Below are 57,671 nucleotides of genomic sequence, written 5' to 3'. Positions count from 1 at the left end.
CTACTGATAAGTACTTAATCGGTTTATCTATAAAGTGAATTGCTTCATACCCCTGCACTTTTGCCTTCTCCCTTAAGTGGTCTTGTAAATGAAAGGCAATCGAACCGATAAAATACAAGGGGTGTCGCTTGATTTCATACTGATAAGGCCTCAAAACATAATCAAAAACCTTTTCCATCCCTTTCTCTATCATCGCCAGATGGAAGGGGTGTTCATGGTTCTCGATCATAAACCTGGCAAAGTTTGCCAGATAGGAACTTGGGTTCTCTCCCCGATAAAGTTCTTGTAGTATGACTTTACTTTCGAGGTCATACCTATTCCCAAATTTTTCCATCAGATCATGGGGCATATAACCATAGGCATAACTGCGCAGCAACTCTCTTCCAAAATAATTTCCGCTGCCCAGGTCCATAACCTGATATCCCAGATCGGGCAATCGTTTATGAATCTTGGTTCCATCAAAGAAACAACTGTTCGAGCCCGTACCCAAAATACATACTACACCAGGTACGCCTTTAGTACATTTTACCGCCATTCCCAGATCGTCTTCAATTCGCACCTGAGCTCGTTTGAACAATTGATGAAAGACTCGTGTCAATCTTTGTTGTGACTCTTCATTTTTACCACCGGCACAGTAAAATTCTATTTGTGAAATTTCAATTAAAATATCATTTTTCAGCTCTTGTAGAACCAACAATATATCATCATCAGAGTGAATCATGGGATTGATGCCGTTTGTGCTCTTTTGAAACACCATGTCCCCCATCTTATTGTAAACCTGCCAATCACATTTGGTAGAACCACTGTCCGCTATCAATACCATATATAAAGTTTATCCTTTAAGGAAATCATATCTCACAAAGGCGTCCATTGCTGCATAGCTTGCCAAACCAAGGAACTGATACCTCTGTGCGGTTTCCTTGTTCCTGCCTTCGGCACGCACCCTGAACACATTTTTGTCCCTTGTTCGATTTTTCGCGGATCAAGTCTGATATTTCCTTGGCAACCTGCAATGATCCCTGATCGGAGTCTTGGAAGCTGACATTATGCACCTTTTCATATCTGGTGGCCTCAAACTGTCCTGCCAGCTCATATTGTATTGACCGTAACACTGCACTCATTCTGTATGATTTAAAATTGTTCTTCAAGTTTATTTTATGATCTTTTCTATTTTCTTCCATGTAAGCATAAGGCATACGGCCGAAACGGCCGCTATAGCAGTCAAAGTGCCCGCCAGAATCCACTCCCCATATATCCAATGGCCTACAGCGAAAAGGCAGGCATAGATTAGTACCGTGCCCAAAAGCATCGCCAATATCCCGCTGGGAACGCTCCAATCTTCGTCATTCCCCAATTCACCCCCTTCTGTTTTGCCTTTATCGACTATTCTACGCCATCCCGGTCCGCCCGGGCAGATTTTTTCACAGAATCCATAGAGCACCTCATCATGTTCAGGCCGGGTAAGGTAGGTCGCTGCCAACCACAACAACGTAGTGGTAAATACCACCATGGGATACTCCGACCAACTTGGTAAAAGGCCACCATTAACGGAAAATAAATAATCTCCCAAAGGGGTCAGCTTTAAAGCTAGGGAAAGTATTCCTGAAGCAAACATGGCAGTAATCTCGCTCCAAGCATTGATTCGCCACCAAAACCACCTAAGGATAAATATCAAACCTGTCCCCGCACCAAAAACGAGCAATATCTCGAAAAGCTGTAGGGCATTCTGGAGCAAAAGTGCCAATGCGGCACTCAGTACCATCAAAACTACCGTGGATATTCTCCCTACAGCCACCAATCTTTTTTCCGATGCCTTTGGATGGATTCTTTCCTTATAAAAATCATATACAATATATGAAGAACCCCAGTTTAGCTGAGTCGAAATGGTAGACATGTAAGCTGCCACCAATGAGGTGAGCACCAATCCCAAAAGACCCGTGGGCAACTTGGTCAGCATAGCTGAATAGGCCAGGTCGTGCCCTAGTTTATCATCGGATATGATTGGAAAGGCCTGTTGCAAACTCTGAAGGTCCGGAAATACAACAATAGAGGCCAGCGCCACCAATATCCAAGGCCAAGGTCTGACGGCATAATGCATAATATTGAAAAAGAAAGTGGCTGCTATGGCATGCTTGCCATTTTTGGCGGAGAGCATTCGTTGTGCAATATATCCTCCACCCCCGGGTTCGGACCCCGGGTACCATGAACTCCACCATTGTACGGCCAGTGGAATGATAATCAATGTGATCAATGCATCGGTATTGTCCAACTCCGGTACCATGTTCAATTTTTCCTTGACATCCGGATTTGACAAAAGATTTTCCAAACCTCCCACTTCGGGGATGTTCACCAAGTAATAGGCGGCCCCTATGGTTCCCCCCATTGCCACAAAAAAGAGAATGAAATCCGTATACACAACCCCCTTAAAACCTCCTATTGCACTGAAAACAACCGTTACCAACCCTGCTATAAGAACTGTCTGCCATGGCTCGAGACCAAGCATGATACCTCCGATCTTGATGGCCGCCAAGGTCACCGCCGACATGGTTATCACATTGAAGATCACCCCTAGGTAAATAGCCCTAAATCCCCTTAAAAACCTTGCGGGTGCGCCTCCATACCTCAGCTCATAAAACTCAAGGTCTGTATTGACATTGGATTTCCGCCACAACCTTGCATATATAAAGACCGTCAGAAGACCGGTCAATAAAAAGGCCCACCAGACCCAATTACCCGATACTCCGTTGGTCCGTACTATATCGGTGACCAGATTGGGCGTGTCCGTGGAAAAGGTAGTGGCGACCATTGATATGCCCAAAAGCCACCATGGCATCGACCTACCCGACAGAAAGAATTCCGAACTACTTTTTCCAGAGCTCTTGGATACATAGAACCCAATACCCAGGGTAATAGCGAAAAATGACAGGATTATGGCATAATCCAATGGTCGTAATGTTATCATATTCATATTTTGGCAAGGCTGAATTGGTATCTATTTTTGCTTTCGTTATTTGATGTATAGAAAGGCAGGGGGCAAACCCTGCCCATCTTCGTCAACTAACTCCAATAGGTCGCCCATTTGGTTTATTATGTCTTTTACCTTTTTAAAATTTATTGGAGAAATATTCAAATCTTCAAGAACTTGGGGATTCCTTACTTTAATTCCTTGATTCTGATATTTCGGAACCAGAGTACCGAACCGTGCCCCAAAAAACCAATATGACCACTATCTCGCTGAAGTCCTGGATGATTCTGACCATCCGCTGTACCATTTTCAGAGGCTTTTTTAATATCTGCATCAAGAATGACGTGATCATTAAGTATGATTTTGATGTGGTCGTCTTTTACCATGACTTCTTGGGAATTCCACTCGCCAACCGGATTTAAAAACCCTCTTTTTGCGGCCGCAATCCCATAAACTGAACCATGATACTGATAGGGCTTTAAATTGGCATAGATCGGTGCCGTATTGTCCAGAATTTGCAGCTCTTTTCCAACGTAGGCTGCATCACCTTTCAATGGAGCATGAATTCCAAGACCATTGTTGGCTCCCGGAGTCAGTTTAAATTCAAATCGAAAAATAAAATCAGAATACTCGTTGGCAGTATATAGGTTTCCGTGTCCCCCATGCTCCGGTTGAACCACCAACTCATTGTTTTCAACCGAATAATCTGTCTTGTTTCCAATCCAATGATCTAGGTCCTTTCCATTAAAAAGGGATTGAAAGCCTTCTTTTTGCTCTTCAGAACTTAAAAGTTCATTGCCGGACTGAATTTCACGGACATAAACATTCCTAAAGCCTAAATCTTCGCCATGAGCTTGAAGCTCGATGGCCTCTTTTGCAAAAATGGCCCGGTCCCTATCCCAATAATTCTCCAAAACAACATTATCGGTAACTAATTTTCCATTTAAATGGACAGTGACTCGCTCTCCGACCATCTTGATTCTAAAGGTATTCCACTCGTTTATGGGATTATCGGCAACCACCAAAGGTTTACTTGTGTTTTCCTGGTTGTTGTACAATCCTCCACTGCCGACTTCTGCTCCCACATCGGTACGAGCAGTGTCCCAAATCTGGACTTGTGGGGTTCCCCTGAGGTAAATACCACTATCTCCACCATGGGTTATTTTCCAATCCACCAGCATCTCAAAATCCCCATAATCCTTTATCGTACAGATGTTATTGTAGCCTTCCCCTTGAAAGCCAATGACCCCATCCTTTACAAACCAATCCTTTAACATTTGTGCATTTGCTTTTTCTTGGGCTTTTTTCAGGGCGCTTTTGGACATCTTATTTCTTTTGATGGGATTTTCGACCAAACCTTCCCAACCAGTCAGGTCCTTTCCATTGAATATGGATACAAACCCCCTTTCCTTGGGCATTTTATCCAAAAACTCCTTAACATCAATCCTGAGATATTGACTATCGGGACCTGTTAAATTTGCCATGCTTTTTGATACGGCCTCCCGGACCACCTCCCCACTTAAGCCATTGTTGGCGCCTGGTGTTGGCAAGGCAATCTTGATCACAGCATTGGATGCCACAGCACTTAAGTCTGCATCATCCAAATAATCAGAAACAAAGACCAAGGACAGGAATGTCTTCGCTGTTTGAGCTGCTTGTATCACTTGCTTCTTCTCTGCCAAGTTGCTACTGTACGGCATCAACTTTCGTATGAGCAACAGTTTTTGGTCATCGGGTTGGTCGGAAGTAGCAACTTTTTGCAAATATTGACGAAAAGCCAAATCCCTAATATCTCCTTTTGAATCGATTATGGTATTGAACAAATATTCCAAGCTCTCGTTTCCTTCCCATATCGCGAGTGCCTGTATTGCTGCCTTTTTTTCTTTACTGTTACCTGATTCGAATTGTTCCGATATCAGCGTCAATGCTTTTTGCCCCCCTATTGCAGGAAGTATTGGGATCAATTTTGATTTATCTTCAAAATCCGCAAACGCATCATAAATGGTCAAAGAACTTTCCCTTTTAGTGGTGCTAAGAACTTTTACAATTGCCTGCTGCGCATAATTGATATTGGCTTCATCTTCTGCCATTGAGAGCATTTCCATCAACTTGGATAAATTCTTTTTCGCCGAGACGGATGGCATTGCCTTGTAAATGGCTTTTTGCAGATCGGGATTTGCTTTATCCAATAACCCTGCAATTGCTTCAAATTGGTTTGTGGCATTTCGGTCGGCTAACACATTTACCAATACTGCTTTTGCTTTCTGATTTTCAATATGGGATAATTCTTCTGCAATCAACGTTGCATCGTCAATATCTACAATTTTGAGCAACGTATTTTCTATGGTTGCAAAAGTTGTGTCGGTGTTGTCCCCTTGTAATGTTTTAAAAAGTAGTGGCAATGCTTTTTCCTTTTTTTGAAAATCCAAAGCCCGTATCCCTGCCGACTTTAAGCTTTCATTGTCAGATTCGATGGCCTTGACAATGCACTTATCCAGTACTTCAGGTTCTTGATGCTCTCGCAGCATTTCCAGAAGCTGTATCTTCCCGTCATCGTCAATTTTCCTATATAATCTGACCCATTTCAATACTTCCGTAGATGTTAGATTCTGACCTGCAGCCTTTAGTACGCTTCCCCTATAGGCCGTATCATGATGCTTTGCCTCTTTCAAAAGAGTCTTTGTTGCATTTTTCCCAATGGAAGAGGTTAGCATATTGATGCCAGCCGCTCTATAATTCAACTGGTTATCCTCAGTACAGTTCTTCAACAATGACTTGGCTATTCGCTCTCCCAAGTACAAATTCCCCTCGTCGACAAGTCTATTGCCATAATGGATATATGCAATAACGGCCTTAGTATCACCCAATTGATACTTTTCGTTTTCAACCGCTTTGGCAAGAGTGTCGTACGAATCTGGGCTACCGATTTCCGCCAATGCCATCGTTGCTTTTTGTTTTAGAAAAGCTTCGGACATTGAATCGGACAGTACTTCCACCAAGGTTTTTGATGCAGAATCAAAGTGCAAACGTCCCAATGATTCAATAAATGCCGCCTTCCTTATACCTTCGGCTGATTTGGTTGCAGAATGAATCGCTTCTGCCGATCTCTGAGTTCCTATAAAGGTTAAAGTGGCCAATGCGGGTTCATATAGTTCTTTATCGGTTAGGTATTTACCCAGTGTTTCAACACTTGCATCAGTTCCACAAAACGCCAAACGGTCTATAAAAAATGTTTTTACTTCTTTATGCTGTGCCTTCTCCAAAGCGCTCAATAGTGTTTTCTCGACAACAGCTGCCCGATGTTTGCCTGCATAAACCGCTAAACTATGGACAGCATACCTTGCTTGGGTATCGTTACCTGTTCCCAAGGGAACAACACGTTCATGGAACTTTTGAATCCCTTCGGTGCCCAGTTCCAATATTTCTTGCATTAGCTTGTCCGAATGCTCCAAATCCTTGGTTGGGAACTGCGCCAATATATCCACTACTTTGGTTTCCAAAGTCCGGTTGATCTGGCCTATGGAAATTTGTAGGGCAAAGAGTAAAAAGAGCGTCGTTATATGGTATTGTATTCTTTTCATTTTTTTGTGGTTTTTGACCAATGTGTACTTCCTACTTCGATTTGATTTCGAAACGCAACATACACTCCATTGATCTGTACTTTTTTTGTTCTATTTGGAAATTAAAGTGAATGATCAATCGGCCCAAGAGGTTCGCATGGGTTGATCCAATAACCTGTTGGCTTCCGGGTCGTTTACAAATTCTTGTTTGACCGGATCAAAATCGAGGTTTCTACCCAATCGCAAAGCCACAACCCCCATATTGACAATTGTTGCGGAACGGTGTCCGTTCTCTTCGTTCAATGCGAATTTTTGACGGGTTTTCACGGACTCCGAAAACGATGTGATTTGCTCTTCGGGATCGGGAAGGGTATTAATAAGCCCTTCAATATTAGGAATGGTGGATTTGAATCCATTGAATATCTTGCCATCGGGCCCTTCGATATAGGCTGCATTCTTATCGCGGTTTTCACCATCCAATATGATTTGACAACCATCGGCATAGGTATACGTTATCCTTCTCCAAGTTCCGATGGCATCGTAATGCTGTTGCGGGGCATCCACCTCAACCTTGACAGGACTGGTATGGTCCTTTCCCAAAAAGTATTGAACGGGATCAATATAGTGCTGGCCCATATCGCCCAATCCACCGCCATCGTAATCCCAATAGCCCCTAAAGGTGGAATGAACTCGATGCGAATTGTACGGTTTTTCGGGAGCTGGTCCCAACCACATATTATAGTCCAACTGGGCTGGAACGGATTGCGGTGCCAAATTCTCCTTCCCAACCCAATAAAATTTCCAATTAAAGCCGGTCACCCCGCTTATGGTCACTTTTAATGGCCATCCGAGTGCACCGCTATCGACCACTTTTTTAAGCTTTTTAACGGGTGTACCCATTCCATAAAAGTTATCCTTGAATCGAAACCAAGTGTTGAGCCTAAACATTTTCCCATGGACCTTCATTGCCTCAACCACACGTTTCCCCTCGCCAATGGTCCTGGTCATTGGTTTTTCACACCACACATCCTTACCTGCCTCGGCGGCCATAATGGACATAAGCCCATGCCAATGTGGAGGAGTGGCAATGTGAACAATATCAATGTCCGGTCTGTCCAATACTTCCCTAAAATCCCGATATCCCTTTACATCGGCACCAACTTTCTTAAGTGTATCCGCCAAGTGTTTTCCATCAGCATCACAAATGGCCAACAATTTGGTTCCTTCATAAGTTAGGTGGCCCTGGCCCATCCCACCAACACCTATTACCGCTTTGGTAAGTTGGTCACTAGGAGGTATAAAGTTTGGCCCTCCCAATACATGTCTTGGTATAATGCTTATCCCGGTTGCCGCTATCAAGGACTTTTTGACAAACCCCCTTCTGCTTTTCATTTCTTTTTTCATCTGGTATGCTTTGATTTGATTATTTACAACAAGCTCATTGAATAATGATGTCGCAAATAAAAAAGCACAGGCTTAAAAAAAGGGGTACCAAATGGGGTAATGGATTAAAAAAATGTGGTTTTTTTAGGATTTTCCATCAAAAGGCATGAATAAGCTATCATTGGGAGGCTATCATTTCTTCGAAAGAAACTTCGTAGGCTTCTCCGTAGAGTTTTTCATATTGCCTTTTAAAATTATGACAAGCTTGATGAGCCAAACTAAGCTTTCCTTGTTCAATGAGTACATTGAGTTTCATCTTCAAAGCATGTTCATTAAGGTCATCATATAGGCAAATTACTTCGGCTAAATCAAGCATTATGTTCGTATGAGTCTTAATAATCGGATTTTTGCTGATTTGGATAAATTGCTCCACAATCCGGTTGCTGAACTTTTCAATAAATGGATCCAGCCAGGGAGCACTGGTATTGGCAAATAGTCTTCCTTTCTTAACAATGGGAATCAATTTTCGAAGTTCAGTTTCCAGTTGCTTGTCCGAATAATTATCGCTCTCCAAAAATTCCAAATATTGCATTGCCGTGGTATAGTCCGAGTAACACTTTTCATCCATTTGCAAAACCCAGTGTTTATCCTTGAAAAGCAGCTCAAGATCAGGACATGTGTCCAACAACTGTCTCAAATTTTGAATTGTTGTGCCACGCGTGTTCTTTGCATTTGCAACACTTTTACCAGGCCATAACAATTCGGTAAGACGTTTGGTATCTATACCCTTTTCACTTCCCTGACCATGTAAAAAGGTGATCATGAACAGCTTTTTTTGAAGTGGGGACAGCTTTTTTGCAACATCCAAACCGTGCTCATCAATAATCTGTAAAGGACCAAAGCATAATATTTGTGTGGAATGCTGCTCATCTACTCTTGGGGCTTTAAACTTGACCATTCTGGGTGTTGTTTTTTCCCCCTTCGCCACCTTATTTTTCATCCAATACCTAAAAACAACATATCCACCTCCAAACAAGACCAGTAATACCAACGCATACTCAAAGATGTGGTTTTCCTTGTTCAAGGCTTTTGTTTGATTATAATGTACCTTGATTTCCGAGTCATTCAATTCGCGCTCCCATATTTTTATCTCCCGGATGTAGCCTTCAAAAAATTCTTCCCATAGGTTACTCGCTATAAGTATGTTATAATCTGATGTTTCATATTCAGAAATCAGTTCTACGCTATCCGTCCGTTCCCCATTGATATAGAAAAAAAGTTTGTTTTCCATTTTGGAATGTACCAAGGCCACATGGGACCATTCATTTAAGGGAATAGGCGAAGAAGTTGATACGTAATCCTTGATACCTGCCATTGTGAAGGTTAAAAAGCCATCGTGGATCTTGAACACAAAATTATCTCCCTTCCCTAAAATACTGTTGTTTTGACCTAATTTAGTCGGTTTTATCCACGCATTAATGGTAAAGTTGCCCTTCAATGATGATTTACTGGATATTCCCACATCGACATAGGCTCCTCCTTCAAAATAACTGACCTTTCCATACAACGAATCCCTTCTTACACCAACATCATTTGAAATTAGTCCCTTCGAATTTTTCGCCATTTTATCGGTAACCCCATCCTTAAATTCAAAATGATGAGAAAGACCATATTCAGCATCCAAAGGGAAACCAACAAATTCTTTTTGGTTATTTAGGTTTTCTGGACTAGTGTAAATAATGTCAGGCGAAAAATGAAATCCAGGTTTGTAGGGAACCAATATGGGTAGAGCCAAGGTATCTTGTACTGGATAGCTAAAATGTCCCCCTACCTGAGTATCTCCAAAATCCTTAAAGATGACCCCATCCAACAATCCTTTTTCCGTTTGTACAACCCCAAATATTTTTGGATTGATATTTAGTTGCTGTACCAAACTGTGAAGATGTTCAAAAGACGCTTCAGTTTTGATGAAATTGGGCATTTTCCCTAGGCTTTGCCAAATATCAAGAAGCTTTGAAAACGTAAAGTTGTTCCCGTGGCCTGCATATATGCTTAAAAGTTCCTTGTCGCTTGATTTTTTTGTCTGATCAATGTTCCTATGCGAATCTAGTTCCAAGGTAAACATATCCGAATCAGCCACCCAGATCACGGAAAGGTTCTCCGGAATTTTTGAAATCGCCCGCTCTTGTCCCAACACTATCAATTGATTGCCATAATGGGCGTATAGGTCGAGAAAGTTGTCGTTTTTTTCCCTATTTCCCGAAGGGACTACGGCCCATGGAACATTATCGGACAATGTCTGGAACATCAACGAATCCAAGCTTATCTCCCTAAGGTCAATTAAGATATGGGAGGTTGTGCGAAGCTGGTGCTTTTCACGTTCAGAAAGGGATGTATATTTTTGGGAGAACGCGGAATGAACCCCAATAAAAAGCATCCAAAAACAATAAATGCACCAAATGGGGATATGTTTCGATTGACTTGGAAAATTGTACGCTATAAAGCTCTTGGCCATAACAGCACAATATATAATTATAGTTGATTCTTAGTTTTTCAATACTTGAACAATATTAATCATAAAAAACCATTTACACTACCACTGGTAATTCCGTTTGACTTTGATTTCAATTCATCAACGTCCAAGCTTAGTCCATGGTTTCGACCTCCTGTAATCCTTTATTTCTCCAGTATTCTTCGATTTCCTCAAGGGTTTTCCCTTTGGTCTCGGGTATCATTTTATGGAAGAAAACCGTTGCCATCAAACAAAACCCTGCAAAAACAAAGAACCCTGCATTCATTCCAATGACCGAAACAAACCAAGGGAACAAAAACGCAGTTCCAAAATTAGCTCCCCAATTGGCAAAAGTCACTACGGACATGGCACGCCCCCTGATTCGGGTTGGGTAAAGTTCACCCAACAAAACCCATATGACAGCATTGATGGAAAATGCCAAGCTTGCCATATAGACACATAACATTACCACAATCCAAATACTAGGAATCGACGGTATCGAAAAGAGCATCCCTATTACAATCAAAGATATACAGACGGACAACATACCCCATATCAACAATGGCCTACGCCCCCATCTATCTATTTTCCAAAGGGCCAAAGCCGTAAAAACAAGGTTGATGAGACCAATGGCTACTTGAAACTTTAAAGCACCGTCGAAATTCAAGCCAGCATCCCTGAGTATGTCGGGGCCATAGTAAACAATGATGTTCACACCGGTAAACTGCCCAAATACAGAAAGTCCCAACCCTGCGATCAAGGCTTTTTTAAAACCAGGCTTCAGCAGTTCTTTCAATGAACCGCCTTTGTTCGACAGAGCATCAAGTATGTTTTTCAATTCAGCATTTGCCAATAGCTTTCCATTTATTCTCTCCAAAATTCTTGTCGATCTCTCTATATATCCTTCCTTGACCAACCACCTCGGGCTTTCAGGGATTGTCCACAACAACAGAAAAAACAAGAGGGCAGGCACCATTTCAGTTCCGAACATGGCCCTCCAGACTTCTGAAACCATAATCTTGTACATGGTTCCTGAACCACCAAAACCATTTGGATTGGCATGAGCATGGTTTAATACTCCCCAGTTTGAGAAGTAAGCCAACAATATGCCGATTACGATCGACATTTGGTACAAAGCCACAAGACGTCCCCTTATCTTAGCAGGGGAAAACTCGGAAATATACAATGGCGCCAAGACAGAAGCAATTCCAATTCCGAGGCCACCGACAAGCCTTGCGGCAATCAACAAACTGAATGAGGAGGGTAAAGTAGAGCCCAGTGCGGAAAAAAAGAAAAGTACCGCGGAAACAATAAGTATGGACCTGCGTCCATATTTATCCCCTAGGGAACCTGAAACCAAGGAACCGATAATCGCTCCGATTAACGCGGAGCTTCCAAACCAACCAACTTCAATTTTGTCCAACTCGAACTGAGCCTCGACCATACCAACAGTTCCTGAAATTACAGCAGTGTCGAAGCCAAACAATACGCCTCCCAGTGAAGCCACCATACAGACCTTTGCTACTAAAAAAGGTCTTCTTGTTGACACTACTTTTGCCTTACTGTTTAAATCAGTCATTTTCTTCAGCTGATTTAATGGTAAGTTCCAATAATTGATGGCACCTGAACAGTATCCTAGGTATATGGAAAAATCCTTTCCATCCGTTGGCTTTTGTCGACCAAACCGGACTTCCTTCCCGATTTAAATAACCATACCATTCGCCATGTTCCTTATCTGGAAAACGGGTAAAAGTATATTCATGTACCTTGTAGTACCATACTTTAATATCTTCCCTACCCGTATGAAGCCACGCCAGTAACAAAGCATACAATGCCTCTCCATGTGGCCACCATAATTTTAGGTCCGCTTCCAGTTCATGTGTTGGGGTCCAATCGATATTGGTCAGGTAACGAATACCTCCATATTCTTTGTCCCATCCATGTTCCAGTGATGCCAAAATAATAGCTATTGCTTCGTTAATCCATTCTTTTTCATTCCGTTCGATACCAATTTCCATAATCATCCATGCACTTTCAATAGCATGTCCTGGATGAAAAAGCCGACCTTCGGGAATATCCAACATAGTGGAACCGTCCATTCCCACATTTTCCAACAAATACCCTTCATTCGGCTTCCAATGCCTATTTAAAATGGACTCGATGGATAAAGTAATGTCATCATCAAGTCGCTTTAAGGGCCAAATATCCTTGAACACCTTTGCCACGGTTATTCGGCACATATCATGGGAATGCAAGTGGAATTGCCTGTTGAGCGGGTAGCCCAACATGGGTGTATCCGATGGCTTCCCCAATCTAGACAACAAGAAATCGTACATCTTAAATGCACGCTGTTTTAAGCCATCATCTTTACTGAGTGCTGCATATTCGGCCAATGCAATAGCCCCAAAAACTTCGGTATACAAACTCAGTACAGAAGAAACGGGCTTGCCAACGTTGTTCAATCTGAAGTGCATTTTCCCATTTTCGCCAAATGCATTGGATATCATAAAGTCCAATCCATGTTTAGCGATGTTTTTCCATTCTTCCCTTTTTTCAAACCTATTGTACAAATGACCGAACATCCATATTTGTCTGCCCGTCATCCACATATCCTTGTCTTCGGAATAGGGTGTGCCATCCTGCGCCAAGCGGGTATGGTACCCTCCGTTCTTTTTATCAACGGAATGGGTTTCCCACCAAGGAACAAGGTCATCAAAAAGTGCAGAACGATACACCTCCTTCAATTGATGCAAGCTCTCTGTTATGCTTTTTTCGCTTTCCAAGCTCATTTTTCTTTTGTTTGGTTGCTTTATCTATTGATGTCCGATCGGCAGCATTTCTTTCTTCAATGCATCGTAATGGTTGTTGATTTTAGAATTCTTGGTCAAATCCCAGATAGATGTATCCAGCTCACGCAGAGACAGTATGGTCGTAATCCAACCTTGTGTCCATCCACTTTCTATGGCCCATGCACCCCAGCCAGCATCGGCATTGGAACCCCAATGTTCAAATCTTTCAAAGTCAAACGCCCTCATCCATCCCCCATGAAGCTCTGGATGTTCCGGAGATTTTACCTGTATACGACAAAGAAACTCCGATAATTGGTCAACCGATTTCTTTATCCGGGGATCTTTGAGTGTATACCAAGCCTCGTGCAGACCTACTAATGCAAAATTGGTGGTATAGAGCAAATCACTAACGGGGTCTCCGTTCTTTGCAATCAAAGAAGCCTCGTGCAATCCATAGTCGGCATTACTTTTAGAAGGTGGAAAAACTCCTTTTTCAATGCTTCCCAACTCTTCGCTTATGGCACCACTTTCATCCTGAAGGTCCAGTAATCCGTCCAGGGCAGTATAGAGCATTTTTCTGTTTTCCTCGGTATTTTCAACACGTACCAACCACGCAAGCGGCAGTAAGATCCTGGCCTTTTCTTGTGCCAGTCCGTTCATCCATTTCCATTCATGGGGATAGCCTTCCATGGTGGCTTTTATTGCTTTTTTAGTACGTTCCAAGAAAATGGGGTCTCCTGTTTTATCATAGGCCCAAAGGAAACAGGCCCAGAGATAGGCCTCCATGTGCGGCGAGAGATTGACCGTATGGCCATTATAGTAATGTTGCCAGCCGTTTTCCTGTAATTGGGGCAAATCAATCCGGTCCCCTCTAAAACCATTTACACCTGTGGTCCGGTGTAATGCGAGTAGCATACGCATCAATGTATCATCCTGTTCGGTATTTCCCGTAATTGCCGCTGTGATAATGGCTCCCAGAAACAAACGGGCATTGTCGTCGCCATAATTGGCTTTGTACCATGCATAACTGGAAATCCCCCAAGGTACAAGTCCATAGGCTCCATGGCTCGGATCATCGTACTCCCCTTTCAGCGCAGATGATTCTTTCAGATAAAATTCCAAAAGGTTATTGGCTATTTCGTAGTTCTCATCCTTACCAAGCGCCTTTCCCGATGCGGCAAAGGCACCTGCCACCTCTCCTGTACAATCGCCCCTGAGCACAACCCCAATGGGTTGATTCCCCTTTTCATCAATTCTGGAAAAAATACATTCGAATACCCCATTGCTACCATCTCCATTGGGAATGGTATCATTCCAATTGATGAATTTGGTTTTAATTTCTTTGTTATGATTGTTTCCAATAATGTCATTGTAATTTGACGGCACCAGCATTTTAGCATTTATGAACCAATCAATGCCCTTTTCAAGGCTTTTTTTCTGGTAATCGAGCGGTAATTGCTCGTTTCGGGCGTAGGTGGTCTGTATTTTAGGATTCCAGTCCAACCCTTCAACTACAGTACCATCAGCCAATAAAAATTGAAGTATACCTTTCCATACCCCCTGCCATTCAACTTGTGGGGCGTACCTTCCTTTTATGAAATTGCTCAGCCCTGTTGTCGATACCAATCCATTATAATCGTTCAATTTGAACAATAAAGGATTATTCTCTTTGGGAATTCCATAAATAGCATTATCCAGACCAGCAACCCTAGCCGCAACGATATGGGCATTGGAAACTTGGGTAGGAATGTAGGTCAGGCCATTGACGGCCAAAATGTCCAAGCTATCGGGAATTCCTCCAAAAAAAGAGGAATTGACCACTGCTCGTTCATACTTTGATATTTTATTCTTTGGTTGAATCTCCACCCCTGGAAGTTTATCCACGAACTCGACATAAAATCGACATTCCTTCTTTTTCAATAAATTGAAAAAATCGTCTGGAAGCTTTAGTCGTTCGTTTGGATACGTATCGGTTAAAATAAGCGAAGGTTCTCCCTCACCAATGCCACGTATCAATTCATCCAAATTATCATAGCGGACCACTTCCAAATATTCCAAGTTTTGGATTACTTGGAACAGATCATTGGTCTCATCAGAGTACACGTGTATTTTCTGAGGGGCCGAATACCATACCATTAGCATATAAACAATGACCAAAGGCCCTAGGAACATTAGTATTTTTTGAAATAATTTCATTTTAAGAGATTGTGTTTTGAGGACATGGAGTGTAAAAGGTGAAGACGGATATGACCACAAAATGCTCCATCATTTAGTATGCGGCCTTCCGCAAAAATTGGAAGGCCGCAACTAAACTGCATATAAAAATGCTATGGTTAGTATCCTGGGTTTTGTTTTAGGTTTGGGTTTAATGTAAGCTGGTCTACAGGTAAAGGTGCCAAGTAGTTTTTTGAAGGGTCAAATCCTACTTCCCCTTCGCCAAAGGTTTGTAGCAGAGGAGATATATAGCCATCAACATTTTCTACCCTAGGGGATACTTCATCCACATCATAGGCGGGCTCGAAGGGTCTATCTCTCCATTGCTCCAATTTGGACCCAAGTCTGGGCGCTCGAATCAAATCCGTGGCCGCCCAACGATACAGATCATCTGTTCTAAATCCTTCGAAGGCCAGTTCCACTCTTCTTTCCCTTCTGATTTCATTCATCAAAGGTGATAGTTCGGGAAAATTCCAATTGGGATCGGTAAAACCAACTATTGCATTAAGATGGGGAACACCTGCTCTGTCCCTTAGCAAATTGATGGTCCGATCCAACACTGCCTGGGTACAAGTTCCCAGTTCTTCATGTGCCTCGGCAGCTATCAACAATGCCTCTGCATATCTGAACAAGGGAACGGCATTGGAGGTATTGTTCCCAGAAGCATCTTCAGTCGCTATAAATGGACTGAGCCACTTGTAAATTTGATACCCCGTGGTATTGGGCCATGGATTCAAGGTTAGAAAGGGCAGTTCATACCTGTCCACTACCCCATTGGATATCTTGATAGGCATCCCTGGGGTCGATACGGTCATTTTCAAGCGAGGATCTCTATTGGTCGTCACATCTTCCAATGTTTCATCTCCCATATACTCCGGGCTTACACTAATTGGTAATCCATCATCGCACAGGTAAGCATCCACCAAAGATTTTGAAATTCCTTGTCCATTGGGCCCTCCGGAGGTTCTGATTTGCTGACCCCAATAGATCAAATCCAAATCGGCACTGTACTCTCTTGCCAACAGCACTTCTGATATTCCTGAAATTTCTGAGCTTGGTGTTGAAAACAATCTCCAGTAACTGAAGCCATTGGGGATTTCGGGATGTGAAAAATCATTGTAAAGCGTATATCCACTTTCCATGACTTCTTCAGCGGCATCCCTGGCTTGGACAAAAAACCTGTTCACATCCCTACCATCACCTTCAAAAGGAGTTCCTGCATGGTACTTCTCCCAAGTACCTTCGTAAAGAGCCACCCTGGCTTTAAAAAGAAGAGCAACATCCCTGTGGATACGTCCTTCTTGGGTTTGTGTTTTTGTAGGCAGCTTTTCAATGGAACGATCTAATACGGAAAGTATGGAATCGGCAACCACCGATCTGGACAAACGTCCTTCGAACAGTTCCGGAGAGTCCACATCCAATGTAGTTGACAACCAAGGTAAATCGCCAAACCTTTTCATTAAATCAAAATAAAAGAAGGCCTTAAAAAATAGTATTTCCCCAATATACTTGTCTTGAGCGGATTGCGGCGCTTCGGAGACAGAAATATTGTCCAAGAAAAAATTGACATTGCGGATGTTCCCCCAATTCCAACCTCCACCTGAAGCGGGAATAGTCTGGGTTCCAAATGCCAATGGATATGATGTAAATGAAGCTGGAACATTATTATCAGATGCAGCATCGGATTCCCACGCCCATGCAGCCATGGTTCCCGGCAAAGATGTGTAAAACTGGTTGGCGTACATTTCCATCTCATTGGCCGAGAATGTAATACCTTGATCGGTAATAGTGTCCTTTGGAATAGTGGTCAATTCATCTTCGCATGATAGCATCGCAACAAGTAGTACGGCCATCATTGTGACTAGTGTATATTTTTTCATGATCTTATCCAATTTTAAAATTCAATGTTTACACCCATGGTAATTGTTCTAAACAATGGGTATGATTTACCCGGACCATAATATCCGTGAAGTCTTTCCGGGTCAAAGTTCTCATCAATGGGCGAAAAGGTCAGTAGGTTTTCTCCACTAACATAAACTCTAAGCCTACTAAAGCCTAAAGGATCCAAAACAGTACTCGGTAGGGAGTAGCCCAACTGAAGGTTTTTCAACCGCATATAGGAAGCATCTTGCAAAAATCTTGTTTGCTGTTGCTGGTTTTTCCTGATTTCGCCCGTTGCATACGGTCTCGCAAAATAGGCATCCGTATTTTCGGGTGTCCAATAGTCCAGTGTTGTTTCGAACACTTGCTGTGTCCAACTTCCCGTAAGACCATAAAACGGAATGTCACCCAACGAAACTTCTCTTTTTGCAATACCCTGCCAAAACATATTGAAATCGAATCCTTTCCAATCGAATCTGGTAGTGAATCCAAAGGCATAACGCGGTGTTGTATTTCCTATCCTTCTTAAATCTCCTGGGTCTTCGATGGTATTTTCCCCTTGGGAGATTACGCCATCTCCGTTCAAATCGGTATATTCAATATCTCCGAGGTTCCAGTTTCCACCATAGATGTAAGTCGTCTGGTCGGCCATATTGTTCAATTGTTCATCACTTTGGATAATTCCCGCGGTGGTGTACCCCCATATTTCACCAATCTCCTTGCCTGGATAAAAGCCCCAAATATTGTTGGTTGTACTGTTGTATTTGGTAATCTTGGAAAAGTTATCCGATAAATTGAATTGTAGTGAGTAATTGAACTCTTCGTTAATGACATCGTTCCAACCCAAGGTCAATTCAAATCCTTTGGTCACCATATCTGCATTGTTGGTTACCGGGACACCCACTCCTAAAATTGAGGGCAAAGCTTCTGCTGGACCAACCATATCCAAAGTCTTTCTTTCAAACCAATCAAAACTCAGACTCAAACGATTCTTCAACATCGTTACATCCAAACCAAAATCCAAGGTGTTAGCTGTTGCCCAGGTTAAATTATTACTGACCAACCCTGGCGCAGAAATATAATTGGGCCGCTCACCATCAATTATATACCCCAGATTGGTACGAATGGGGACTTGTGCATAAAAGAGGTAATTTGAAATTTGCTGATTCCCGAGTTCTCCATAGGAAGCCCTTAGCTTAAGGGAGTTGATTTCCTCAACCTTGAAAAAGTTTTCCTTGGCAATGTTCCAACCTGCGGATACCGACGGAAAAAATCCCCATTGATTTCCCACAGGAAATTTTGACGTTCCATCATACCTAGCATTCGCCTCAAACAAATATTTGCCTTTGTAATTGTAGTTTACCCGGCCAAAAAAACCAATATTGACCCACTCATCAATTGAATCGGATGTTTGCCTAATACCTGTTCCCGTATTCAAGGACGGTATGGCGTCGGTGACCAAATTGGGAACATAACCCGATATTGCATTGCGGGTATAATCTTCTCTCTGGCCTCCGAGTAGCACGTTAAAATAGTGTCCGCCAATGGTTTTATCGTAAGAAGAGAACAACTCTAAACTTTCATAATCCCTTGATGCATTTGTTTTGCTCACAGAATTGACGGACTGAATATCGTATGGATTCCCATCCGTATCATGTGCCTGTAAAACAGCCTGATGGGCGTTGACTTCCGTCATTAATTTGGAGTACGAGTACCGTGCAGTGGTTTTCCAATCTTTTATGGGCTCAAACACCACGGTTCCCATCAATTTTAATTCATCCTCCCTAATCTTACGTCTTGATCCTTCAAAATATTGGATTTCCGAGGTCCACAAAGGATATCCATTGGGATCGTACAGTGGCCAGTGTGGCTGCCTCGTATAGGTAATATGAAAAAGGTCACCTGTCTGTGCCGAATAGTCATAAGGTTCATTGGTAAAACCTCTATTGTACAGGGTTTGAAAGCTAAACTTGAGTTTCTCGTTCAAATCCGTATTAATATTGGCCAAAAGATTGTACCGTTTGTAGTTATCCTGTCCTATCTCATAAATCCCATCTTGGTCCAGGTAGCCCAAAGAGATACGATAATCTGTATTGTCTCCTCCTCCACTTACCGCAAAGTCGTGTTTTTGGCTTACCATGGAATCACTGTAGTACGCATCAAAATAATCCACATTTGCGTTACCCAGTCCATAACTCCAACGCGAAGGATCTCCGGGCTCGGGGACCGTGGTCGGAATACTCCCTGGATCGGAAAGGTATTGTCGTATTCTATCCATCTGGTCTGGACCAAAAATCGGGTTCATTCCCGAGTTGGCCGCAGCTGCATTCACTGTTTCTGCATAAAGCAGGGAATTTACTGTTTTTGGAAAAACAGTTTGAGCGTTGTTCGACACCGAACTGTTAATACTTACCGTGGTTTGCTTTCTAGAACCTTTTTTTGTGGTTACCAAAATGACCCCAAAAGTTGCTCGGGCCCCATAGATTGCAGCCGATGCTGCATCTTTCAACACCGATATGCTCTCAATATCGATCGGGTTTAAAAGGTTTAAATCGCCCTGTACACCATCAATGAGTACCAGTGGTGCCGCTCCGCCATTTATATCACCAAGTCCCCGGATTTGAAAGGCAGAGCCTTGACCAATTCTTCCCGGTGAACCAGGGTTGGTCGTTACATTCAAGTTGGCAACTGTACCCTGTAAAGCTTGACCGGCATTTTGGACGGCCCTGTTTTCAAGGACCACGCTAGAAGTCTCCCCAACGGCTCCCGTCAGGTTTTCCTTTTTCTGCACCCCGTAACCTACAACGATCACCTCATCTAGTTCACTTGTATTTTCTTTCATGGTCACTTCAACTACATCGGTGGTCACTTCAATACGCTGAGTGATCATTCCCATATAGGAAAACACAAGTATGTCACCTTCATCCGCTTCTATCGAATAATTGCCATCGAAATCGGTCTGGGTTCCATTAGTGGTTCCATCTACCAAAACATTGACCCCTGGCAATGGGTTTCCGTCAATGTCCTTGACAGATCCCGAAACCATTTGTTGGTAATTATTGGTTTTCGTATTTTTTTTTGGTCTGTCTTCATCCACCCTAGGCAAGGAACGCTTAAGTATTATTTGTTTTTTGAAAACCTCATAGGTTATTGGGGTTTTCGAGAAGAGTTCTTCCAAAATTTTGGAAATGCGTTTGTTTTTTACATTGATAGAGACCTTCTTGGCATATTCAATTTCGTTATCGTTGTACAAAAATTTGAATTGCGTATTGGACTCAATTTCTCTCAACACTTTTTCAACACTAACATTCTCTAAATGCAAAGTGATTTTGGTGTTCTGGGCATAGGAACTTGCCTGAACCTGAAAAAGGGAAATGATAAAAAGATAGACTGTCAGTTTCATTTTAAGGTCTAACTTCAAGTATAAGGGGGGCATGCCCCTTAACATCGAAAGGATTTTCATATCTTTGTTCTGTATTAAGATGATTTAACATTTGGTTTAAATCACTCTTTTATCCAATCGGGGAATGTGTCAGCATTTTCCGATTTTTTTCTTCTAGAGTGATGGTTATTTATATTCAAAAGTTCATTTCATTGGCAGATTGTTTTGGTTAGTAAATATTGATTTGATTGTTTTCAATATCATACTCAAAGCCGTAATTTCTTTTGAACGACTCCAGTATATCTTCCATTGATTCAATTTTGATATCAAAGGTCGCCGTGAAGGTTTCTTCTCCAAGCTCTACGTTGTTGTTTGTGATTGACACATTGTAGCATCGCGCCAATTTCTTGATGATGTCCTCAAATTTCATGTGGCTGAACACCATCCTTCCCTTAGTCCATGCGGTATAAATATCCGTATCCACTTCTGTGACAGCGATATTTTCCTCCTCTTTGCTCCATGCCCCCATAAACCCAGGTTCCAACATGGTATACCTTCCCTTGTCTTTTTTCTGAGAACCTTGGTTTTTGTACAACCCAACGGAGCCCTCAAGCAAAACCGTATTTATAAATGCATCCTCAGGGTAGGAAGAAATCACAAATTGGGTCCCCAGCACTTGGACACCTAGATTACCCGAATTAACTATAAATGGTTGTTCCTTATTTTTTTGGACATCAAAAAAAGCTTCACCCTCCATAAAAACCTCCCTGCTTTTATCTTCGATAAACCGCACAGGATATTTCAAGGACGTTCCCGCATTAAGATGCACTTTGGTCCCATCGGACAAGACAAGTTGAAATGTTTTACCATAAGGAACGGTGAGCCTATGATACTCTATTGACTTCTTATCACTATCGGAACTGCTGGACCGTTCTTCTGCTTGGGTATAATCAAGTTTATCGAATTTTTGCATCCCCACGACGTTTCCTTTGCTGTTCTTAAACAGTCGATTATCGGATTTTGACAGTTTTTCAACAGCACCATTTTCAAGTTCCAGGGTAATCGATTCTTGTTCGGGCAATGCACCAGTCCCCTCCTCCGTAAAATTTCCACTTAAAAAAAAGTAGGTACAGACAGCAACACCGATAAAAATAGCGGCAACTTTGACCATTATTTTTAAATATCTAAGCTTTGAATCCGCAACTGTATTTGCTCTTAACCTTTCCCATTCCCTTGCGTGCGTTTCATCCACCTCCTTTTTCAAACGACTTCTCTCAAGCCAATGACTGGGTTCTGCCAATTTTTGCATGATATAATCCCGCTCGTCTTGATTCAGCTCCTCTGAGGTATCCACCTCATCAATCCTTTCTCGAAGTAGGATTGTTCTAGCCAGTTTTTTAGCCAGTTCGATTAGTTTGCCGAAATCCCTTAACATATGGTAGTAATTGTTGCTTTCTTTAGTTTAAAGACGATGTTACATGCAAATGGGGTTAAACATTTTTCTTTTCTATGGCAAAAAGATGTGTGCCACTAAGGCGATGTGTTCCCGAAGTTGGAAACGGAGCTTACGATAGGCTATTTTTTTCTGGGCCTTTACAGTGTTCAAGGTTATCTCCAATTCATTGGCGATTTCACCATTTTTATAGCCCAATAAACTTAGTTTTATGATTTTTTTACATCTCAATGGCAAGGTATCCACAGCATGGTCCACCAAGCGTGCCGTTTCTTGCAATACGAGCTCAGTTGAAAAAAAAGAATCGGTTTCCATACTTTGAATGGCCTCGACAGATAAGTCGCATTTCGATTTATACCTTTTGCTTTTCAGCACATCCAACGCTCTATTCTTTACTGCTGTATACAAATAAGATTTAACAGTATTCTGGCTTTTAAAAACCGTTTTTTTGTTCCAAACTTTTATAAAAACCTCCTGTACGACATCCCTTGCCATCTCGATATCGTTCAAATAACGATTGCAAAACAAACAAAGTGAAACGTGGTGGGTATCAAAAAGAACCTTGTATTCTTTGGTAGTTAGGCGGTATGTTTTATTGGCTTTCAGTTTTAAGGGGTTATTTATACTGTACACTATTAAACTCCACCGTTTATGCCACAAAAAATAGGGCAATCCAAGACTGCCCTATTTCAAACTAACTAAACGACTTAACAATTATGTAAATATTTACGATGCTAGGTAACTTTAGTATACCATTATGTTTGTTTCCTCTCATAACACTACTAAGACGACCATAAGTTGAAATAGGGTTAAAAATTTTTAAATAATTTATGTTCACCACGTGTTTATCCATTTCAGAATCCATTTTGGAAAATAGTCCTGTACATGCAATTAAACCCATTATGGGCTGAACTCCCTGCCCAGACACATCATCATTTAAGGCACATTGAAAACCATCTTTTTTCTTGGACAAAAGCAAATGCTCGATATGGTTTGGACCCAACGAGCATAAAATGTACAAACAAGGCTCAATAAAAGAGAATGGAGGTCGGGGGCTGAACATATAGTAAAATCAATGTTTTCAAACACAAGATAACTTACCATACCTTCAATAAAAATACGTACCCCAGTACGATTTTTACGTAGGGGTACGTATTTCTGGCTTATGATTATAGTGACAATATTAAATCCTTATACTTGGAAATCCAGGAAGTCCATTGGTCTCCGCCACCCAATTCCAATTTTTGGATGATATTGCTTCTATGCTTCTGGACTGTTCGCAAGGAAATCAACAACTCCTCGGCAATTTCCTTGGACGTTTTTGACTGCGCCACCATTCGAAGAATAGTGCGTTCTGAAGAAGACAGTAGTTTTAGTTTTTTTAGCTGTGGATTAATGGTTGTTTCCACCATTTGTTCAAAGGTCTTGCTAAAGTACGTTTCCCCTGCACTCACCTTTAGGATACACCTTTCCATTTCCAAAAAAGGTTCTTCTTTAAGCAAATAACCACTGATTCCCAGTTGTTTGGCCCTATAAACAAGCCCTTCCTCCTTATGGGAAGTAAGTAGGATAAAACGGGTAGTACAGCCTGCATCCGTTGCCTTTGTTATCACTTCTATTCCAGAAAGCATCGGCATTTGAATATCCAAAATAGCAATATCGGGTCTTAGGTCCAATAGTTGTTCCAAAGCCTCTAAGCCATTGGTTGACTGAGCAATCACATTATATCCTTTGGATTCAAGTTCATCTACCAACCCTTTTAACAACAAGGGATGATCGTCGGCCACCAATATGGTATGGGTATTATGCATCTGATATTGGGATATTGGCAATAATGCTGGTTCCTCGTTTATTCATGGTCTGGATTTGAATGGTCCCCCCCATCATACGAATTCTTTTCTCCATTGTTTTAAGGCCCAAACCTTGCCCCTTATGCTTTTCTTCATAGTCAAAACCTATTCCATTGTCCTCAATCAATAACTTTACGCAATTCGTCTCCTTTAACACCTCGACCAACACCTCTGTGGCCTGCGAATGTTTCACCATATTGGTCAATGCTTCTTGTATAAAACGATAGAGGTTTACATTTTTATCCTTGGTAAAACAGCCCTCAATCGAATCCATTTCCAAGGTAAAAATAATACTGTACTCTTCATCAAAAGTATAGATAAGCTGCTGAATCGCCCCTGTAATTCCCAAACTGACCAATGTAGGGGGAAGAAGGCCCTTTCCAACCATTCTGACTTCTTCCAAGGTATTCTGGGAGAGTTGCAGCAATTCTTTTTGATCAGTATCCCTCGCTTTTTTGGACATTATGGTCAGTTGTTGCCCTATGCTATCGTGCAATTCCCTCGCTATATGTTCCCTTTCCTTTTCTTGTTGCCATAACAAGTCCTGAGAATATTTCTCGGTAAGCTCCTGCTCTTTCTCTGCAAACCTACGATTCCGATATAGCCATAGAAAACCAGACCCCCCAACAAGTATGACACCACCAAAGACCAACCAATATGTTTTTTCTTTGTTTTGGGCATCCAGTATTTTAATATCCTGTCTTTGTTGTGCAATCTCCATATCCTTCTTTTCTGTTTCAAGTTCGGCTTGAATAAAGGCAAACCTTCTCCTAGAGGTCACATTATTGACAGAATCTTTCATTCTGGCATAATTTTTAAAGTGTTGGAGGGATTTTTGCAAATTGTTCATTTTCTCATAAATATTTGCCAATAACAACTCTGAACGCATAATGTTTTGGGCTTCCAAAGTTCCCTTAACCCCTTTATGGGCTTTTTGGGCATACCTTTCTGCTTGTGTAAGTTGGTTGTTGGCCAATGTATTCCAACTCATGGCCAAATGATAGTACGTTTCTAAAAAAGGATTGTTGATATGAGGGCCTATCTTGGAAACAAGTTCCCGTTTATATAAGTCCGAAGTATCCCGTATCCCGTTCCTGGCATAAGTGGAAACGGCATAAGAAAGGGTCAAAATATCCACTATGCCCTGTACATCGGATTCATGGTTCCTTTCTTTAAGGGCCATTCGAATTTGTTGAAGCTCTTCGGCAAAGTCATTTTTACGGTTGGCCTCATTACAGGCAGCCAAACGTGCAATGGCAACCACCTGATACTCTTTTATGGCTGTTCCCTTTTCAAATACTTCGCCACGGGCCTCCTGTGCCCGATTATAAAGCCCATTTTTACCATAGAGTTGTGCCAAACCATTCTGCGCCCACAAGTACATCAATGTATCCTTTTGATGGGCAAATATCTTCTTGGCCTTTTCAAAATAGGCAACACTTTCGGAAATTTCGTTGACCTTATCACTATTTTCACCTGCTTTCAAATACGCATAACCGAATTCATATAACGATGAATCCTTTTGCTTTTCCATGAACTGGATTCCCTCATCCAATATTTCCAAGGATTTCTTATAATATTGCATATAAGTCGAAGCCTCAGCATAGTTAATGTAAAAAAGCGCTATCTGATTTTCATCAACATTGAAATTAACGTAGGGTTGATAGTCATCCAATATACCATATGCTTTTTTATGGTTGATGGATTGATAAATGTAATATGTCCCCAAGGCATTTGTGAACATCAAAGCTTCCTCCCATCGTTTTTTAGCCAATGACGAATCCCTGTACTGAAGAGCAAGTTTGGCCACCGCATCATTGTCCATGCTTTCTTGTTCAATAAGTTCAAGCAAATAGTTCGCTCTCTCTACAAAGTTTGAAATTGAATCCAAAGTGTGCACTACTTTGTCATGGTCTCCCAAGTTTTGGGAACGAGATATTCCGGAAACCAAACAAAAAAATAAAATCAGTATGGGTTTGGGGCATTTATACACAAACATAAAAATACCATTATTACCTAAACTTTGATGGATCGGCGTACAAATATATTGCCTTGCCCAACCTAAAATGTTCAACGTACCCTGTACCAACATCGTTGCAATTCCCTTTACTCCCATCAACATTGGAACCCAATGGATACTGCATATAGTTTTAATTTATATTTGGAATAAAGTCGTACCTCAAAAAGAACTCATGTGTACCTCCAGTATATGGACGGATTCCTGATACTGGGATTTCGTAGGCATATCCCAGCATCAACCTTTTACCTATCATAAAGCTTCCCAAGCCACCAACGGCATCATAACTATTAAACCGGTAATTGACCCCCAGCATAAATTGATCGTAAAACTTAACATTGACCCCTGCATCTACGGAAACCGAAGCTTGATCGGCAACTATAAGCATGGTTGTGGGGTTCAATACAATGGATTGGGCAAGGAGAAAATCATACCCGCCCGTAAAATATAAATTGGGGCTGTCCGTGGCACTATAAAATATTTCATCCCCTGAACCTATATAATCTGTATTAAACATCTGCGGTACCGATGCCGCCACATACCACCTTTTTCCATACAAAAAGCCTCCCACCCCCACATTGGGCGACCAGCTCGCTACATAGGAGTTGAAGTAGGGATCCGTTTGCACATCGGGTCTATTCAATAGGTTAGGATTCAACGCATAGTGGGTAAAGCCTGCTTTTATACCAAAAGCTAGGCGAGTAGTCCTACCTACTTGCAGCGTATAAGAGAAATCGCCATAGAGGTAATCAAATTTTTCTTCGCCCAAACCATCGCTCACAAGCGAAAGCCCCAGCCCTACCTTTTCATTGTGCAAAGGGGTATGTGCCGAAAACATTTGTGTGGATGGTGCCCCCTCGAAACCACTCCATTGTGAACGGTGCATCAAAATGGCCGAGAAGCCTTTTGTACTTCCTGCAAATGCAGGGTTGATACTAACGGGGTTGTACAAGTATTGTGTGAACTGTGGTACCTGTTGGGCTATGGCTTGGTGATGGCACACGACCACAACGACCATCAATAATATAAACTTCTTCATCTTAATCTTTTATTTGGTGCCAATGTAGATACTTCCCTTAATGGGTTTCGTATTGGAATTCAACACCTGTATCACATAGAAATAGGTTCCTGAAGACAGTTTACCTTGGTTATTGCCTCGTCTACCATTCCAATCGTTTTGATAATCATCCGATTGGTAAACCTGCTGTCCCCAACGATCAAATACCATCAGTGAAATTTTATTTCCATCTGTATCGAGGCCTTCCACAATGAAGTAATCGTTGTGCCCGTCATCATTCGGGGTAAGTACCTTTGAGACCCCCATTTTTGATGTTCCATCCGTTCCACAGACATCTTCTACCCTTACCTCAACAACCACCTGATTGGCACACATTCCAACCTGTTCGGTATAGGTAAAGGTGTACGTACCCATCGATAAGGTTGATGGATTGATTACCGAGCCATTTAAATTGATATTTTTGTTTTGGGATTCCCAGATTCCATTTCCTGCTTCCCCTTCGATTTTTTCGTAGAGGTCCAAATAGGTTTCAGTAATGCATACGGCAATGTTATCATCAGGGTTTATCTGCATTGGCAATACTGTGATATTTTGCTCAACACGTTCTTCATTTCCTTTGGCATCGGAAGCTATCCAGTAACGCTCAATGAGATATCCTTCTCCTGAAATGGTCTCATTTTGACCATATTCAATTTGAACCTCCATATCACAGTTATCCTCAAAAACCAGGTTTGGGATTTCAGGTACTTCATTGCAATATACTGTAAGCTCGATATCCAGTTCCGAAATCAATTCAGGAGCTGTAGTATCCTCTATAATTACATTCTGTGTTTGTGTACTGCTATTCCCAACTTCATCTTCAAAACTCCATGTGACCACTGTGGTCCCCTGTGAAGTGATGGGCAATACAGCATCATGGGTAACCGTGACCACACCACTACAATTATCCGTAGCTGTTGGGGCCGTTAGATTGTTTACCTCACATTCAGATGTGATATCCGATAAACTAGCCTGATCGGGAACAGGTGCACTCGCATCTTCTATAATCACGTTCTGTGCTTGAGTACTGGTGTTCCCGGATGCATCTTCGTAAGTCCATGTGACCACCGTAGTACCTTGGGTTGTTATCGGAAAAGTAACATCATGGGTTGCCATTACAACCCCAACACAATTATCCGTGGCCGTCGGGGCCGTTAGATTGCTCACTTCACATTCAGAAGTAATATCCGGTAAACTTGCTTGGTCGGGAACAGGTGCATCGGCATCATCAACGATTACGTTCTGTGTTTGGGTACTGGTGTTACCGGATGCATCTTCGTAGGTCCATGTGATTACCGTGGTACCTTGGGTTGTTATCGGCAAAGTAGCATCATGGGTTGCCATTAGCAAACCACTGCAATTGTCCGTAGCCGTTGGRGCCGTTAGAYTRYTTACCTCACATTCATCGGTAATATCCGGTAAACTSGCCTGATCAGGAACCGGTGCATCGGCATCATCAATGATCACGTTCTGTGTTTGGGTACTGGTGTTACCGGATGCATCTTCGTAGGTCCATGTGATTACCGTGGCACCTTGAGTTGTTATCGGCAAAGTAGCATCATGGGTTGCCATTAGCAAACCACTGCAATTATCCGTGGCCGTTGGGGCCGTTAGATTGTTTACCTCACATTCAGATGTGATATCCGATAAACTAGCCTGATCGGGAACAGGTGCACTCGCATCTTCTATAATCACGTTCTGTGTTTGGGTACTGGTATTTCCAGCTGCATCTTCGTAGGTCCATATGACCACTTTGGTACCTTGGGTTGTTATCGGCAAAGTAGCATCGTGGGTTGCCGTTACAACCCCAACACAATTATCCGTGGCCGTCGGGGGTGAGAGATTGCTTAGCTCACATTCTGCATTTACATCTGGCAGACTTGTCAAATCAGGAACTGGAGCCAAGGTATCCTCCACGGTAACAGTTGCCGTACATTGGACACTTACCCCATTATTGGCCGTTACGGTTAGTATTACTTCATTCGTTCCTAGGTTTGAACAATCAAATTCTGTAACATCGAGGGTAAGCGTTATTCCATTATCCTCATCATAAGAGCCATTATCTATTTCCTCCGGGGTTATACCGGCACTACCGTTTGCATCTAGCGCTACTATAATATCCTGGCAAATGGCCACTGGTGTTTTGTCTTGTAACTCATAGGCGCCCATATCAACAATACCACCGTTGACATAGTCGTAAATGCGCTTATTTCCAGCCAAATCGACTGCCGCTTCGGGTGCCCCTAACGATACCACAAAATTATTGTTCCCAGCATTTATGGCAGGACTAGTAGCCTTCACCCTATAATCATGGTCCACCACATCTTCAAACTCTGGATCTACTGTCAGATTTCGACTTTGCATCACATCTCCAGAAACAGTCCCATTATATGCCAATGAACTATACAGGCGTGCATATCCACCAACCAGGTTGATATGGCCATTGGTACCGGCATTATTGGAAAGAATGGAGTTCGCCACCAACAAGGTGCCATCACTTAAATGGATACCGCCCCCAGTGACAGCCGTATTATCGCTCAGGGTGGAATTTATAATTTCAACTTCACCGGATTCACCGGATACAGCACCTCCAGCAGTGGAGGCAACATTATCATACAGCAAGCAACTTATTAATTTGGTATCACCGGTAAAACTAATTACCGCGCCTCCCACACCATTGATTCCATCACTGTAGGCCGTATTATCATGCAATATGCTATGCTTGAGTACAAAGCTTTCACCTTGATTTATATAAAGCCCACCTCCTGTGCGGCCAATGGCCACTTGACTATTGTCCGAAGGATCATCCGCATAGGAATACGCAATGATAAGTCCATCCAAAGTCACATTAGGAGTTGTCACTGTCACAATGGTATGGCTGTCCCCTGCATCTGCCATATCATTCCCATTGATATCCCCACTTAACAGAGTCGGCACTGCGTTCCAATTCCGTTGGTCCGATGAAGTTTCATTTCCGATAAAGCCTCCCAAAAGGGTAACCCCTTCGGGAATGACAAAAGAATCGTATTCGGACGTTCCCGGTTTGTAAGTCCCTTGTGCCACCCATATCTCCGTTAACCCACAATTCGCAGACAAAGCTAGTGCATCTTGTAAATCGGTATATGCGTCGTTCCATGAGGTTCCATTGTTTGATCCCGTCGCGTTCTCATCCACATAAATGATACCCGAACTGCGATCATAGGGATCTACCACTGTAACCGTGGCTGTGGCCGAAGCCGAATTATAACCGTCATTTACCGTTAAGGTAACCGTATGCGTTCCCGCATCAGTACAGGTAAAATCGGTTTTGCTCAATGTTCTGGTAAAACTCGTATAGCAACCATTGGCGTCAATACTGTTATCATCTATATCTTCAGGCCTTAGGGTTGCGCCCCCATTAGCTCCCAGATAAATAGTGGCCGGCTTGGTATTCACGATGGGAGGCGTATCCTTGCTGATTTGATACACGTAATTATAGGTTGCTGAATTCCCATATTGATCGGTTACCTCAATGGGCACCAAAACATTGGTGCCTATATCGGCACAAGTTGCCGTACGCGTACTGGCCACAGCGGAATAGCTACCACAATTTTCGGAGACATCGAAGGGACCTTCCGGTTTTAACTCTATAGAGGTATTATGCCCCATTTCAATAAAATTGGTCATCGAGAGCATAAAGGGAGGGGTATTGTCCACTACGGTCACATTGGCCGTACAGGTAGCCCCATTTCCCCTTCCATCAAGGACCGTTAAAGTAACCGGAACGGTACCAACGTCATCACAGGTAAAAGTAGTTTGTGATAGGGACATGGATGCGACATAGACATCATCATAAGAGCCTGCATCAATATCGGCAGCTGTTATGGTAACGGTACCATCGGCCAATAAGGGATTTTCCGGATCAAGGGACACTGTAATATCCTTACATACTGCCACAGGGGGCTCTTCATCGTAAATCACTCGGTATTGTATATAGCCAGTAACTGGGGTGTCAGTCGTTCCTCCTTCTGTCTCTACTAAATCTTTTACCATACTAAGGTTACCATACGATTGTCCGCCACCGCCGCCACGTTCCAAATCGCCGCCACCACCGCCATAATAACCGCCGCCACCGCCGCCAGAGGCCCCTTTCCCAATATATTGATTTGAGCATTTGGGTGAAGGTCCAATCGGGTGGCCATAAAATATTCCGCCAGCCCCGCCACCGGCCCAGCCCGTACCTCCACGATTGATATCATTAACCACTATTTTTGTACAATTAGGGTCTAATAACCCTCCCGAACAATCTCCCTCATATACAGTAGTTGGTGGATGATAACCTCCGGCACCACCTTCATTGGGTGAACTTCCCATAACTTCCAATTCAAATAACACTGTTGATTCAGGTGTGCTATATAAACTGCCCCCGCCCCCTGAAAATGGATGAAAAGTAGTCTCAACATCATTAATTAAGCCTCTATGAGCTACCCCGCCACTTCCATACGAAGTAGCATCATCCACTCTTAATCCGTGCGAATTACAACTATTTTTTCCATGTCTTGCTATGCCGCCACCATATCCATGGGAAACCAGAGCTTCGATTGCCGCTCCACCACCACCACCTGCTGCAACCACTATGGGATTAGTAGGTTGCCCATATGGAGTTATTGCCGTAGCTCCGCCACCGCCGCCGCTGGCGGCAACATCATGAACATCGGATTCCCCTCGAGATCCTATAAAAAAATGGAGCCGGTCCCCTGCATTTTCACTGGTAATGGGCAAGGTAAACCTAACCGTGCCACCTTCCCCGCCCCGTCCTATTTTCTGGGCTACCAAACCTTGCCAGGTGGCACGTCCACCATCGCCTCCTTTAAGGATAAACTCTACGGCCACCGCTCCGTCTTCCAATGTTGGCAAATAACCGTCCATGGTGGCCCGGGTACGTGAATGACCTCCCCCTTCGTAGGGCAATGGAGTCCATTCGCTATTGGTCAAATTTCCTAAAGATGTATGAGGTCGATTAACGGTTTGTCCGAACAGGCTCGTTGAACATAAAACCAATAAGACTAGTGCAATCGATAGGGATTGAAAAGATGATTTGGGCATGTGAATATGTCTTTATTCTTTCACGCCGCAAGTTAAATCGATGTAAAATCAAATAAAATACGCACCCATGTACAACATTTACGTAGGGGTACGTAGATAGTGAGTGATTTCATATAAAAGAATATCTAAATGGATAATAGATAATCGAAAATGTACTTTCAATATGAATCCTGCAGCAATGGATATTCTACTTAAGGCACGTCCATCTATCCTTCTATAACAAGAGGACTAGTGGGATATGCTTAATTCTCCCAAGATTTTAGTATCTCTTATTATGAACTAGATAAAACTAAAATCTTCTAAATTAAAATCTGAGGATTTCTAGAATAGAAAAATGGGCCATACCAAAAACAGATAACATTGATATAAATCGAATCAAAAGTTGGCAAACAGATTGTTGTTCTTTTTGATAAAAATGAAGTGTTTGCAAATTGTTTGCAAAAAAATAGGCTTCAGAAATATAAAAATCTCCAAAGCCCTTTATTTACTAGTGATCGCGGAAGGATTCGAACCTTCGACCGTCTGCTTAGAAGGCAGATGCTCTATCCAGCTGAGCTACGCGACCAAACTTTGCGGGTGCAAAGATACTAATGTAACCGATTGTAAAAAATATTTTTTTGATTTCTTATCACTTTTATGAATAGGGTTTCAAAACGGTTACATTAATTTTTACTTAAAACCTATCTCTTTCAAGCCTTTATGGCTAATCTTGATAACCTCCAAAGGCTTTTTGTCCCAAGTCATATCTTGCTCCACAAAATACTTTTTCATGCCAGAGGCCTTCTTTTTTTCCAAAATCCTGCCAAAATCGATGGTTCCCTCACCTACCGGGGCAAATTTACCTTCTTCGTCCATGTCTTTCACGTGCCATAATTTGAATCTTCCGGGATATTTTTCAAAATAAGCTACCGGGTCTGCTCCAGCTCTAGTAACCCAATATAAATCCATTTGGAAGTTTACATATTTTGGATCTGTGTTTTCCAGCAAATAAACTATTGGTTTTATTCCTTCTTCATTGTCCTTGAATTCAAAATCGTGATTGTGGTACAATAGTTTCAATCCCGCAGCCTTGCATTTTTTACCCAATGTGGTCAAAATATCGGCAAAATCCTTCATGGTACCTTTCATCCCCATCGTTCTGTTCTCCCTATCAAAAGTGAACATGCCCATTGGTGGTACGGGAATGGTAAAATATTCAAACCCTGCGGCCTTGGTGTCAGTAATTTGTTGATCCGCATTATCTAAAGTTACACTTCCCATGTGTGCACTTACTGGATCTAGCCCCAAACTCTCTGCGTAGGCTTTAAATGCTTGTGGCTCCATGCCATAAAATTTTCCGTCTTTGTAATCAGCAGCTTCAATATAGGCATAACCTGCATCCGCCACCTTTTGTAAAGTAGCCTTGGCATCTTCCCCCATGTTTTCACGCACAGTATACAATGCGAGTCCGCCAAAACTGTCTTGAGCATAAAATGTAATTGAAAATAGTGTAAAGGCGAGGGTAAAGATCCCTTTAAATGATAAAATTCTGTCCATTGGTGTTGTTTGTAGTTAATCTCAGTTTCAAATGTGGTTCACAAGATACTGATTATAGGTTTTATGAAACGTGTGAAAAAACAAAAAATCCGTTAGATATATACATTCCAACGGATTTTTTATAACAAGTGATCAACAATCAAATCTCACTCAACTGTAATGTTAAATGGACTTTTATTTCATCATCAACCTTGATCATGCCAAGCATTTTCTTTGGAGGTTCCAACTCAAAATCGCTAAGCTTTAGTTCCAAAGTGCCGTTGACACATATATCCTTTGTCTGTTCACAATAAAGTAGTGTCTGGTACTTTCGGGAAACACCGGCAATCTTAATTTCGACACCAACATCCACCATACTTTGATTTGGTGATGGGGGTTCCACATATAGAAGTTTTAGTCCCACTTGTGGGTGCCGTTCTGTTTTGAGCAATTCCTGAAAATCTCTATTAATGGCCTTGCCCCCACAATCAAAACAATCGTTGATCAATGTAAGTTCTGCATTTTTAAAAAGAATTTGCTCGGACTTTTCATCATAGATCAAACGAATGGGCATCTCCAACTCCTGTAAATTATACTTACAGGTAAAGTTATTAACGTTGGTGGTACCGGCAATCACAACCTCACTCTCTGGCTCTACCCTTACTTTGGTTTCCCTTTCCGGGTCGTTAAAGTTGAACCAGGATATAAGAAATAATCCTAACAACAGGGTTTTTGTGATATGTGGGATTGAGGTCAACATGACACCTAAATATAATAATTTTAAGATGTAAGACCTAGGACATTGCTGCCCTAGGCCTTGTTAAAAAGATTAAGATGGTCTAGAAACTGATTACAGCTTCCAATAAAACCCCTTTAAACTCACCATCGTGGAAAATACTTGTGGTATCGTATCCATCATATTGTTGGTTTACATACTCTATTTTGGCCAAAATGTTCTTGGTCAAGAATACACCACCTCCAAGTTGGAATCTATCTATGGTTACTTCCGATCCTGATGGGTCGTCTGAATTTACAGTATTGTATCGAGTTCCCAAGTAGAAATTTTCATTGTTGCCGAATCGGTAGATCAACTCACCTGCCAATTGCGTAGCATTTCTATCATCTGTTTCAGCATCGGTCTTACCGGAAGCAGTTTCAAAGGTCCCAAAAAACTCCAATCCTTTATATTTTACAAATGGGTTGATCATAAAGGCAGTAATCTCGTTGTTGAAACCTGGATTGTATCTACCTGATCTAAAATTGCCCGATGTAGAAGCATCAACATCTTCCATAACCAAATAGTATCTAGATCCTGCCCTATCGGCACTATAAAGATATGTTCTGGCAGATTTGTTTGTGCTGTACATGGAACCAGTAAGCCTAAGTCTCAAATCCTCGTTCACTTGACTATCGTATCCCAATTTGGCCAATATTGAAGCTCCTGTGGTTTCTGGATTGTTCACTGCTTGGTTCAATTTACCATTGGAAAGCCCGAACATACCTATGAATCCATTTTTTTGGAAGTAAACTTCTCCACCAACCTCTGTGGTAAACGCATCCATGATCAAGTTACCAACAAATGGGTTGTGCATGGCTTGCGAGTTGTCGGTTCTCCTAAAATGGGCATCACCATAGTTGTTTTCCATGTGTCCCACTTTTATGGTCAGGTACTTCATGGCTTCCTCCAATAGTCCAGGGCTAATGAAATCCAAGTTGTCCACTTGAAAATATCCTCCCTTTACATAAGGTTCTGGGTGGTGACGGGATGACAAGTACGTTCTCAAGTGCATTCTCACACCTTTGGCCAAGGCCACATCCAAATCCAGGTTTGCGGTTGCCAGGTTAAAGTTGTCCCCTATCGGGATAAGTTCTACGGCCCCCGAGTTTTCATGATCTACTGCTTGGAACTGTAAAGTAGATGATCCACCCACTCTTACTTTTACCCCATCAAAGGTACTTACTGTGTCTTTTGGAGCTTCAAAAACATTTACTCCATTTTTGTCCGGCGAGCGGAAATTGTCCAGTTGACGATTTTGGGAATATCCCATAAGCCCTACAAGAAATGCAGCAGCCAATAATCCGAATTTTGTGTATTTTTTCATTACGTTAAATTTATTAGTTGAGTATTAAGATTTAATTATTTCCAAACGGTGTTAAAGAGAACCTCGATCTCATCACCTGTGGTAATGGTACCCAAAAGTGCCTTGGGAGGTTCTATGTTGTAATCTGTCATTTTTAAAGGTTTCTTGCCTTCGAGCAGCACTCTATCATCCTTAATCGTTAGGTTAAAGGGCAAATCAATGGTATTGGTACTTCCTGCAATGGTAAGGTTACCTGTGGCGACCACCTTATACCTGTTAGAGTTAGCTGTAATCGGGGAAATACTTTTCACGCTTTTCAACTCAAATACAATTTGCTTGTATTTTTTGGTTTCGAGCGCTTTGTAAGTATTCTTGTCCATGGCTCCCTTTCCACTCTTTAAGCTCTCAGCTTCAACTGTAAACTTTAAAGCGTTGATTTTTGGAAGCTCTCCTGTATTGTCCAATGTAATTGAACCTGATTTTTGCTCTGCAACTTCCTCCCAATCATGAAGGGTCGAAGTTCCTGTTACCACTACTTTCCCTTCCCCGTTGTTGAGCTTAAAATTTTGTGCGGAAAGCGTAAGTGGTACAAGGGCAAATGTTATCCAAAGGATTGTTGCTTTTAAAAGCGACTGTCGGTGTGTTGTATGGTATTGCATAGTTCTTGTTTTTTGTTGGGTCAAAGATCCTTTACGGAAAATTCTTAAAAGATGATATTTGTCAGTTTTTTCCTAAAAACCTGATTTTTAGCACTTAACCATCAAATATTTTTTATCTAATTTGGTTTTTTCCCATGTACCAATGTGATTTATTTTAAGTTTCTTTAATAAAATCTACTTGCTATCCATCGTACTTGATCAATCACTTTTGTAAAAAGACAAAATCAAGATTTAAACAGTTGTAAGGGCCAAAACCCTGATTTTTATCATGTTCTGAAGATCAAGAAGCAACTAATTTTACATATGGATTTTAGCATTTATCAATCTCTTAATAGATAAAAAAGATGGAAACACTTGCAGCAAACCAACTCAGCGTATATTCCTTCGGTAACAAAAAGGCAGATGGTGGACGTAATATGAAGGAACTGCTCGGTGGCAAAGGGGCCAACTTGGCCGAAATGAGCCGTATCGGTATTCCTGTACCTCCCGGTTTTACTATAACAACAGAAGTTTGTACGCAATACAACGAAGAGGGGAAAGAAGCCGTAATAAATCGTATTGAACCCGATGTTCGGGCTGCCATAACCCGCATCGAAGAAACCATGGGAAGTATTTTTGGCGATGATGAAAACCCACTATTGATTTCGGTACGTTCCGGGGCAAGGGTCTCTATGCCTGGCATGATGGATACCGTTCTTAACCTTGGACTCAACGACGAGTCCATCAAAGGCGTCATCAAAATGACGGGGAACGAACGATTTGCTTGGGATTCCTACCGTCGTTTTATTCAAATGTACAGTAGCGTGGTTATGGGCCTCAAACCAGAATCCAAAGACGACCTTGACCCCTTTGAAGAAATCATAGATCATTTAAAGGACAAGCGAAGAATTGAGCAGGACACCCAGTTTACCGTTCAAGACCTTCAAGATTTAGTGTATGACTTTAAGGAAATCGTAAAAAAAAGAACAGGAAAACCCTTCCCGACCAATCCATGGGACCAGCTATGGGGTGCCATTACCGCTGTTTTTGATAGCTGGAACGGTGATCGCGCCCTATATTATCGAAAAATGCACGGTTATCCCGAAGATTGGGGCACCGCTGTAAATGTACAGGCCATGGTTTTTGGCAATATGGGTGAAGATTCAGGAACAGGGGTTTGCTTTACCAGGGACGCCGGAACCGGTGAAAATGTGTTCAATGGGGAATACCTTATTAACGCACAAGGGGAAGATGTGGTCGCCGGGGTCCGCACCCCTCAGCAAATTACCTTGTTGGGATCACAACGTTGGGCCAAACTGGCTCAAATAGATGAAGAAGAGCGCAAAGAAAGCTATCCATCTTTGGAAGAATTGATGCCCAACATTTATAAGGAACTGTTCGAGTACCAAAACAAACTGGAAACACATTACCAAGACATGCAGGATATGGAATTTACCATTCAACAAGGTAAACTCTGGATTTTGCAGACCCGTAATGGCAAGCGTACCGGTGCCGCCATGGTAAAAATTGCCATGGACTTGCTTAAAGAAGGGTTGATAGATGAGAAAAAGGCCCTAATGCGCATAGAACCCAACAAACTGAACGAACTTTTACATCCTGTCTTTGACCCTAAAGCTTTGGAGGATGCCGAAGTAATTGCACAAGGTTTGCCTGCATCGCCGGGCGCGGCCACCGGCCAGATTGTTTTCTTTGCCGATGAGGCCGATAAGTTTAAGAACAGCATTTTAGTACGCGTGGAAACCTCTCCCGAAGATGTAGAGGGCATGAACATTGCCAAAGCCATTGTTACTGCCCGTGGGGGCATGACCTCCCACGCAGCTGTAGTTGCTAGGGGAATGGGAAAATGTTGCGTTTCTGGGGCTGGTGCTTTAAAAATCAACTATAAAACCCGAACCCTTAAAGTTAATGGCCATGAGTACCACGAAGGGGATTGGATTTCCATAAATGGTTCCACAGGTAATATTTTAGAAGGTAAGGTTGGCACCAAGGAACCAGAATTGAGCGGGGAATTTGCTGAATTAATGGAACTATCCGACAAATACGCCACCATGGAGGTCAGAACAAACGCCGACACGTCAAAAGATGCCTTGATCGCACGTAATTTTGGAGCAAAGGGCATTGGTTTGACCCGTACCGAACACATGTTCTTTGAAGTGGACCGCATAAAAGCAATGCGAGAAATGATCTTGGCCGATACCATCAAAGGACGCAAACAAGCTTTAAAAGAACTTCTTCCCATGCAGCGAAACGACTTTGAGGGGATTTTTAGGGCTATGGAAGGATTTCCTGTAACAATTAGATTGTTGGATCCGCCATTGCATGAATTTGTACCCCATCAATTAGCTACACAAAAAGAATTGGCCGAAGAACTCCACATCTCTTTGTCCGCTGTTAAAAGCAAAGTGGCCGAACTGGAAGAGTTCAACCCCATGATGGGACACCGCGGCTGTAGATTAGGGAACTCCTATCCAGAAATCACCGAAATGCAGACACAGGCCATCTTGGAGGCAGCACTCAATGTGAAGAAAGATGGTATCCATGTAAAACCTGAAATTATGGTGCCGCTCGTAGGTACCGTGGAAGAGTTTAACCAACAAAAAGCAATTATTGATACAACGGCCCAAGAAGTTTTCAAAAAACGTAAGGACACTGTGGAGTATTCCGTAGGTACCATGATGGAAATCCCAAGGGCTATATTGATAGCCGATAAAATTGCAGAAAATGCAGATTTTTTCTCTTTTGGAACCAATGATCTTACCCAAATGACCTTTGGATATTCCCGGGACGATTCAGGGAAATTCTTGCCTACTTACCTTGAAAAAGGCATCTTAAAAGTAGACCCCTTTGAGGTGTTGGACCAAGAAGGTGTGGGCCAATTAGTGGAATTGGGTACCAAACGAGGTCGTGAAACACAATCCAACCTTAAAGTTGGAATCTGTGGTGAGCATGGAGGGGAACCAAGTTCCGTGGCCTTCTTCCAAAAAGTAGGGCTGAACTATGTGAGCTGCTCTCCGTTTAGAGTGCCCATTGCAAGGGTGGCAGCTGCACAAGCAACTTTGACCGAAAATTGACCAACTGACTTTTACTTGGTTGAATCCCCGGCTTTTTGGATCATAAAAAAGCTGGGGATTTTTTGGATGCTTTTTTATTTAGCAATCACGATCTTAGCAACATCTAATGAAAAAGAGTGAGCAACGAAAAAACCGCCATACGAACCACTTATTTTAGCATACTTGGCAATGTGGGCTTGGCCTTGATAAAAGGTTTGGCTGGATTTTTCGGGAATTCCTACGCCCTTATCGCCGACGCCATAGAATCCACTACCGATATTTTTTCGTCCTTTTTGGTCTTGTTGGGCTTCAAATATGCCGAAAAACCACCAGATGAGAACCATCCTTATGGGCATGGAAAAATAGAACCCCTGGTCACATTTATTGTAGTGGCCTTTTTGGTGACTTCGGCAACCATCATTGCCTACGAAAGCATTCAACACATTCAAACCCCACACAAAATTCCAGAACCTTGGACATTGATTGTTTTGGGAGGCATCATCCTATGGAAAGAAATTTCATTTCAAGTAGTCATCAGAAAAAGTAAACAAACCCAAAGTTCCTCCTTGCGGGCAGATGCCTGGCACCATAGAAGTGATGCGATAACTTCCATAATGGCATTTTTGGGGATTTCCATAGCACTACTATTTGGAGAGGGCTATGAAACGGCAGATGACTGGGCAGCCCTTTTGGCATCGGCCTTTATACTTTACAATAGTTATTTGATATTTCGCCCCGCACTTGGCGAAATCATGGATGAGCACCAATACGATGACCTAATTTTAGAGATTCGGAAAAAATCTTCGCAAGTAGATGGAATTTTAGGTACTGAAAAATGTTTTATCCGTAAGTCTGGAATGAGATATCATGTAGATCTTCATGCCATTGTAGATGGGAAAATTTCTGTGGAAAAAGGCCATTGGATTGCTCATCATCTAAAAGATTATTTACGAAAAGAAATTCCCAACCTAGGACATGTACTCATTCATATTGAGCCAAATGAATATACTTATAAATAGAAATTATACTAAGCACAACCTTGTTCTTGCAACCACCTCAAAATCATCCATAAAAACCCCTAGTCAAACAGCTTAGGCTCCAACCATAACCAACCCAAACATAAAAGAAGTACACCATAAAACCACACTGATGAAATCGGTCTCAAGGCATCTTTTGTTGTTGAAACAGAGGTGCTAAAATTGTTTTGAGTTCCAAATTCGCGAAAGTTGGCTTCCAAAGTTTTTGACCTTGTGACTGATTCACGCTGGTCTTCATTAAAAACGTAATACAAAAACTGGGAAATGGAATCATTGGAAGCCTGAAGTTGGTTCCATCCCGTTTTTCGTGGGTATACAACTCCCGTCCATTTATTGGGTACCAAACCATCTTGAAGCAAAGGAATGTTTGCCCCTTCCCCAGTTTTGACCTCCAAATTATTTAAAGAGGTACGAAGTTCAAATTCAAAAGGTTGATCAGGTCTTGGAATTTGCGTTACAGCTTTCCATTCCACTACCCTATCTTGCCCTCTTACAATAGAGTTTAAAATTTGACTCCAAATATTGGCATATAGTCCATCGCTGCCGTCTAAAACCAACTGATAGGTGTTTTGAAGCACCGTAGTGCCCATTTTACCTTTTTCCACGGGAACATAGGCCGCTACCGCCAAAGAGTCCACCAAAATTTCTTGTACGGGAACATCCTGTTGAAAATTATACGGATATTTTTGAAGGGTTTGCGCTGGCTCACCCAACGAAGTTTCAGTAACAAAATCACGATTGAACTGTAATGGCAACTGATTCTCGGAAAGTCGGAACAAACTTTCATTGGGCTGGATAAAAATGCCCAATCCATTCATTTTGGCAACCTTCTCCATTGCCGCTTTTGAAGCACTTCCCAGACCCGTATAGGAACCTGTATCAATAATCAGAAGGTCATAATCTTTCAGACTCTCCTCTGTAAAACCATAAATGGGATTTGACGCTCCATTAAAATACTCAAACTTGTATTTACCTTTGGTAAGCTGTGTTCGGGCCAGCACCTCATGTCCTTTCTCTGTCAAGAAATTTTTAAGGTATTTCGTCTCAAAAGTGGGAAAAGTATTTACTATCAAAATCTTTAAGGGTTCACCTTCCAACACTTGTATGGGGAGCGGCTCATCGGACACCATATCCCCTTTGTTATTTTTCTCTAAAAGATGATAAACAAATTGTCCGCCTGCCTTGGGTTTGGCATTAAACTGCAACACCTGCTCCTGTCCTTTTTCAAAAAGCAAAGAATCTAAAGGATTGCCCCCATTATCGGTCAGAATGGCCCAATGTCCCTCTTTTGGTTTGGAATATTTGGCGTTAACGGACAAAACTTCGCCCAGGGGAATTTCAGTTTTATACGAGATGTCTGTCCACCCCGCCACCGTTTCACCACCCAAAAAGGCAACGGATTCATCCTCCACCTGCCAAAAATCAAAAGGTGCCAAACCATGACCAAGAAGAAACAATGAGTCCACATCTTCCACAATGGACAATGTTCTTCCTTTGGAATACGCTTCGGTTTGTATGCTTTTGTAAATTGATTTGAGACTGTCCAACTGCTCAGGTCGATATCCTTCGATCAAAACAATCCCTTTTCCACCAGCTGATTTTTGCCAAGTACTCGGCTTGAGTACGATCATCGCTAATGAGGCTATCGCCAAAAAAGCTGTAATCAATTTGACCCAAAACCTTTGCTCCTTTCGTTGCGACCATTCTTTCCAGATAAAAACCGCCCATAGCACCAGACCGATCAAAATCACGGGCCACAACAAATTTTGGTTCATAAACACCGCCCCATCACTCATAAACTCCTAATTCCTTTAGATACAATAGATTGATTTCGTCTTGGTATTCGGCCCTTTTCGTCGGATTGTTCGCTACCTCGGGAATTACCTCCAATAGATTTTTTTGGACTCCTTTATAATTCTCTTTGGTTCTATTGGACACTTTTTCAAGATCGCGTAAGCCTTGTAAAACATTTAAATAGTTCAAGGGTTCCGAAATGGCTTTTTGTGCCAATTCGTTTCCTGCATCAACAAAAAGAGCACTATCGGCTGCATCAAACTGCTTTTTATCTTGAATCAGGAGTTCCAAACGAGCTATAGCTTGCCTTGTGGATGCAAATGATTTTTGGTATTCAAATTCTTGTCGCTTATCATAATTGCTGATGCTTTCAATATCCCCGCTCAGCCTGCTTTCCTCTTTAATGGGCGGTGGGTCAAAACCGATACGATGCACATAAATTCGGGCACTATTTTTAATGTCTTGAATTATTTTGAGGGCATCATATTGATACGGCAAGGATTTTTCAGGCTCATAAAGTCGCAAATGCAGCTCTGCATCCCACATAATGTTCAACGCATCCCTAAGCTTAGCTTTCAAGGATTTTTCGAACAAGGTCGATGCTTCTGGGTCCGAATGATTGTGCAAATAATCGTGCAGGGGATCTTCCTCTTCTTCCTCACTTTCATGATCGTGTCCTTGCTCTTCCACTAAATTGTGTTCATTATCGCTATCATGCTTGTGACTGTATTTATCCAAAAGGTCTTCTTCATCATCCTTATGTCCTTCTTCATGCCCATCTTCTCCTACTTCGTGTGAAACTTGCCCTGGTGCTGTTTGCATTTCGGTTTCGTCACCCATAAACTGTCCGTACTTTAAACGCAACTGTTTTTGGTCAAAGCCCAGTTCGTTGCTCCTGAACTTGAAGTCTTTTTCGGAAATATTGGGTCTATCCGCAATGAGTTTTTCGGTATCGATAATCAATTGACGCTGACTCCTAAAATAGTCGGGCATCAAATCCACGCCCAAATTGCCCTCGACCGCAAAAGCATCAGTTACCGTATCTCGGATTACAGCGAAATAGGTCTCACTACGTCCAATGTTGGGTGTTGGCGTTTTTTGATCCAACGCCTCCACATAAAAATAGAGTTCATCCCCCGGGTCCATTTTAAGCGCGTCCAAATCCAAGGGCTGCTTTAATTGAAATTGTTTTTCCCTTTCTGGGATTTCGTTGTCAAAACGAATTCTCTCTTCCCTAAACTTCACCGATTCACCCGAACCCTTGCTCACCGTAGCGATGATATATGCATCAGCAATGCCAAAATCATCAGAAATGTTGGTATTGAGTATCAAACGTTTATCATCATCAAATTCGAAGTAACTGTAATTATCCAAGCCTTCAATTTCAATCACGGGAGGTTCATCACTGAACATTTCCAGGGAATACAGATCACTTACGTAATCATTTCCATTATCATCTTTAAAAGTGAAACTGTAAAATCCCGATGCAGTCAGCGTCTTGGTCAATCGATACGATTCTTCATTTTTTGTAAAATCAATGTGTTCACCCATTACATCCATCTTTACTGTTTGTACATCGCCATCAAATTTAAGGTTCCAGGTGATTTTTGAACCTTCAACAGTTTTAATATTGGGAGCCGAAGTATTCAAAGTACTTTTCCTTGTATATGCTGGATATTCAATGGTGATATTGGTCGCTATCAATTCTGGAATCTCGGTTGTGGTGGAAAGGCTATCTTTTGGGGCAAAAGTGATTTGCTCCTTGTTTGACGGGCTTCTTCCTGATCGATTTTCATATTTGTTAAGTACAAAGCTTCCGACAACTCCCAAAATAATTAGCCCAAACATGGTAAGTGCCGCCCTGAATAAATTGTGGGGAGGTTTCAATTTGGACAAAACGGGCTCCAATTGCGTAGCCACCCGATATTTTTGCAATTTGGATAGATCGGAAAGTTCATGAGTCGGTGACAATAAAAGTCCACTGCTGAATCCCGCTTGGGGTACATGGGCATCAATATAGCCCACGGCGTTTTCCGAACTTACTTTCCAAGGTTTTAAAATCCACAAAGCAATCCCTACCGACACTAAAAAACCAAGGACTCCCAAGGCAATGTTCTGGGTCAACAGGTATAAAAAAACACCAAATCCCACAGCGTAAAGTAGCCCTTCCACATATTTGGAATGCTGCCATCGTTTCTGAAATTGTTGTATTGCCCCTGCTCCCATCATTGCTTTTTATAGTTTGATAGCAAGCGTTCGACAATCATTAACCCAGTTAGCGTACAGAATACCCAGAGGGAAATATCAAGTAAAGTTGCTCGTTCCCTTTTCCGTTTTGGTGCCACATAATTGGGTTTGAGCGCTGCCTCGTCCAATTGTCTTACATCAACCTCACTTACCAACGATTTAAGGTCGTTGTCCAAATCCAAGGTGCTGAGCAACTGTTCGGGCAAATGCTGAGCAACCGTGTTTTTTGAATTTAAGCTTGAAGTAAGATGGAATATGTTTTTTGCATTTGTCGATGCAATCAACTGTTTTGCCAAAGGGTTTTCTTGATAAACCAACCATTTCCCTTCCGAATCATTCTTGGGCTCATTACTTAACCAAATGTTCAAGTCAACTTGGTTACTGGCTGGTTTCTCATTCTCATTCTCTTTATGAATGATAATTTCCTGTTTCAAAAATGCCGATAATGCCCTAAAAGATGCCTCGATATATTTTCCTTCGCGTTCAAAACCATCATCCACATACAGATTGATTTGAAGGGTATCTATAGTTTTCAAAGGAATGGTGACAGGTTCTTCGGAAAGTAGACGAAGGCTGTCATTACTGATACTAAAGCCCTCATTCAATACTTCCTTTTTGATTTTGGTTGCTCTACCGCTGCTTGAAGCAGTAATCAATTCCACCCCTGAATCTCGTTTAACCGCCAGTAAGGGTCTATCTTGTGTTTCTTGTGGCTCCATAACCACCCAATGGATTTTTTTCTGTGTGGCAGGTCTCATAGATCGTACTCCTTTTACCAACGCCTGGGTGAAAACCACAATGCTATCCGAGCGTAACGAATCCATTTTTTGGACCAATTGCCAATAGTTGGCTTGCTCCATATCTGCTTGATAATCGGCATCGACCTCCCACTTAGGAAAACCATTTTTCAATAAAAAAACGGGCGAATCCTCTTGTAAGCTATCTAAAACAGAGCTGATGGATGCTTCATTGGCAATAGACGATTCCACGAGATAGGTTATTTGTTTTTGACTGCCTTTGGTACGCCATTGTGGACCTGCCATCAACAAAACAACCAAAGCAATAATCAACATTCGCAGCAACAACAAGAACCATTCGTTCAATTGGATACTACTGGATTGTCTGGAGTTGGATTCGTCCAACAATTGAATACTTCCAATTTTTACGGTTTTCGCCTCCTTTTTGCTCCACAAATGAATGGCCACGGGTACCAAAAGTCCCAAAAGTGCCCAGAGATATGACGGATTCGCAAAAACCATTTATACCAATCGTATTCGTTCTTTTAAAAAGAGCTGCAATGCATCTCCCAAATCATCATCCATTCTAAAAAGATGATAGTTTACTCCTTGGGAGAGCAATCGCTCCTTGGTCTGCTTTACTTTTTCCTCCAAAGCTTTTAAATAGGATGCCTTAGCTTTGTTCACATCCACTTTTATCTTTGCCCCTGTTTCCAAATCTTCAAAAACAACGGATTTTTTATAATCAAAATCCATTTCTTTTCCAGCCATAATTTGAAGCACCACCACCTCATTGTTGGCCGTTTTGAAGTTCTTCACAAAGTCGGACAGCTCGGAGAGGTCCTCGTACATATCGGTCAGGAAAAATACCAGTTCCTTTTCTCCCCTATTGTGGATTCTTTTGGAAGCAATGGAGAGTTCGGGCCATTTCCCTTTGGTGGAAATCTTTAATAATTCCAATAACAAACGGTTGAAGTGCTTTTGGTCCGCTTTGGGATAAATGCTCACAAAATCATCTTCGTTGAGCGCAAAAAGCCCTACGGAATCCCCCTGTTTCTGTGCCATGTGGGACAGACAGGCCACTATGACACGGGCAAATTCCAATTTGGAAATTCCGTTTTCTTCGTGCTCCATGGAAGCACTGGCATCTACAATAAACTTAACGGTGACATGACTTTCCACTTCGGATTGTTTGATGTAATAGCGACCTGAACGGGCCAACATCTTCCAATCTAGCAATCGTAGGTCGTCCCCAGGTTCGTAACCTCGGTATTGACTGAATTCCATGCCAGGACCCACACTTTTACTCCGATGCAAACCAGAGATGTATCCCTCCACCACAATACGCGAAATCAAGTTAAGGCCCGATACGGTATTGATAACTTCGGGTTGTAAAAGGTCGTGGTAGTCCCTTGCTGCCATTATTTATCCCTTAATTGAACTACTTTCAGTATTTCTTTCGTTACCGTATCCGATGTGATTCCTTCTGCATCGGCTCTAAAGTTCACCAGTACCCTATGCCTTAGTACGGGCAGAGCAACGGTTTTTAAATCCTCTGGAGTCACGGCCAGTCTACCTTCCAAAAGTGCATTGGCTTTTGCGGTCAAAATCATCGCCTGACCGGCACGAGGGCCTGCACCCCAATCCACCCACTGTTTCACGTAGTCCACGGAAGTCGTATCGGGACGAGTGGCCCGAATCACATCGCTCACGTATTGAATCAACCCATCGCTAATGGAAACTTCACGAACCAATTGTTGTAATCTTACAATGTCTTCGCCTGAAAGCACCTTGTTCAACTGGGCTTTTTTGGTTCCCGTGGTTGCCTTCAAAATTTGCGTCTCTTCTTCGTCCGTTGGATAACCTATTTTGATGTAGAGCAAAAATCTATCCTGTTGTGCTTCTGGCAATACAAAGGTTCCTGATTGCTCAATGGGGTTTTGTGTTGCCAAAATAAAGAAAGGTTTATCCAAAGGATAGGTTTTGTCGCCATAGGTCACTTCAAACTCTTGCATGGCCTCCAAAAGAGCAGCCTGTGTTTTTGGGGGTGTTCGGTTGATCTCATCCGCCAAAATAATATTGGAAAATATCGGCCCTTTGTTGAACTTGAAGAATTTTTTTCCCGTTGTATGGTCCTCTTCCAATATTTCTGTTCCGATAATATCCGACGGCATTAAATCGGGGGTAAACTGTATCCGTTTGAATTTTAAGTCGATGGCGTTGGAGAGCGTTCGGATCATCAATGTTTTGGCCAATCCCGGTACACCTTCGAGCAAGGCGTGCCCACCTGCAAGAAAAGTAATGAGCAGTTGGGAAACTGTGTCCTCTTGGCCAATGATGACTTTGCCAATTTCTTTTTTAAGAGCGGTCAGTTTTTCTGAGAGCCCTTCTACTTCACTTGCAATTTGTTGTAGTTTTTTATCCAAATTAGTATCGTTAAGAGGTTAAAGCGTATAACACAATGTTCACCCCGAATCGGGTATTGTCTATTTTGTACCAGCGTTTGTTTCTAAAGTCGTAATCCCATTCGCAGCCATAGTCCTTGTTACTGTAAAGCACACCAATTCTTCCATTTATTATGATGGCTTTCAGATAATCGTGCACTAGGTCATCTCCCCAACCGTTCAGTTCTTGGGATGTGGTGGGGGGACCATCATCAAACTCAAAGAAAATGGTATAGATTTCGTGGTCGTTGGGAATTTTTTGTAGTTCTCCTGGCCCGAATATTTCTTCCATCTGGCGTTCGAACGATTTGGCAAAAAGTCCATCGATATCGTGGTTGCAGTCATCTGCAAAGACAAAACCGCCATTTCGCACATATTTTTCAAAATTTTCCCGTTCCTTTTTGGTGAACTGAACCAATTTATGGCCGGAAATATAACAGAATGGGCTTTTGAAAATATCGTCGCTGGCCAGGGTAATGATTTTCTCCTGTGTATCCACTTTTAAGGTGGTGTACTCGACCAAGGAATTCAACAAATTGGAGGGCATACGCTGATCCACATCCCAATCTCCTGATTCGTACTGCAATCGTGTAAAAAAGAATTCGTTGTCCAACATTATTTGGGTCGTAGGCTAAAATCTTTGCCAAAATAAAAACTGGCAGTCAAGGATAACCTGACCACCAGTTTGTTTCAATCCTTATGGTTATACCGCGTCCGAAAGACTGGTGAACGTAAAGTCACGAATCTTCATATAAGGTATTAAGTTTCCATCGACACGTACCTGTTGCCCAAGGGATTCCAAATTATTCAACATAATAATCGGGCTCTCGTTGAACCTAAAATTTTTGACAGGAAACTTGATTTGCCCATTTTCAATGTAGAAAGTTCCGTCCCTTGTCAAACCAGTATACAATAGGGTTTGTGGGTCTACACTTCGTATGTACCAAAAGCGTGTGACCAAGATACCTTTTTTGGTGCCTTTGATCATATCCTCAAGACTTTCGTCCCCACCTTCCATTATCCCGTTACTTGGGAATGGTACGGGATCCACGCCTTGCTTTTCTGCCCAGTAACGGCTGTAGGCCAAGTTCTTCACCACACCATTTTCTATCCAACTGGTTTTCTTTAAGGGTTGCCCTGCTCCGTTCCAAGTGGATGTCGGCACATCGGGATGTAAGGGGTCTGACCAAATATTAACGCGTTCGTCCACTATTTTTTGCCCAATTTTATTTCCACCTTCTTTTGCGGACATAAAACTCCTACCCTCATCGGCAGATCGTGCATCAAAAGATCGGAACATGTTTTGCAATAGGCCAATGGATGCTGCCGGTTCCAAAATTACCGTGTACTTTCCTGGTTCTATGGCACGGGCTTCTCTGGACATTACTGCTTTGTCTATCGCCGTTTTTGATGCCTCATCCGCATCAAACTTGGAGATGTCGTTATAATCCCTAGTCACCCAACCTGACCCTGTACCGTCGTTGGTACGCATGGTAACGGTAAAATCTACATCGGTGGATTTGTTGTAAGCAAAAAGTCCATTGGAATTGATCATGGCTGAAAACTGGGCCGAATCGTCTAAGAAACCTGCTGCGGTTACATCTTTCGCCGCCGCGGGAACAATACTTTTATTGGCTACCTCCGCCCTGTATTCTGGTGTTACATTGGCGGTAGATTCTTTAAAAGTGATGGATTCATCATATTCTTGTGGCCCCAAAGGAGGCATAAACTCTGGGTTTTCCGGTGATAATTGAGCTAGTTCCTCCGCTCTTTTCACCACTTTCTCCAAGGATGCATCATCAAACTCGTCAATAGTTGCAGTACCCACTTTTTTACCAAAACTTGATTGTACAACCAAACTTTGGGTTGAGCGATACCCTGCAGTGGATACGGTATTTCTTGCATATCGGATATTACCGCTGTTACTTCCACTTAGGTTTATTTCGCAGGCATCGGCCTTGGAAAAACTCAAAGCCTTTTCCAAAATCTTTTTTGCTTCTTCTTTTGTATATATAGCCATTGTCTTATTATTTAATTTGAATAAACCTTAAATGGTCCTACCTGTGTTGATTACGTTGATTCCATTAAACCTTGATGTGGAACTACCGTGTGATACGGCACTTACTTGGGATGGTTGTCCTTTTCCATCGAAAAATGAACCGAACAATCTGTAATCGTCCTTATCACAAATTTTAACGCAAGAATTCCAGAATTCCTGAGTGTTGGATTGATAAGCTACATCATCGAGCATACCTACAATTTCACCGTCCTTGATTTCGTAGAACAAGGTTCCTCCAAACTGGAAGTTGTAACGTTGTTGGTCAATGGAGTACGAACCACGGCCCAAAATGTAGATTCCTTTGTCCACATCCTTGATCATATCCTGTAAAGAATACTTCTCCTTACCTGGCTCCAAGGAAACATTAGGCATACGTTGGAATTGTACATCTTCCCAACTTTGAGCGTAGCAGCATCCGTGCGATTCGTTTTGGTCGATCATGTGAACCTGATCTCGGATAGCCTGATAGTTGACCAAGGTTCCGTTTCTGACCAAATCCCATTTTTTGGTTTTTACGCCCTCATCATCATAACCTACGGCACCTAAAGATCCCACTTGGGTCTTGTCGGCAACCAAGTTTACAATGTCGCTTCCGTAATTAAAGTCTTTTGATTTCCATTTATCCAATGTAGCAAAACTAGTGCCTGCGTAGTTGGCCTCGTAACCCAGCACTCGGTCAAGTTCCAATGGGTGGCCTACAGATTCGTGAATGGTCAATCCAAGGTGGTTAGGTTCAAGAACCAAATCATATTTACCGGCTTCAACCGATTTTGCCGTTAATTTTTGTTTGGCCTGCTTGGCCGCCATGGTGGCGTCCTCGATAATATCGTAACTTCTATTGTACAGCGTAATGCCCTCGGGTCCTGAGAGTTTTTCCGATTCCAGACCATCCATGTACTCGTAGCCCATACCCATCGGCGCACTCAATGCCTGGCGGCTTTTGAACTTACCTGCTGCACGGTCGATGGCCGTAACATTAAAGGTTGGCCAAATACGATGTACGTCTTGATCAATATATGATCCATCGGTAGAGGCAAAATACTTTTGCTCGTTCACCATAAAAAGGGCAGAGTTCACAAAGTTGGCACCGTTTTCCATGGCAGCGGCGTTTGCGCTCAAAAGCAAATCAACCTTTTCGGAGATAGGTACTTCTTTAAAGTCCTTTTTTATGGGTGTTTTCCATGAAACCTCGCCATGTGCCTCAACTGGAGCCAACACTACGGGCTCTTTCTGAATCTTGGAATTGGCTTTGGCTATGGAAACGGCATGTTGGGTAGCTTTTTTTATACCGTCCTCGGTCACATCATTGGTCGAGGAAAAGCCCCAAGTTCCGTTGGCAATCACCCGTATTCCAATCCCGAAGGATTCTGTGTTCACCACATTTTGAACCTTATCTTCCCTAGTGAAAACATATTGGTTTAAATATCTTCCTATTCGGGCATCTGCATAGGTGGCCCCCATGGACTTTGCCGTATTTAGGGCTACATCGGCCATTTTCTTTTTAAGTACGGTATCCATACCTGGTTCGAGCAACGCTTCTGCAGGAATATCATTCCCCAAAAGAAGCGAGGGCATCATTATGGCCCCTGCACCCATACCAGCGTACTGTACAAAATCTCTTCTTTTCATAAGTTAGTTATTTGATTTATTTTGAATTAAAAATGGGCGGTGTATGTTAAAAATCGGTCTGTCCAAACCCATGGGCCTTAAAATTAAGTAGTGCTCATTTAGCTTTATGTTAATTTTAACCTAAAATCCTAGATTAGAGATTATAGTTTGTTACTGCATAAAGAAATAAACAATGATTTGTTTTCAGATTGATCCACACTCTTGAATCTTGACACTTTTTTAACAAAAAGTAATGCTCCATATTTTTGAGTCGCTTTCTGTAAATTTTTGTTACAGTCCGAATGGCTTTTTGCTTTTCAAAGTTCTTCTTAAATCCACATGCTTCTTCCCACATTCAGGGCAGGCTCCTTCCTCCAAGGTTTTCTTTTCAGGTGGAGGCAACTCCTCCCCAAGCACCACGGCATTGCTCTTTTCTTGGGCCTTGTCCCGCTCAAGGCTCTTGGCCACTTTTAACATCAAGGCACCTATACGCTGGCTGTTCTTTTTGTTCTCCTCATCTGTTTTGTTGGGGTTCTTTACATAATAGGCCCTTGGGAACTCTTCGCCACTTTCTTTCTCTTTTAAATAGAAATGGCGTGGTTGGCCTTCCTTGTTTTTATTGTGTGCGTTCTCCCAATCGCAGGGCACTGTAAAGCTTGCTTCGCCAAAACCTTGGCCGTTTATGTCTATTTTAGAGTCGGCCACCAAATTGATTTCTGATAAATTTTTTCCATTCTCCATTTTCTTTCCATTCATCACATAACTCCTTCTCATAACACTCTTCACATGGTTGTACTATATGTTGCAGTTTAATTGCATAAACACTATCCAAATAGCGTACATTATTATATTCAATAAAATGATTTATGCTATCGATTTTAATATCTAATGTGTTAGGAGCCTCCTTACCATCATAATGATAATATATTTTAACACTGTCTTGAAAGTATTGTTTTATCCCCCATTTCCTGAAATCAGATTGTTCCTGTCCATAGTCTTGAAATAATGTCTCTCCAAATCTAATTTTAAGGATATTTGCATCACAGGGCAGATACAAAACATTTCCAGTGCCATTAGGTGTTACTTGTATAAAAGTTTTACCAATCAAATATTCTTCATAGCTAAAATCTTTGTTCTTTTCACAACTATATATAACAAGTAAACAAATGAATAAATGAACGAATGAATGAAGTTTCATAATATTATTTATTCTTTCTTACTTGAGATACTGTATATTTCTTGTTTGGGCTGTAGATGGGAGACCCTTTTAAAGTATTATCTTTGTTTAACTTGAACTTATTCAGATTACTGGTTCCTTTATGTTTATGTCTTGTCCCTACTTCATAAAATGTATAGAACACTTTCCCTTTGTTACAGCCTCTTCCTACTATTACAACAAAATGGTCTGTTGTCTTTTCATTTCTCTTTAATCCTATTGTATGGTCAATTCCCACAAGAATCGGATTTCCAATATCTAGCTGTTTATCCAAATATTCAATTCCTTCTTTTGCCTTTTTCGTTTCTAGCTTTCCATTTACTTCTTCTGTTACCTGTATTGCATTAGAATAATTTATATCTCCTTTCCCCCCAGATCCGTTTGGCAAGCCATAATTCATAAGAATTTTTTCACAAGCATGCCAGCATAATCCAGGCTTTTGAGTAACCCAATGCTCTGGTTTTCCTATATCCACATGCTTCTTCCCGCATTCAGGGCATGCCCCTTCCTCCAAGGTTTTCTTTTCAGGTGGAGGCAGCTCCTCCCCAAGCACCACGGCACTGTTTTTTTCTGTTGCCTCGTCCAAGGTTTGGTTGTCCGTTACCTTTAACATCAATGCTTCCATCCTGCGGCTGTTCTTTTTGTTCTCCTCGTCTGTCTTGTTCGGGTTCTTTACATAATAAGCCCTCGGAAACTCCTCACCGCTTTCCTTTTCTTTTAAATAAAAATGGCGTGGTTGGCCTTCTTTGTCCTTATTGTGCTTGTTCTCCCAATCGCAGGGCACCGTAAAACTTGCTTCGCCATTGCCTTCGCTGTCTATCTTTATCTGTACGGTCTCTGGCAGTTTTTCATCGTCCCAGGTGTCCCAATGTGCTGTATTCATCCGTGTGGTTGTCCCGTTTTTTGTCCTCCCATACCTCAAACTCCAAGGTTTCCCCTATATAATTTCTACTAGTTACCTTCACCAGTCACCGTTTTTAATCCTTTCTTCACACTCTTCCTCATCCCAACATTCCAAACAGGGGCGCTTTCTGATGGGTAATTTAGCTGCATAAAGACTATCTACAAGTATTGAATGGTAGCGGGTCTCGCTCCATCTTAAAGAATCTAACCGATAAAAGCCAAAAGTATAATTGTAATACCCATCGGTATGGTAAACAGTCGTATCATACCTCCTCTCAATCTTTTTTATGGTCATGTTATTTGTTTCATCTTGATGAAATAAAACATATAGTCTGCCGTTCTTAAATCTATATTTTAGGGCACTCACTTCACAATCTTGATAATTGTATAGATTTCCCTGACCATCTTCTTTGACTTCAATCAGAGTCTTATTTTCTAAAGGATGTTTGGACTTATAATTAAAAGTGCATGAGTTTAAAAAAACAAGGAGCATGATACTGAGAATTTTTATGAATGTCCCGCCTTTTATTAATCTTGCTATTTGGGTTACAGTATATTTTGCTTTATCTGATCTATAGGTTTTATTGGCAATTAGCTTATATCCATCACATAATTCAAAAACCCATTCGGTACTTGCTCCCCTAGATGAACCTACATCCCAAAACACATAATTTATCAACCCATTAACACATTTTCTGCCCACAACAACTACAAAATGGTCGGTAGTATATTCATTGATGTTCCTGTTTCTGGTCTTTTTCTTTCTTAGATGATGATTTACACCCACTCTCACAGGATACCCTCTATCAAGAGCAGTATCTAGGTATTTTAGTCCCAATCTTGAAGGTCCTTCCCTAAAAACCAATTCTGAGTGGTCTTTATTTTCCATGGCCAATTGATAAAAAACAGGTTTTCCTTCTTGATTAACCGAACCCTCACAATTAATCCCCAACTGCTTTATTATGTTCCTGGCAATTGAACCGCAATTAGATGACCCTGGAGCTTGAGATTCAAAAGTCAATGCATTTCTCAAGTCAACATGCTTCTTTCCACATTCAGGGCAGGCTCCTTCTTCCAAGGTTTTCTTTTCGGGCGGAGGCAGTTCCTCACCAAGCACCACGGCACTGTTTTTTTCTGTTGCCTCGTCCAAGGTTTGGTTGTCCGTTACCTTTAACATCAATGCTTCCATCCTGCGGCTGTTCTTTTTGTTCTCCTCATCTGTCTTGTTCGGGTTCTTTACATAATAAGCCCTCGGAAACTCCTCACCGCTCTCCTTCTCCTTAAGATAGTACTTCCTTACTTGGTTCGGGTCGCCATATTCCCTCCAGCTCTCGGGCACGGTAAATGTGGCTTCTCCCTTGCCTTCATCGTTTATGGCAATGCTTATGCTCTCACTGAGTTCCCTGTCAAAGCCCCAATTGATTTCTTCCCATAAGTTGAAGACCAAGGTCTTATCAACTAGGTTCCTTGTCTCTACCTTCACTGTTACCGTATCGCCTTTTACCACTCGCCATTTTTTTTCCACTTATCACATAGTTCTTTCTCATAACATTCTTCACATGGTTGTTTATAGTATGGTAAAAGAGAAGAATACAAACTATCTATAAACAGATCATTATTTATACTGACATACAGAGAATCTTTTACTGAAATTTTTAAACTCTCTATTTTATCTCCTAAGTCACCTGACTTTTTTATATACGAAGGGATTATCTCATATATGATAAGATTCTCTTTTTTTCTATATGATTTTATATGGTAATTATGTGACTCCTGTCCCCAATCTCGATACAAACTATCCCCTTTATAAAATTTGATTTTTGGAACATTCGCCCAACAGGAATTAAAAATGATATTGCCCGAATCTGTTGGTTTTACTCTTAATAAAGTACGCTCAGATAAAGGGTTGTCTAAGTTTCTTTTAACCTTTTTAAAGCACGAAACACACATTAAAAAGATAAATATATAGATAGTATGTTTCATGTTTTATAAATTTTTCCTGACCTCTGTTACAGTATATTTATGCTTCTTGTTATAAATGGGAGAGCCAATTAATAGACCATTTTTTATTTCTAGAAAATTGTCCATACTCACTCCTTTTTCCTCGTATTTTGTACCCACTTCATAAAAGAGGTAAATAACCGATGAACCATTGCATTTTCTTCCAACAATAACCACAAAATGGTCAGTGGCTTTATGCGAATTGTAAGTATTTGCCGCTAATGACCTATCAACTCCCACTAGTATTGGGTTGCCTTTTTCTAATTGCTCATTTATATAAGAAATTCCTTTTGTATAATGAGCCTTTATCATCTTGTCCCCGACCTGATTAGCAATTATTATTCTCTTATCTGGATAACCAGAATATTGAGGCAATCCATAATTAGTAAGAATCTTTATACACGCAGCCCAGCACTCTTTAGGTTTTTGAGTAACCCAATGCTCTGGTTTTCCTATATCCACATGCTTCTTCCCACATTCAGGGCAGGCTCCTTCTTCCAAGGTTTTCTTCTCTGGTGGAGGCAGCTCCTCACCAAGCACCACGGCACTGCTCTTTTCTTGGGCCCTGTCCCGATCAAGGCTCTTAGCCACTTTTAGCATCAAGGCACCTATGCGCTGGCTGTTCTTTTTGTTTTCTTCTTCGGTCTTGTTCGGGTTGGACGCATAGTAAACGCTGCGGTAATTCATCTAAAAAGTTTAATTCATTACCTTGTTTAACCTGCAAAATCAATTTTGACCAGTTTTATTTTGCCATTGATTTTTTCTAAGTAGAAAAAAACCGCAAATTCCTGTTCAGGAAATATATTTGACACCTCATAAATATGGCATTTTGAATCATTGTCGGATATATAATTTACACTTCTTTTCAAATCAGAATTTTCTTTTTTATCAATTAAGTCTTCAACAAGGTATGAGCTAACCATACTGAAGAGATATTCATTTTTAGTAAAATCAGTGCTATTAAATTCCTCATATAAACCGGATTGAATGGGGAATTCGATTAGAGATTTAATTTTTTCCCTATCATTGCTTTCAATGGCTTTTTTCATATCTAAAAAGTAAGTGTTTATAATTTTATCATCAGATACTGTAAGACAATTTTTAGCATGTCCATTTTCTTTGCAAGCACATAATGATAACAATACAAATAAGAATATGTTCACTTTTTTCATATCAGGTTTATTATCTCGATGATTCTCCTTCAGAAGTATCTATTTCTATTGAAGTTACTTTAAAATTTGCGACACTTACATTTTTATATACATCATTATTGTTAAGCTTATCTGCTTCTTTAATTGTGTAGTCTTTAGGTTTAAAATATCCTCTAAAAATTTTATACACCTTGGTTCCATTTCCTTTCTGGTATGAATAAAATGCTTTGCCAGAACAATCGTATGGTGATATCTTTAATTTATTTCCTTGATTCCCTCCTAACAAGGCTATTTTCCCATCCTTTAACTTACCAAATACAAACCCTACGTGACCAGATGTTTTTGTGTTTCCAGCACTATCACAATCTGAAAAAACAGCAATTGCCCCATAAAACGGTTCTTCAACCTTAACCACATTACTTTTAAGTTTATGCTTATTTTCAGAAGAGTTAGAAATGTAGTGTCTTGATGCTGCGCTTTTAACTCCTTTGTATTCTGTCTCATCCAAACACCAACTGACAAAAGAAGAACACCACGCTACAGATGTCGGATCATTTTCTACTCTCGTTGTGTTTGGATTATCTTTAATATGGGAGTTATCGTGATATTTTTGAACCATTCCATAAAGCGGCTCTAAACTTTCTGGCAATCCTTTTGCCTTTTTCGTTTCCTTCCTTGCAATTTCCATCCAAGGAGCCCTTTTTTCTTTTTTGGAATCTTTTACTTTGTCCTCTTCCATCACCAACTCCTCCCCAAGCACCACGGCACTGCTCTTTTCTTGGGCCTTGTCCCGCTCAAGGCTCTTGGCCACTTTTAACATCAAGGCACCTATACGCTGGCTGTTCTTTTTGTTCTCCTCATCTGTTTTGTTGGGGTTCTTTACGTAGTAGGCCCTCGGGAACTCCTCGCCGCTTTCCTTTTCTTTTAAATAGAAATGACGTGGCTGGCCTTCTTTGTCCTTATTGTGCTTGTTCTCCCAATCGCAGGGCACCGTAAAGCTTGCTTCGCCATTGCCTTCACT

At 41.7% G+C, this 57,671-nt stretch carries 40 protein-coding genes and 1 tRNA gene (1 of these 41 running past the window's edge); 2 read left to right on the top strand and 39 right to left on the bottom strand.

Annotated elements, in window-relative coordinates; all coding sequences use genetic code 11:
- The 23 genes from GO009_RS11075 to GO009_RS10970 form a co-directional block, all read right to left on the bottom strand.
- A protein-coding gene (locus GO009_RS11075) for an N-acetylglucosamine kinase (protein ID WP_163626268.1) crosses the window boundary here: on the bottom strand, positions 1–823 show its 5' portion. Its footprint begins 14 nt before the window's first position; the window shows 823 of its 837 coding nt (coding positions 1–823); it begins with the start codon at positions 821–823; its stop codon lies beyond the left edge, outside the window.
- Positions 824–848: 25 nt separating this feature from the next.
- Positions 849–1,121, bottom strand: coding sequence for a hypothetical protein (locus GO009_RS11070; protein WP_163626231.1), 273 nt, complete (start codon positions 1,119–1,121; stop codon positions 849–851).
- 29 nt (positions 1,122–1,150) lie between these two features.
- Entirely contained in the window at positions 1,151–2,962 is a 1,812-nt protein-coding gene (locus GO009_RS11065; protein ID WP_163626267.1) for a sodium:solute symporter family protein, read from the bottom strand.
- Positions 2,963–3,153: 191 nt separating this feature from the next.
- Positions 3,154–6,546, bottom strand: coding sequence for a DUF1080 domain-containing protein (locus GO009_RS11060; protein WP_163626266.1), 3,393 nt, complete (start codon positions 6,544–6,546; stop codon positions 3,154–3,156).
- Between the two features lie 114 nt (positions 6,547–6,660).
- Entirely contained in the window at positions 6,661–7,929 is a 1,269-nt protein-coding gene (locus GO009_RS11055; protein ID WP_163626265.1) for a Gfo/Idh/MocA family oxidoreductase, read from the bottom strand.
- Between the two features lie 157 nt (positions 7,930–8,086).
- Positions 8,087–10,423 carry a LamG-like jellyroll fold domain-containing protein gene (locus GO009_RS11050; RefSeq protein ID WP_163626264.1) on the bottom strand — a complete coding sequence of 779 codons (2,337 nt, stop codon included), beginning with the start codon at positions 10,421–10,423 and terminating at the stop codon, positions 8,087–8,089.
- A gap of 130 nt (positions 10,424–10,553) precedes the next feature.
- Complete coding sequence (locus GO009_RS11045; RefSeq protein WP_163626263.1) at positions 10,554–11,999, bottom strand: sugar porter family MFS transporter; 1,446 nt, start codon at positions 11,997–11,999, stop codon at positions 10,554–10,556.
- Positions 11,992–13,209, bottom strand: coding sequence for an AGE family epimerase/isomerase (locus GO009_RS11040; RefSeq protein ID WP_163626262.1), 1,218 nt, complete (start codon positions 13,207–13,209; stop codon positions 11,992–11,994). Before GO009_RS11040 ends, GO009_RS11045 begins: the two co-directional genes overlap by 8 nt.
- Before the next feature lie 24 nt (positions 13,210–13,233).
- Entirely contained in the window at positions 13,234–15,405 is a 2,172-nt protein-coding gene (locus GO009_RS11035; protein WP_163626261.1) for a hypothetical protein, read from the bottom strand.
- A gap of 137 nt (positions 15,406–15,542) precedes the next feature.
- Positions 15,543–17,303, bottom strand: a complete 1,761-nt coding sequence (locus tag GO009_RS11030; protein WP_163626260.1) for a RagB/SusD family nutrient uptake outer membrane protein — start codon at positions 17,301–17,303, stop codon at positions 15,543–15,545.
- 14 nt (positions 17,304–17,317) lie between these two features.
- Positions 17,318–20,707 carry a TonB-dependent receptor gene (locus GO009_RS11025; protein ID WP_163626259.1) on the bottom strand — a complete coding sequence of 1,130 codons (3,390 nt, stop codon included), beginning with the start codon at positions 20,705–20,707 and terminating at the stop codon, positions 17,318–17,320.
- Between the two features lie 208 nt (positions 20,708–20,915).
- Positions 20,916–22,121, bottom strand: coding sequence for a FecR family protein (locus GO009_RS11020; protein ID WP_163626258.1), 1,206 nt, complete (start codon positions 22,119–22,121; stop codon positions 20,916–20,918).
- A gap of 72 nt (positions 22,122–22,193) precedes the next feature.
- Positions 22,194–22,772, bottom strand: a complete 579-nt coding sequence (locus tag GO009_RS11015; protein WP_163626257.1) for an RNA polymerase sigma-70 factor — start codon at positions 22,770–22,772, stop codon at positions 22,194–22,196.
- Positions 22,773–23,308: 536 nt separating this feature from the next.
- A complete protein-coding gene (locus GO009_RS11010; protein ID WP_163626256.1) occupies positions 23,309–23,950 on the bottom strand; it encodes a response regulator transcription factor in 642 nt (213 codons plus the stop codon).
- Complete coding sequence (locus tag GO009_RS11005; RefSeq protein WP_163626255.1) at positions 23,943–25,910, bottom strand: sensor histidine kinase; 1,968 nt, start codon at positions 25,908–25,910, stop codon at positions 23,943–23,945. Before GO009_RS11005 ends, GO009_RS11010 begins: the two co-directional genes overlap by 8 nt.
- 91 nt (positions 25,911–26,001) lie before the next feature.
- Entirely contained in the window at positions 26,002–26,133 is a 132-nt protein-coding gene (locus tag GO009_RS17760; RefSeq protein ID WP_262887006.1) for a hypothetical protein, read from the bottom strand.
- A 6-nt stretch (positions 26,134–26,139) separates the two neighbouring features.
- Entirely contained in the window at positions 26,140–27,045 is a 906-nt protein-coding gene (locus GO009_RS11000) for a type IX secretion system membrane protein PorP/SprF (protein ID WP_163626254.1), read from the bottom strand.
- 9 nt (positions 27,046–27,054) lie between these two features.
- A complete protein-coding gene (locus tag GO009_RS10995) occupies positions 27,055–32,037 on the bottom strand; it encodes a gliding motility-associated C-terminal domain-containing protein (protein WP_163626253.1) in 4,983 nt (1,660 codons plus the stop codon).
- Positions 32,038–32,639: 602 nt separating this feature from the next.
- A tRNA-Arg gene (locus tag GO009_RS10990) sits at positions 32,640–32,713 on the bottom strand.
- Positions 32,714–32,817: 104 nt separating this feature from the next.
- Positions 32,818–33,684, bottom strand: a complete 867-nt coding sequence (locus GO009_RS10985) for a sugar phosphate isomerase/epimerase (RefSeq protein ID WP_163626252.1) — start codon at positions 33,682–33,684, stop codon at positions 32,818–32,820.
- Positions 33,685–33,823: 139 nt separating this feature from the next.
- Entirely contained in the window at positions 33,824–34,423 is a 600-nt protein-coding gene (locus GO009_RS10980) for a YceI family protein (RefSeq protein ID WP_163626251.1), read from the bottom strand.
- Between the two features lie 79 nt (positions 34,424–34,502).
- On the bottom strand, positions 34,503–35,765 hold the full coding sequence (locus GO009_RS10975) for a hypothetical protein (RefSeq protein WP_163626250.1): 1,263 nt from the start codon (positions 35,763–35,765) through the stop codon (positions 34,503–34,505).
- A gap of 35 nt (positions 35,766–35,800) precedes the next feature.
- On the bottom strand, positions 35,801–36,403 hold the full coding sequence (locus GO009_RS10970) for a YceI family protein (protein WP_163626249.1): 603 nt from the start codon (positions 36,401–36,403) through the stop codon (positions 35,801–35,803).
- A 344-nt stretch (positions 36,404–36,747) separates the two neighbouring features.
- Between GO009_RS10970 and ppdK the strand changes: the two genes are divergently transcribed.
- Positions 36,748–39,474: a pyruvate, phosphate dikinase gene (gene ppdK / locus GO009_RS10965; RefSeq protein WP_163626248.1), complete on the top strand. Its 2,727-nt coding sequence runs from the start codon at positions 36,748–36,750 to the stop codon at positions 39,472–39,474.
- Positions 39,475–39,590: 116 nt separating this feature from the next.
- Positions 39,591–40,472, top strand: coding sequence for a cation diffusion facilitator family transporter (locus GO009_RS10960; protein ID WP_163626247.1), 882 nt, complete (start codon positions 39,591–39,593; stop codon positions 40,470–40,472).
- A 59-nt stretch (positions 40,473–40,531) separates the two neighbouring features.
- On the opposite strand, the gene GO009_RS10955 is transcribed toward GO009_RS10960, so the two are convergent.
- The 16 genes from GO009_RS10955 to GO009_RS10880 all read right to left on the bottom strand — a co-directional run.
- Positions 40,532–42,286: a hypothetical protein gene (locus GO009_RS10955; RefSeq protein WP_163626246.1), complete on the bottom strand. Its 1,755-nt coding sequence runs from the start codon at positions 42,284–42,286 to the stop codon at positions 40,532–40,534.
- Entirely contained in the window at positions 42,279–44,513 is a 2,235-nt protein-coding gene (locus GO009_RS10950) for a tryptophan-rich sensory protein (RefSeq protein WP_163626245.1), read from the bottom strand. Before GO009_RS10950 ends, GO009_RS10955 begins: the two co-directional genes overlap by 8 nt.
- The gene (locus tag GO009_RS10945) at positions 44,510–45,790 is read right to left on the bottom strand and encodes a BatA domain-containing protein (protein WP_262887005.1); all 1,281 of its coding nucleotides are present in this window, start codon (positions 45,788–45,790) and stop codon (positions 44,510–44,512) included. Before GO009_RS10945 ends, GO009_RS10950 begins: the two co-directional genes overlap by 4 nt.
- Positions 45,791–46,690 carry a DUF58 domain-containing protein gene (locus tag GO009_RS10940; protein ID WP_163626243.1) on the bottom strand — a complete coding sequence of 300 codons (900 nt, stop codon included), beginning with the start codon at positions 46,688–46,690 and terminating at the stop codon, positions 45,791–45,793.
- Positions 46,690–47,694, bottom strand: a complete 1,005-nt coding sequence (locus GO009_RS10935) for a MoxR family ATPase (protein WP_163626242.1) — start codon at positions 47,692–47,694, stop codon at positions 46,690–46,692. Before GO009_RS10935 ends, GO009_RS10940 begins: the two co-directional genes overlap by 1 nt.
- A gap of 10 nt (positions 47,695–47,704) precedes the next feature.
- Entirely contained in the window at positions 47,705–48,325 is a 621-nt protein-coding gene (locus GO009_RS10930; RefSeq protein ID WP_041802089.1) for a DUF4159 domain-containing protein, read from the bottom strand.
- Between the two features lie 90 nt (positions 48,326–48,415).
- Positions 48,416–49,732, bottom strand: coding sequence for a TldD/PmbA family protein (locus GO009_RS10925; protein ID WP_163626241.1), 1,317 nt, complete (start codon positions 49,730–49,732; stop codon positions 48,416–48,418).
- A 27-nt stretch (positions 49,733–49,759) separates the two neighbouring features.
- Positions 49,760–51,400 (bottom strand): TldD/PmbA family protein, encoded by a 1,641-nt coding sequence (locus GO009_RS10920; RefSeq protein ID WP_163626240.1) that lies wholly within the window; start codon positions 51,398–51,400, stop codon positions 49,760–49,762.
- Positions 51,401–51,670: 270 nt separating this feature from the next.
- The gene (locus tag GO009_RS10915; RefSeq protein WP_163626239.1) at positions 51,671–52,084 is read right to left on the bottom strand and encodes a hypothetical protein; all 414 of its coding nucleotides are present in this window, start codon (positions 52,082–52,084) and stop codon (positions 51,671–51,673) included.
- On the bottom strand, positions 52,071–52,577 hold the full coding sequence (locus GO009_RS10910) for a hypothetical protein (RefSeq protein WP_163626238.1): 507 nt from the start codon (positions 52,575–52,577) through the stop codon (positions 52,071–52,073). The genes GO009_RS10915 and GO009_RS10910 overlap by 14 nt, the downstream gene beginning before the upstream one ends.
- 4 nt (positions 52,578–52,581) lie before the next feature.
- A complete protein-coding gene (locus GO009_RS10905) occupies positions 52,582–53,379 on the bottom strand; it encodes a hypothetical protein (RefSeq protein ID WP_163626237.1) in 798 nt (265 codons plus the stop codon).
- 177 nt (positions 53,380–53,556) lie between these two features.
- On the bottom strand, positions 53,557–55,023 hold the full coding sequence (locus GO009_RS10900) for a hypothetical protein (protein WP_163626236.1): 1,467 nt from the start codon (positions 55,021–55,023) through the stop codon (positions 53,557–53,559).
- Positions 54,999–55,481, bottom strand: coding sequence for a hypothetical protein (locus tag GO009_RS10895; protein ID WP_163626235.1), 483 nt, complete (start codon positions 55,479–55,481; stop codon positions 54,999–55,001). Before GO009_RS10895 ends, GO009_RS10900 begins: the two co-directional genes overlap by 25 nt.
- A gap of 3 nt (positions 55,482–55,484) precedes the next feature.
- Positions 55,485–56,186, bottom strand: coding sequence for a hypothetical protein (locus GO009_RS10890; RefSeq protein WP_163626234.1), 702 nt, complete (start codon positions 56,184–56,186; stop codon positions 55,485–55,487).
- A gap of 26 nt (positions 56,187–56,212) precedes the next feature.
- A complete protein-coding gene (locus GO009_RS10885) occupies positions 56,213–56,671 on the bottom strand; it encodes a hypothetical protein (RefSeq protein ID WP_163626233.1) in 459 nt (152 codons plus the stop codon).
- A 10-nt stretch (positions 56,672–56,681) separates the two neighbouring features.
- The coding region (locus GO009_RS10880; protein ID WP_163626232.1) for a CHAP domain-containing protein at positions 56,682–57,671 on the bottom strand (990 nt) is incomplete at its 5' end.

The organism is Allomuricauda sp. TY007 (assembly GCF_010468565.1).
GTDB lineage: Bacteria > Bacteroidota > Bacteroidia > Flavobacteriales > Flavobacteriaceae > Flagellimonas.
Note: the sequence above shows the minus strand (reverse complement) of the source record. Positions and strands in the feature narration are given on the sequence as shown.

What these genes read in the sequence shown, in the direction of transcription:
- GO009_RS11070 (WP_163626231.1), bottom strand. Translation starts at nt 1,121, where the DNA reads ATGAGTGCAGTGTTACGGTCAATACAATATGAGCTGGCAGGACAGTTT.
- GO009_RS11065 (WP_163626267.1), bottom strand. Translation starts at nt 2,962, where the DNA reads ATGATAACATTACGACCATTGGATTATGCCATAATCCTGTCATTTTTC.
- GO009_RS11060 (WP_163626266.1), bottom strand. Translation starts at nt 6,546, where the DNA reads ATGAAAAGAATACAATACCATATAACGACGCTCTTTTTACTCTTTGCC.
- GO009_RS11055 (WP_163626265.1), bottom strand. Translation starts at nt 7,929, where the DNA reads ATGAAAAAAGAAATGAAAAGCAGAAGGGGGTTTGTCAAAAAGTCCTTG.
- GO009_RS11050 (WP_163626264.1), bottom strand. Translation starts at nt 10,423, where the DNA reads ATGGCCAAGAGCTTTATAGCGTACAATTTTCCAAGTCAATCGAAACAT.
- GO009_RS11045 (WP_163626263.1), bottom strand. Translation starts at nt 11,999, where the DNA reads ATGACTGATTTAAACAGTAAGGCAAAAGTAGTGTCAACAAGAAGACCT.
- GO009_RS11040 (WP_163626262.1), bottom strand. Translation starts at nt 13,209, where the DNA reads ATGAGCTTGGAAAGCGAAAAAAGCATAACAGAGAGCTTGCATCAATTG.
- GO009_RS11035 (WP_163626261.1), bottom strand. Translation starts at nt 15,405, where the DNA reads ATGAAATTATTTCAAAAAATACTAATGTTCCTAGGGCCTTTGGTCATT.
- GO009_RS11030 (WP_163626260.1), bottom strand. Translation starts at nt 17,303, where the DNA reads ATGAAAAAATATACACTAGTCACAATGATGGCCGTACTACTTGTTGCG.
- GO009_RS11025 (WP_163626259.1), bottom strand. Translation starts at nt 20,707, where the DNA reads ATGAAACTGACAGTCTATCTTTTTATCATTTCCCTTTTTCAGGTTCAG.
- GO009_RS11020 (WP_163626258.1), bottom strand. Translation starts at nt 22,121, where the DNA reads ATGTTAAGGGATTTCGGCAAACTAATCGAACTGGCTAAAAAACTGGCT.
- GO009_RS11010 (WP_163626256.1), bottom strand. Translation starts at nt 23,950, where the DNA reads ATGCATAATACCCATACCATATTGGTGGCCGACGATCATCCCTTGTTG.
- GO009_RS17760 (WP_262887006.1), bottom strand. Translation starts at nt 26,133, where the DNA reads ATGCAGTATCCATTGGGTTCCAATGTTGATGGGAGTAAAGGGAATTGC.
- GO009_RS11000 (WP_163626254.1), bottom strand. Translation starts at nt 27,045, where the DNA reads ATGAAGAAGTTTATATTATTGATGGTCGTTGTGGTCGTGTGCCATCAC.
- GO009_RS10985 (WP_163626252.1), bottom strand. Translation starts at nt 33,684, where the DNA reads ATGGACAGAATTTTATCATTTAAAGGGATCTTTACCCTCGCCTTTACA.
- GO009_RS10980 (WP_163626251.1), bottom strand. Translation starts at nt 34,423, where the DNA reads ATGTTGACCTCAATCCCACATATCACAAAAACCCTGTTGTTAGGATTA.
- GO009_RS10975 (WP_163626250.1), bottom strand. Translation starts at nt 35,765, where the DNA reads ATGAAAAAATACACAAAATTCGGATTATTGGCTGCTGCATTTCTTGTA.
- GO009_RS10970 (WP_163626249.1), bottom strand. Translation starts at nt 36,403, where the DNA reads ATGCAATACCATACAACACACCGACAGTCGCTTTTAAAAGCAACAATC.
- ppdK (WP_163626248.1), top strand. Translation starts at nt 36,748, where the DNA reads ATGGAAACACTTGCAGCAAACCAACTCAGCGTATATTCCTTCGGTAAC.
- GO009_RS10955 (WP_163626246.1), bottom strand. Translation starts at nt 42,286, where the DNA reads ATGAGTGATGGGGCGGTGTTTATGAACCAAAATTTGTTGTGGCCCGTG.
- GO009_RS10950 (WP_163626245.1), bottom strand. Translation starts at nt 44,513, where the DNA reads ATGATGGGAGCAGGGGCAATACAACAATTTCAGAAACGATGGCAGCAT.
- GO009_RS10945 (WP_262887005.1), bottom strand. Translation starts at nt 45,790, where the DNA reads ATGGTTTTTGCGAATCCGTCATATCTCTGGGCACTTTTGGGACTTTTG.
- GO009_RS10940 (WP_163626243.1), bottom strand. Translation starts at nt 46,690, where the DNA reads ATGGCAGCAAGGGACTACCACGACCTTTTACAACCCGAAGTTATCAAT.
- GO009_RS10925 (WP_163626241.1), bottom strand. Translation starts at nt 49,732, where the DNA reads ATGGCTATATATACAAAAGAAGAAGCAAAAAAGATTTTGGAAAAGGCT.
- GO009_RS10920 (WP_163626240.1), bottom strand. Translation starts at nt 51,400, where the DNA reads ATGAAAAGAAGAGATTTTGTACAGTACGCTGGTATGGGTGCAGGGGCC.
- GO009_RS10910 (WP_163626238.1), bottom strand. Translation starts at nt 52,577, where the DNA reads ATGAAACTTCATTCATTCGTTCATTTATTCATTTGTTTACTTGTTATA.
- GO009_RS10895 (WP_163626235.1), bottom strand. Translation starts at nt 55,481, where the DNA reads ATGAAACATACTATCTATATATTTATCTTTTTAATGTGTGTTTCGTGC.
- GO009_RS10890 (WP_163626234.1), bottom strand. Translation starts at nt 56,186, where the DNA reads ATGAATTACCGCAGCGTTTACTATGCGTCCAACCCGAACAAGACCGAA.
- GO009_RS10885 (WP_163626233.1), bottom strand. Translation starts at nt 56,671, where the DNA reads ATGAAAAAAGTGAACATATTCTTATTTGTATTGTTATCATTATGTGCT.